Annotated in this window: 51 protein-coding genes (1 of these 51 only partly in view); 36 read left to right on the forward strand and 15 right to left on the reverse strand. The window is 60.0% G+C overall.

Annotated features, from left to right (window positions below; all coding sequences use genetic code 11):
• Together KI787_13790 and bchF are read right to left on the reverse strand one after the other, a co-directional pair.
• A protein-coding gene (locus tag KI787_13790; protein ID MBV6631022.1) for a ferredoxin:protochlorophyllide reductase (ATP-dependent) subunit N crosses the window boundary here: on the reverse strand, positions 1-1144 show its 5' portion. Its footprint begins 137 nt before the window's first position; 1144 of the gene's 1281 nt are visible here — the first part of the coding sequence; it begins with the start codon at positions 1142-1144; its stop codon lies beyond the left edge, outside the window.
• Positions 1141-1647 carry a 2-vinyl bacteriochlorophyllide hydratase gene (gene bchF / locus KI787_13795; GenBank protein MBV6631023.1) on the reverse strand — a complete coding sequence of 169 codons (507 nt, stop codon included), beginning with the start codon at positions 1645-1647 and terminating at the stop codon, positions 1141-1143. Before bchF ends, KI787_13790 begins: the two co-directional genes overlap by 4 nt.
• A gap of 212 nt (positions 1648-1859) precedes the next feature.
• Here bchF and chlG point away from each other — a divergent pair, with 212 nt between their 5' ends.
• From chlG to KI787_13850, 11 genes are all read left to right on the forward strand, one after another.
• Complete coding sequence (gene chlG / locus KI787_13800) at positions 1860-2741, forward strand: chlorophyll synthase ChlG (GenBank protein MBV6631024.1); 882 nt, start codon at positions 1860-1862, stop codon at positions 2739-2741.
• Positions 2741-4075 carry a BCD family MFS transporter gene (locus tag KI787_13805; protein MBV6631025.1) on the forward strand — a complete coding sequence of 445 codons (1335 nt, stop codon included), beginning with the start codon at positions 2741-2743 and terminating at the stop codon, positions 4073-4075. Before chlG ends, KI787_13805 begins: the two co-directional genes overlap by 1 nt.
• Before the next feature lie 38 nt (positions 4076-4113).
• Positions 4114-5304, forward strand: a complete 1191-nt coding sequence (locus tag KI787_13810) for a geranylgeranyl diphosphate reductase (protein ID MBV6631026.1) — start codon at positions 4114-4116, stop codon at positions 5302-5304.
• The gene (locus KI787_13815) at positions 5301-5795 is read left to right on the forward strand and encodes a tryptophan-rich sensory protein (protein ID MBV6631027.1); all 495 of its coding nucleotides are present in this window, start codon (positions 5301-5303) and stop codon (positions 5793-5795) included. The genes KI787_13810 and KI787_13815 overlap by 4 nt, the downstream gene beginning before the upstream one ends.
• A gap of 20 nt (positions 5796-5815) precedes the next feature.
• On the forward strand, positions 5816-6763 hold the full coding sequence (gene ispH, locus KI787_13820) for a 4-hydroxy-3-methylbut-2-enyl diphosphate reductase (protein ID MBV6631028.1): 948 nt from the start codon (positions 5816-5818) through the stop codon (positions 6761-6763).
• A gap of 23 nt (positions 6764-6786) precedes the next feature.
• The gene (gene bchI, locus KI787_13825) at positions 6787-7794 is read left to right on the forward strand and encodes a magnesium chelatase ATPase subunit I (GenBank protein MBV6631029.1); all 1008 of its coding nucleotides are present in this window, start codon (positions 6787-6789) and stop codon (positions 7792-7794) included.
• Entirely contained in the window at positions 7794-9584 is a 1791-nt protein-coding gene (locus KI787_13830; protein MBV6631030.1) for a magnesium chelatase subunit D, read from the forward strand. The genes bchI and KI787_13830 overlap by 1 nt, the downstream gene beginning before the upstream one ends.
• Positions 9581-10462 carry an alpha/beta fold hydrolase gene (locus KI787_13835; GenBank protein ID MBV6631031.1) on the forward strand — a complete coding sequence of 294 codons (882 nt, stop codon included), beginning with the start codon at positions 9581-9583 and terminating at the stop codon, positions 10460-10462. The genes KI787_13830 and KI787_13835 overlap by 4 nt, the downstream gene beginning before the upstream one ends.
• Positions 10459-11985, forward strand: a complete 1527-nt coding sequence (locus KI787_13840) for a phytoene desaturase (GenBank protein ID MBV6631032.1) — start codon at positions 10459-10461, stop codon at positions 11983-11985. Before KI787_13835 ends, KI787_13840 begins: the two co-directional genes overlap by 4 nt.
• Positions 11954-13012: a phytoene/squalene synthase family protein gene (locus tag KI787_13845; GenBank protein MBV6631033.1), complete on the forward strand. Its 1059-nt coding sequence runs from the start codon at positions 11954-11956 to the stop codon at positions 13010-13012. The genes KI787_13840 and KI787_13845 overlap by 32 nt, the downstream gene beginning before the upstream one ends.
• A 128-nt stretch (positions 13013-13140) precedes the next feature.
• A complete protein-coding gene (locus KI787_13850) occupies positions 13141-13407 on the forward strand; it encodes a hypothetical protein (protein ID MBV6631034.1) in 267 nt (88 codons plus the stop codon).
• On the opposite strand, the gene KI787_13855 is transcribed toward KI787_13850, so the two are convergent.
• Entirely contained in the window at positions 13404-14330 is a 927-nt protein-coding gene (locus tag KI787_13855) for a carotenoid 1,2-hydratase (GenBank protein MBV6631035.1), read from the reverse strand. The genes KI787_13850 and KI787_13855 overlap by 4 nt on opposite strands.
• On the reverse strand, positions 14330-15811 hold the full coding sequence (crtI, locus tag KI787_13860; protein ID MBV6631036.1) for a phytoene desaturase: 1482 nt from the start codon (positions 15809-15811) through the stop codon (positions 14330-14332). Before crtI ends, KI787_13855 begins: the two co-directional genes overlap by 1 nt.
• Positions 15812-15899: 88 nt before the next feature.
• Here crtI and KI787_13865 point away from each other — a divergent pair, with 88 nt between their 5' ends.
• The 15 genes from KI787_13865 (at position 15900) to KI787_13935 (ending at position 31177) form a co-directional block, all read left to right on the forward strand.
• The gene (locus KI787_13865) at positions 15900-16769 is read left to right on the forward strand and encodes a polyprenyl synthetase family protein (GenBank protein MBV6631037.1); all 870 of its coding nucleotides are present in this window, start codon (positions 15900-15902) and stop codon (positions 16767-16769) included.
• Positions 16770-16817: 48 nt separating this feature from the next.
• Positions 16818-17900 (forward strand): methyltransferase domain-containing protein, encoded by a 1083-nt coding sequence (locus tag KI787_13870; GenBank protein ID MBV6631038.1) that lies wholly within the window; start codon positions 16818-16820, stop codon positions 17898-17900.
• Positions 17901-18027: 127 nt separating this feature from the next.
• Positions 18028-18963 carry a chlorophyll synthesis pathway protein BchC gene (bchC, locus tag KI787_13875; protein ID MBV6631039.1) on the forward strand — a complete coding sequence of 312 codons (936 nt, stop codon included), beginning with the start codon at positions 18028-18030 and terminating at the stop codon, positions 18961-18963.
• The gene (locus KI787_13880; protein MBV6631040.1) at positions 18960-19976 is read left to right on the forward strand and encodes a chlorophyllide a reductase iron protein subunit X; all 1017 of its coding nucleotides are present in this window, start codon (positions 18960-18962) and stop codon (positions 19974-19976) included. The genes bchC and KI787_13880 overlap by 4 nt, the downstream gene beginning before the upstream one ends.
• A gap of 19 nt (positions 19977-19995) precedes the next feature.
• Positions 19996-21615 carry a chlorophyllide a reductase subunit Y gene (bchY, locus tag KI787_13885; protein MBV6631041.1) on the forward strand — a complete coding sequence of 540 codons (1620 nt, stop codon included), beginning with the start codon at positions 19996-19998 and terminating at the stop codon, positions 21613-21615.
• Positions 21615-23066 (forward strand): chlorophyllide a reductase subunit Z, encoded by a 1452-nt coding sequence (gene bchZ, locus KI787_13890; GenBank protein ID MBV6631042.1) that lies wholly within the window; start codon positions 21615-21617, stop codon positions 23064-23066. The genes bchY and bchZ overlap by 1 nt, the downstream gene beginning before the upstream one ends.
• Before the next feature lie 148 nt (positions 23067-23214).
• Positions 23215-23463: a hypothetical protein gene (locus tag KI787_13895; protein ID MBV6631043.1), complete on the forward strand. Its 249-nt coding sequence runs from the start codon at positions 23215-23217 to the stop codon at positions 23461-23463.
• Positions 23464-23589: 126 nt separating this feature from the next.
• Entirely contained in the window at positions 23590-23820 is a 231-nt protein-coding gene (locus KI787_13900) for a light-harvesting protein (protein MBV6631044.1), read from the forward strand.
• A gap of 11 nt (positions 23821-23831) precedes the next feature.
• Complete coding sequence (locus KI787_13905; protein MBV6631045.1) at positions 23832-24017, forward strand: light-harvesting protein; 186 nt, start codon at positions 23832-23834, stop codon at positions 24015-24017.
• Between the two features lie 99 nt (positions 24018-24116).
• Positions 24117-24941 (forward strand): photosynthetic reaction center subunit L, encoded by an 825-nt coding sequence (gene pufL / locus KI787_13910; protein ID MBV6631046.1) that lies wholly within the window; start codon positions 24117-24119, stop codon positions 24939-24941.
• 23 nt (positions 24942-24964) lie between these two features.
• Positions 24965-25930 carry a photosynthetic reaction center subunit M gene (gene pufM / locus KI787_13915; GenBank protein MBV6631047.1) on the forward strand — a complete coding sequence of 322 codons (966 nt, stop codon included), beginning with the start codon at positions 24965-24967 and terminating at the stop codon, positions 25928-25930.
• Entirely contained in the window at positions 25930-26958 is a 1029-nt protein-coding gene (locus tag KI787_13920; GenBank protein MBV6631048.1) for a photosynthetic reaction center cytochrome c subunit, read from the forward strand. Before pufM ends, KI787_13920 begins: the two co-directional genes overlap by 1 nt.
• Positions 26959-26971: 13 nt before the next feature.
• Positions 26972-28306 carry a DUF3422 domain-containing protein gene (locus tag KI787_13925; protein ID MBV6631049.1) on the forward strand — a complete coding sequence of 445 codons (1335 nt, stop codon included), beginning with the start codon at positions 26972-26974 and terminating at the stop codon, positions 28304-28306.
• Between the two features lie 238 nt (positions 28307-28544).
• Positions 28545-30080: a hypothetical protein gene (locus tag KI787_13930; protein ID MBV6631050.1), complete on the forward strand. Its 1536-nt coding sequence runs from the start codon at positions 28545-28547 to the stop codon at positions 30078-30080.
• Positions 30081-30184: 104 nt separating this feature from the next.
• The gene (locus KI787_13935; protein ID MBV6631051.1) at positions 30185-31177 is read left to right on the forward strand and encodes a hypothetical protein; all 993 of its coding nucleotides are present in this window, start codon (positions 30185-30187) and stop codon (positions 31175-31177) included.
• Between the two features lie 32 nt (positions 31178-31209).
• Here KI787_13935 and tmpT read toward each other — a convergent pair whose 3' ends face one another.
• The gene (gene tmpT, locus KI787_13940) at positions 31210-31854 is read right to left on the reverse strand and encodes a thiopurine S-methyltransferase (GenBank protein MBV6631052.1); all 645 of its coding nucleotides are present in this window, start codon (positions 31852-31854) and stop codon (positions 31210-31212) included.
• A 314-nt stretch (positions 31855-32168) separates the two neighbouring features.
• On the reverse strand, positions 32169-33086 hold the full coding sequence (locus tag KI787_13945; protein ID MBV6631053.1) for an alpha/beta hydrolase: 918 nt from the start codon (positions 33084-33086) through the stop codon (positions 32169-32171).
• Positions 33087-33349: 263 nt separating this feature from the next.
• Here KI787_13945 and KI787_13950 point away from each other — a divergent pair, with 263 nt between their 5' ends.
• The gene (locus tag KI787_13950) at positions 33350-35017 is read left to right on the forward strand and encodes an alkaline phosphatase D family protein (GenBank protein ID MBV6631054.1); all 1668 of its coding nucleotides are present in this window, start codon (positions 33350-33352) and stop codon (positions 35015-35017) included.
• Positions 35018-35076: 59 nt separating this feature from the next.
• On the opposite strand, the gene KI787_13955 is transcribed toward KI787_13950, so the two are convergent.
• From KI787_13955 to KI787_13970, 4 genes are all read right to left on the reverse strand, one after another.
• Positions 35077-36483 (reverse strand): TolC family protein, encoded by a 1407-nt coding sequence (locus tag KI787_13955; GenBank protein MBV6631055.1) that lies wholly within the window; start codon positions 36481-36483, stop codon positions 35077-35079.
• Between the two features lie 53 nt (positions 36484-36536).
• Complete coding sequence (locus tag KI787_13960) at positions 36537-37556, reverse strand: HlyD family efflux transporter periplasmic adaptor subunit (GenBank protein MBV6631056.1); 1020 nt, start codon at positions 37554-37556, stop codon at positions 36537-36539.
• A gap of 9 nt (positions 37557-37565) precedes the next feature.
• Positions 37566-39332, reverse strand: a complete 1767-nt coding sequence (locus tag KI787_13965; protein MBV6631057.1) for an ABC transporter ATP-binding protein — start codon at positions 39330-39332, stop codon at positions 37566-37568.
• Positions 39333-39517: 185 nt separating this feature from the next.
• Complete coding sequence (locus KI787_13970) at positions 39518-39958, reverse strand: VOC family protein (protein ID MBV6631058.1); 441 nt, start codon at positions 39956-39958, stop codon at positions 39518-39520.
• A gap of 318 nt (positions 39959-40276) precedes the next feature.
• On the opposite strand from KI787_13970, the gene KI787_13975 reads away from it, so the two are divergent.
• Both KI787_13975 and KI787_13980 read left to right on the forward strand, forming a co-directional pair.
• Positions 40277-41155 carry a hypothetical protein gene (locus KI787_13975; protein ID MBV6631059.1) on the forward strand — a complete coding sequence of 293 codons (879 nt, stop codon included), beginning with the start codon at positions 40277-40279 and terminating at the stop codon, positions 41153-41155.
• Between the two features lie 54 nt (positions 41156-41209).
• Positions 41210-41812 carry an NAAT family transporter gene (locus tag KI787_13980; GenBank protein ID MBV6631060.1) on the forward strand — a complete coding sequence of 201 codons (603 nt, stop codon included), beginning with the start codon at positions 41210-41212 and terminating at the stop codon, positions 41810-41812.
• Between the two features lie 202 nt (positions 41813-42014).
• Here KI787_13980 and katG read toward each other — a convergent pair whose 3' ends face one another.
• Positions 42015-44183 carry a catalase/peroxidase HPI gene (katG, locus tag KI787_13985; GenBank protein ID MBV6631061.1) on the reverse strand — a complete coding sequence of 723 codons (2169 nt, stop codon included), beginning with the start codon at positions 44181-44183 and terminating at the stop codon, positions 42015-42017.
• A gap of 140 nt (positions 44184-44323) precedes the next feature.
• Positions 44324-45295: a calcium/sodium antiporter gene (locus KI787_13990; GenBank protein MBV6631062.1), complete on the reverse strand. Its 972-nt coding sequence runs from the start codon at positions 45293-45295 to the stop codon at positions 44324-44326.
• A 267-nt stretch (positions 45296-45562) separates the two neighbouring features.
• On the opposite strand from KI787_13990, the gene KI787_13995 reads away from it, so the two are divergent.
• From KI787_13995 to KI787_14025, 7 genes are all read left to right on the forward strand, one after another.
• The gene (locus tag KI787_13995) at positions 45563-47953 is read left to right on the forward strand and encodes a hypothetical protein (GenBank protein ID MBV6631063.1); all 2391 of its coding nucleotides are present in this window, start codon (positions 45563-45565) and stop codon (positions 47951-47953) included.
• A gap of 89 nt (positions 47954-48042) precedes the next feature.
• The gene (locus KI787_14000; protein ID MBV6631064.1) at positions 48043-49548 is read left to right on the forward strand and encodes a hypothetical protein; all 1506 of its coding nucleotides are present in this window, start codon (positions 48043-48045) and stop codon (positions 49546-49548) included.
• 151 nt (positions 49549-49699) lie between these two features.
• Positions 49700-49936: a type II toxin-antitoxin system prevent-host-death family antitoxin gene (locus tag KI787_14005; protein ID MBV6631065.1), complete on the forward strand. Its 237-nt coding sequence runs from the start codon at positions 49700-49702 to the stop codon at positions 49934-49936.
• 2 nt (positions 49937-49938) lie between these two features.
• On the forward strand, positions 49939-50325 hold the full coding sequence (locus tag KI787_14010; GenBank protein ID MBV6631066.1) for a type II toxin-antitoxin system VapC family toxin: 387 nt from the start codon (positions 49939-49941) through the stop codon (positions 50323-50325).
• A gap of 34 nt (positions 50326-50359) precedes the next feature.
• Positions 50360-50722, forward strand: a complete 363-nt coding sequence (locus KI787_14015; GenBank protein ID MBV6631067.1) for a cytochrome c5 family protein — start codon at positions 50360-50362, stop codon at positions 50720-50722.
• 1 nt (position 50723) lies between these two features.
• A complete protein-coding gene (locus KI787_14020) occupies positions 50724-52097 on the forward strand; it encodes an FAD-binding protein (GenBank protein MBV6631068.1) in 1374 nt (457 codons plus the stop codon).
• Entirely contained in the window at positions 52094-53146 is a 1053-nt protein-coding gene (locus KI787_14025) for a pyridoxal-phosphate dependent enzyme (protein MBV6631069.1), read from the forward strand. The genes KI787_14020 and KI787_14025 overlap by 4 nt, the downstream gene beginning before the upstream one ends.
• A gap of 101 nt (positions 53147-53247) precedes the next feature.
• On the opposite strand, the gene KI787_14030 is transcribed toward KI787_14025, so the two are convergent.
• From KI787_14030 to KI787_14040, 3 genes are read right to left on the reverse strand one after another with little or no spacing between them, the layout of a single operon-like run.
• Positions 53248-54486 (reverse strand): HlyD family efflux transporter periplasmic adaptor subunit, encoded by a 1239-nt coding sequence (locus KI787_14030; GenBank protein ID MBV6631070.1) that lies wholly within the window; start codon positions 54484-54486, stop codon positions 53248-53250.
• A gap of 15 nt (positions 54487-54501) precedes the next feature.
• The gene (locus KI787_14035) at positions 54502-56889 is read right to left on the reverse strand and encodes an FtsX-like permease family protein (GenBank protein ID MBV6631071.1); all 2388 of its coding nucleotides are present in this window, start codon (positions 56887-56889) and stop codon (positions 54502-54504) included.
• A 3-nt stretch (positions 56890-56892) separates the two neighbouring features.
• A complete protein-coding gene (locus KI787_14040) occupies positions 56893-57606 on the reverse strand; it encodes an ABC transporter ATP-binding protein (protein MBV6631072.1) in 714 nt (237 codons plus the stop codon).
• Between the last annotated feature and the right edge of the window lie 65 nt (positions 57607-57671).

A 57671-nucleotide genomic window follows, 5' to 3' on the forward strand; every position in this document is an offset into this window, starting at 1 on the left:
GGTTGGCCAGTCCTAGCCCGCAGACCACCAGGTCAGGGCGGTCCGCGTAGACCCGGTCTAGCTGGCAATCTACGTCCTGGCCTTCAGCTAAACGCGTGTGTGCGGGCAACCGTTGCAACTCGGCCTCAACGACCTGTCGATCCAAATAGGGCGTGCCCACTTCCACCAGCTGCATGTCGCATTCCTCCTGAAGGAAGCGCGCTAGCGGAATTTCTAATTGAGAGTCGGGCATAAAGCTGATGCGTTTACCGGCCAATGCCTTGGCATAACGTTGCACGGCTTGCCGCGCCCGTTGCGCTGGCGCAGCGGCAACCGCTTCCACGGTGTCGGCGGAGATATCGAAGGCCTTGGCTGCGGCATGCAGCCATGCCAAGGTGCCTTGAGCGCCGAAGGGGTAAGGGGCTGCCAGGAGTGTGGCGCCGCGCTTGATCAGCGCTCGGGCGGTTTCACCCAAAAAGGGCTGGGCCAGCAAGACCCGCGTGCCGCGGCCCACGGCCGGTAAGTCCCCCGCCTGTCGGCCGGGGAGGAACTCCACCTTGGCGATGCCGATCGCTTTGAGTAGGCGTCGGAACTGATCCTCAACCACATCGGCCAAGGTGCCTACGACCAAGAGCTGGTCCACATCAGCAGCCGGCATTTCCGGTACCAGAGCCTGTAGGCAGTTGTCCTCGCCCTGGGTGAAGGTGGTTTCGATGCCCGAGCCGGAATAGTTCAGTACCCGCACGCGCCCGGCATGCTGCTGGGAGAGTCGTTCGGCGGCCCGGCTCAGGTCTAGCTTGATGACTTCGGAGGGGCAGGAGCCCACCAGGAATAAGGTGCGAATGTCCGGCCGGCGGGCCAGTAGCTGGGCGGCAATACGATCCAGCTCATCGTTGCAGTCAGCCATGCCGGCTAAATCACGTTCCTGCAGGATGGCGGTCGCAAAGCGGGGCTCGGCGAAGATCATCACCCCGGCTGCGGATTGAATGAGATGGGCACAGGTGCGTGAACCCACCACCAAGAAGAAGGCGTCCTGCATCTTGCGGTGCAGCCAGACAATGCCGGTGAGGCCGCAGAATACCTCGCGTTGGCCGCGCTCACGGATGACGCTGTCCAGGTCTACGCAGCCTTGCTGCGGTGGGGCTATGGCGACTTCGGCCGTCATGATGGAGCTCCAGCAAGCGCAGGAGCAGGCTGTTCTAGCCGCGCCGCCCTGAGCTTCAGTAAGAATTGGGCGGCGTTAATCACATAGCTGGCATAGGCCGCTAAGGCCAAGGCCATTTCAGCGGCCGGAGGCCACCAACCTCCAATGAGGACGACGAGGTAGGCGCTGTGTAAGGCCAGCACCAGCATGCTCATCAGGTCTTCCCAGAAGAAGGCGGGGGCAAAAAGATATTGGCCAAAGACCACACGTTCCCAGATGGCTCCGGTGATCATGATTAGGTAGAGCACGAGGGTTTTGACCACGACAGAGAGCGTGGCCAGCTCATAGCCCTGGCCGCTGAGCATGAACCGAATCACCAGGCCCAAGCTGACCAAAAACACCACGAACTGCAGTGGTGCCAAAACTCCTTGGACCAGGGTCCATGGAGTCGCGTCCCGACGCTCACGCTCGGCGACGCTGTAAAGGGGACGCCGACCTGAGGGCCGGACCGTTGAGTCCCGCATAGCTAAATTGTCCCCGAAAACAAACCTACCCCCCACTACGGAAGTCGGCGCATCGATCAGGGTTTGTCAGCCTTGGTCGGTCATCTGCGTCCACCCCGTAGGGTATGGGTCTAGAGTGGACCCATCTTTCGACGACTGTCAACACGGCTTGGCCGAGTTGACGCTGGCGCACCCCAACACTAGCGTTTGCCCCAACCTACGGAGGCATGTTGATGTCCACACCATCGCCGCGAGCGATTCTTGAACTGTTCAAGCCCATTACCTGGTTTGCCCCCATGTGGGCCTTTGCTTGTGGGGCTGTGTCTGCGGCGCAGCCCATGGCGGGCCGTTGGGGCGAAGTGGCCGCAGGGGTGGTGCTGTCGGGTCCCTTGCTCGTGGCGACCAGCCAGGCCGTGAATGACTGGTATGACCGCCATGTGGATGCCATCAACGAGCCGCAACGGCCGATTCCTTCGGGGCGGATTCCCGGTCGTTGGGGGCTGTATATCGCCATTTTTTGGACGATGGTGTCGCTGCTCGTGGCCTGGGTTTTGGGGCCTTGGGTCTTTGGAGCAGCCTTGCTGGGCGTGGTTTTGGCCTGGATTTACAGCGCGCCGCCGCTGCGTTTGAAGCGCAATGGATGGTGGGGGAATGCCGCCGTGGGCTTGAGCTATGAAGGGCTGGCTTGGTTTGCTGGCGCCGCCGTCATGCTCAATGGCTTGCCACCGGCCCCGATCCTGCAACTCGCCTTGCTCTACAGCCTGGGCGCGCACGGCATCATGACGCTGAATGACTTCAAATCCGTCGAGGGCGATCTGCAAATGGGCTTGGCCTCACTGCCCGCACAGCTGGGTGTGGACCGGGCCGCCAGAGTGGCTTGCTGGGTGATGACTTTGCCCCAACTGGTCGTGATTGGGCTGCTGTTGCACTGGGGAACAGTGGGTTATGCAACTTTAGTCGTACTCCTACTTTTGGCCCAATGGGCGCTGATGTTGCGCTTATTGGAGCAACCGCGCGCGCGAGCGCCCTGGTATAACGCCACCGGAACCAGCCTCTATGTATGGGGCATGTTGGTGAGCGCATTGGCACTACGGAGTTTGGGAGGTGGAATCTGATGGGTGCATGGTTGAGCTGGCCAGGGATCTTGCGTTTGGGCTTGGTGCAGACCGCCTTGGGCGCCATTGTGGTGCTCACCACCTCAACCATGAATCGGGTCATCGTGGTGGAGTGGTCCTTGCCCGCAATGTTGCCTGGCGCTTTGGTGGGGCTGCATTACGCAGTACAGCTGCTGCGTCCGCGGTTTGGCTATGGCTCTGATGTTGCCGGACGGCGCACGCCCTGGGTTCTGGGCGGCATGGTGGTTTTGGCTTTGGGCGGTTTTCTGGCCGCGGTGGCCACGGCGTGGATGGGCACGCAGGTTGTTCCCGGCATTCTCCTTGCCACAGTGGCCTTTTTGCTCATTGGCGCGGGTGTGGGTGCGAGCGGAACCTCTTTATTGGCCTTGCTCGCGAAACGGGTCAGTCCGCAGCGGCGGGCCGCCGCTGCCGCTTTGGTCTGGCTGATGATGATTGTGGGCTTCATTGTGACGGCCGGTGTGGCCGGACATTTCCTGGATCCATTTTCGGCGCAGCGTCTGGTGATTGTTGCTGCGGTGGTTTGTGTGGGGGCGGTATTGCTCACCATTGTTGCCCTCTGGGGCATGGAAGCGGATATGGCGGGCACAGCACCTGCTGATTCGGCTCAACCCAGCGCAAGCGAAGCCGCGCGTCTGCCGTTCCGGCAGGCATTAAGACAGGTGTGGGAGGAGCCACAGGCGCGGCTGTTCACGGCCTTTGTGTTTGTGTCCATGCTGGCTTACAGCATGCAAGACCTCATTTTGGAGCCCTTCGCAGGCATTGTTTTTGGGCTCACTCCGGGGCAGTCCACGCAGCTGTCGGGCTTGCAGCACTCCGGCGTGTTGGCCGGCATGTTGGTGGTGGGTTTTTTCTGTTCGGTGATTGGTGGGCCCCGTTTGGGCTCGCTGCGCTTTTGGACCTTGAGTGGCTGCGTGCTGTCCGCGCTGGCCTTGGTCAATTTGGTCATGGCCGCGCTGACCGGCCCGCCCTGGCCGCTGCATGCCTCGGTCTTTTTGCTGGGGTTGGCCAATGGCGCCTTCGCCGTATCAGCGATTGGCTCGATGATGGATTTAGCCGGCCAAGGACAGGCCCAGCGTGAGGGCACGCGCATGGGTCTGTGGGGAGCAGCGCAGGCCATTGCCTTTGGCTTGGGTGGATTTTTAGGCACACTGGGGGTGGACGTAGTGCGCGCCTTGGTGGGCTCACCCGTCCCAGCGTATGCTGCAGTCTTCACGGCTCAGGCCGGCTTGTTCCTTTGGGCGATGCGCCTAATGGCCAGCCTGGGTCGTACGGGGGAAGGTGAGCGCGCGCCGAGCGCGGCGCTCAAGGTCTGATCGAGTCGTCCTTTTGCGGGCGGCAAGGGGACGTGACAATGCAAACTTTCGAAGCCGTCATCGTTGGCGGTGGGCCAGCCGGAGCTACAGCCGCCTGGGATCTGGCGCGTGCAGGGCGCAGCGTGCTGCTGCTCGACCGTGAGGGCCGGATTAAGCCCTGTGGTGGTGCCATACCGCCCAAAGCCTTGGAAGAGTTCGCGCTGCCCGAATCTCTGTTGAAGGCCAAGGTGCATTGTGCGCGTGTGATTTCCCCACGCAAACGTCGCGTGGATATGCCCATTAACGGCTTCGTGGGCATGGTCGACCGCGAAGACTTTGACGAATGGCTACGCGCTCGCGCTGCCGCATGTGGAGCCCAGCGCCGCCAGGGCCAGTTCCGCAAAGTGCGCAAAAGCGCAGATGGCACCGTTGTGGTGGAGTACGACCATAGTCTAAAAGGCGGTGGTGTAGAGCGAATCCAAGTGCGTACCCGCCTGCTCGTCGGCGCCGACGGAGCCCGTTCCGAAGTGGCGCGGCAAGCTCTGCCCGAGTCCAAGGACGTTCCTTTTGTGGCCGCCTATCACGAAATTGTGGAGTCACCCCAGGCTGCTGCCGGAGAGGCCTTCGATGGAGCCCGCTGCGATGTCTATTACCAGGGAGAAATCTCCCCAGATTTTTATGGCTGGGTGTTTCCTCATGGCAAGCAAACCAGCATTGGTGTGGGCACAGCGCATAAAGGGTTTTCCATGCGTCACGCCGTGGCCAGCCTGCGAGAACGCAGCGGCATGGCCGAGGCCAAGATTATTCGCCGGGAAGGCGCACCTATTCCTTTGCGCACGTTGAAGCGCTGGGATGATGGTCGCAACGTGATCCTGGCCGGCGACGCTGCCGGCTGCGTGGCGCCATCTTCTGGCGAGGGCATTTACTACGCCATGCTAAGTGGTCGGTTGGCTGCCGAAGCAGCGGCAAAAACCTTAGAAACCCGCGACGCCCGGCACTTGGCCAGCGCTCGCAAACGTTTTATGCGTGCCCATGGCCGGGTCTTTTGGGTGCTGGGCATCATGCAATGGTTTTGGTACTCCAGCGATCGTCGGCGTGAGCGCTTTGTGAGTATTTGTTCCGACCCCGATGTGCAGCACCTCACCTGGGAGGCTTATATGCACAAGCGCTTGGTGCGGGCGCGGCCAGCGGCGCACATGCGCATCTTCTTCAAAGACTTAGCGCACCTGCTGGGTCTGGTGCGTCCGTGACTGAAGGCGCAAAACATCGCCCCATTCTCGCGGCTCTAGGAGCCGCCGTCCTGGTGGCGGTACTCGGCGGCTTATCCACCGATATAGGGCCTTGGTATCAGCAACTGCAAAAGCCAAGCTGGCAGCCACCCGATTGGGTGTTTGGGCCGGTGTGGACGCTGCTGTATGCCTTGGCCGCTTTAGCTGGAGTCTGGGCCTGGCAGGCGGCCCACAGCGCGGCAGAGCGCGGCAATGTGTTGCTGCTGTTTAGCCAAAACGCGGCCTTGAATGTGCTCTGGAGTTTATTGTTTTTCCGCCTGCAGCGGCCGGATTGGGCGCTGGTGGAAGTGGGCGTGCTGTGGGCCTCTACCGGGCTTTTAGTTGTTGGTATTGCTCGTCTTCATCGAGCTGCCGGCGCTGTTTTAGTGCCCTATTGGGCCTGGGTCAGCTTCGCCGCTGTACTCAATTACGCCATCGTTGCGCGCAATGCACCTTTTGGGGCGGGACCGTGATGGTGCAGGAGAAGGCCATGATGCAAATTCGTTTGGCGAAGCCGCGCGGGTTTTGTGCGGGCGTAGACCGTGCTATTGCCATCGTGCAGCGGGCTTTGGAGCAACTACCAGGGCCGATTTATGTGCGTCATGAAGTGGTCCATAACCGCAGCGTAGTGGATGAACTGCGCCAGCAAGGGGCGATTTTTGTGGACGAAGTCAGCGATGTTCCGCCGGGCTCCACATGTATTTTTAGCGCGCATGGCGTCGCCCCCGAAGTGGTGGAGCAAGCCCGCTTACGCGGTTTGTTGGTGGTTGATGCGACCTGTCCTCTTGTGGCCAAGGTTCATCTGGAAGTGATCCGCTACGCCAAAGAGGGGCGTGATGTGCTCCTCATCGGGCACGCAGGTCATCCCGAAGTGCAGGGCACCATGGGACAGTTTGATACCAGCTACGGTGGCCGTATGCACCTGCTATCGACTGTAGAGCAGGCACATGCGCTGGAGCTGGACCCGCAGCGAGGCTTGGCTTATGTGACCCAAACCACACTGTCAGTCGACGACACCCAAGCCATCATCGCGGCGTTGCAGCTGCGCTATCCGCACATGGTCGGGCCGGCGCGAGACGATATTTGTTACGCCACGCAAAACCGCCAGGACGCAGTCCGCAGCCTGGCGCGTGAGTGTGACCTGGTTTTGGTGGTGGGCTCTGCGAACAGTTCTAACTCCAACCGCTTGTGTGAGTTGGCGCGCAGCCTGGGCGCACGAGCCCGGCTCATAGAAGGCGCTGGTGTCTTGAGTCTTCAAGATCTGCATGGTGCAAGCTGTATCGGGGTCACGGCAGGAGCCTCGGCCCCTGAGTCTCGGGTGCAAGAAGTGGTGAGCTGGTTGCGCCAGCAGGGTGCTCAGGCCCCGGTGGAGATGCCAGGTGTAGACGAGTCGGTGGTGTTTAGCCTGCCGCAAATCTTGCGCGGTTCCTATGCCGCCTGACTGTAGTTGAGGAGCCAGAGTCAATGAGTACTCCCTATCCCTTTTCCGCCATCGTCGCCCAAGACGGCATGACCCAAGCCTTGCTCATCGCGGCCGTGGAGCCGCGAATTGGCGGCGTTTTAATTTTGGGCGATCGCGGCACCGGAAAATCTACGGCCGTCCGCGGTTTGGCTGCGCTGCTGCCCAAGATGGCCATGGTCAAGGATTGCCGCTATCACTGTGATCCGGCGCGTCCCGTGCCGGACTGTCCCTCCTGTGGCGGGCAGGGTAAGCCGGTGAAGGCTGCGGTCCCCGTGGTCGACTTGCCTTTGGGCGCCAGCGAAGATCGCATTGTTGGCGCCTTGGATTTGGAGCAGGCCCTGGTCCATGGGCGCAAATCATTTGAGCCGGGTTTGCTGGCCAGTGCGCATCGAGGCTTTTTATACATCGATGAAGTCAATTTGCTGGAAGACCACTTGGTGGACCTGCTCTTGGATGTAGCGGCCTCGGGCGAGAATGTGGTGGAGCGTGAAGGTTTGAGCCTGCGTCACCCAGCCCGGTTTGTATTGGTGGGCAGCGGGAACCCCGAAGAGGGTGAGCTGCGCCCCCAACTCTTGGATCGCTTCGGCTTAGCCGTCGATGTGAGTACGCCTCAAGATGTGCAGCAGCGCATGCAGGTCATTCGCAGGCGGACCGAATTTGAAGATGACCCGGCGGCATTCCTGCGCCGCTGGCAGCGTCAGGAAGGCAAATTGCGTCGCAGCATCGTTAAAGCGCGCGAGTGTCTTGATGGGATCGCAGTACCCGATGCGGCATTGCAAAGAGCTGCTGAGCTCTGCATGGCTTTGGGCACGGATGGTTTGCGCGGTGAACTCACTCTCATTCGGGCAGCCCGCGCCATCGCCGCTTTGAATGCTGCCGAGTCTGTAGGGGATGCTCATCTGCAGCAGGCTGCGCCGCTGGCCTTGCGTCATCGCTTGCGCCGCGACCCCTTGGATGAGTCAGGCTCCGGGGCGCGTGTGCAACGGGCCTTAGATGAGGTCTTTGCCTGATGCAGGCTGCCCCTCCGCGACCACCGGCACAGGCGGCGGAGATTGCCGCAGCGGTGCTGGCCGTGGATGGTCCGGGTACCGGATTATTGCTCTTGGCGCGTGCCGGTCCAGCGCGGGAGGCTTGGCAGGCCAGCCTGCAGGAAAAGCTCTCGCAGCCGCTGCGCCGCGTGCCTTTACGCGCCTGTGCTGAACGCCTTTACGGTGGGCTGGATTTGGCCGCGACTCTTGCGGCCGGCCGCCTATGCTGGCAGCCCGGTTTGCTCCAAGAGTCTGCCGGGCTGACCCTGCTTTTACCCATGGCAGAGCGCTGGAGCGCAGCCGAAGCCGGTCGTTTAGTACAAGAGCGTGATGCACTTGCTCAGCCGCCAGCAATGGTGGCGTATGACGAGCAACTGGAGGATGAAGACAGCACGGTTGCTAGCGCGCTCGCTGAGCGGCTAGCCATGCATCTGGAACTGCCGGAGCTAGGCTTGGCCGGGCAGTGGGTGGAGCCGGAGTTCAGCGCCATAGACATTGCCCATGCCAAGCAAAGGCTGGCGCAGGTCCGCACACCGCCGGCAGTGATGGAGGCGGTCGCGGCCTTGACGGCGGCCCTGGGCGTGGAGTCGTTGCGAGCTGCGATGCACACCGTCAAAGTCGCTCGGGCCCTGGCAGCGCTGCGTGATCACGCGCAAATAGAACAAGACGACTTGGATTGGGCGGTACAGCATGTGCTGGTGCCGCGGGCAACCCACATGCCCAGTGCGTCAGATGAGGAAGAGTCGGTGCCAGAGCAGAGCTCCGCATCAGATCAGCCTGCTGATCCGTCGGAGAGTTCGCCAGCGGATGATCTCTCTCAGACGCCACCTTCTGATGCCATGCCCGAGTATGAACAGGCCGCTGATGACGCCCCTGCCCAGGCCGAAGCGCAGGCCATGATTGCGGCAACGCGGGCACAGTTACCGCCTGGGCTCTTAGCCAAATGGCAGATTCGCCAGCGTAGCCGGCAGCTTAGCCATGGCCGTGCTGGAGCCAAGAGCCGCAGTCGCCAACGGGGGCGAGCTATTGCTGTGGTGCCTGGTCAGCCGGATGGACATAACCGCTTGGATGTCCTGGCCACCCTGCGCGCAGCTGCGCCTTGGCAAAAGCTTCGCGGGGGCGTGCCACGGGCAGCGGTGCAGCCTGGTCAGCAAGCTCGCGTGCGCCTGGACATTCGGCGCACAGATTTTCGCCTCAGGCGATACGAGCAAAAAACCGAAACCTGCACCATTTTCCTCGTGGACGCCTCTGGCTCGGCGGCCTTGCATCGCCTGGCTGAGGCCAAAGGGGCAGTGGAGTTATTGCTGGCCGATTGCTATGTACGGCGCGACCATGTGGCAGTGATCGTATTTCGCGGCTACCAAGCCGAGGTTTTACTGCCGCCCACGCGCTCTTTGGTGCGAGCCAAGCGCGCTTTGGCAGCGGCTCCTGGTGGTGGTGGCACCCCTTTGGCGAGTGCCCTGGACTTGGGGTTGAATTTGGCCGGGGATGTGCAAAGACGCGGGCAGTCACCCCTACTGGTGGTCATGAGCGATGGTCGGGCCAATGTGACACGCGCAGGCCAAGGCGGGCGTCAACAAGCCCAGCAGGAGGCGCTGGCCGCCGCGCGAAATATCGCTCGGGCGCGTACCCCAAGCTTGTATATCGACACCGCGCCTTATGCCCAGGCTGCTGGGCGTGAGTTGGCAGCGGCAATGGCGGCCCGCTACCTGGCACTTCCGCAGGCTCAATCCCAGGCAGTGAGCGCGGCCGTACGGGAGCAGGTGGCTTGAAGTCAGCATTGAATTGGCGCCGCGATGGCCAGCATTGGCCGCATGCTGAGCACTCTCGCTTCATACAGGCTGGAGGGCTACGCTGGCACGTGCAGCGCATGGGACGTGGGTTGCCAGTGTTGCTGTTACATGGCACCGGGGCGTCCACCCATAGCTGGCGCGGCGTGTTGCCACTATTGGCCAACCAGGTGGAGGTTTTTGCGCCCGATTTGCCGGGGCATGCCTTTACTGAGCGTCCGGCCGGGCGTGGCATGAGCTTGTCCGGCATGGCTCAGGCCGTGCAAAGCCTGCTCAATGAAACGGGCTTTGCGCCGCGCGTGATTATCGGTCACTCCGCCGGTGCAGCCATCGCCGCACAGATGCTCCTGCAGGCGCCTGGGGCGACCCGGCATCTGGTCAGTTTGAATGGTGCCTTTATGCCCTTCGAAGGTTTGGCCGGTCATATTTTTCCCACGCTGGCCAAGCTCTTATTTTTAAATCCCATCGTGCCGCGTACCCTGTCTTGGGGCGGAGCGGATACTGAGCGGGTGATTCATTTGTTACGCAGCACAGGGTCGGAAATCGACCCCGAGGGCGTGGCCCTCTACTCTCAGCTACTGCGGAGCCCGGCCCATGTGGGAGCGGTGCTAGCCATGCTTGCGCGTTGGAATTTGGAGGATTTGTGGCGGGATTTGCCGCAGTTGCAGTGTGCGCTGACGCTGGTGGTGGGCATGCAAGACAAGGCCGTACCACCGCAGCAGGCCTATAGTTTGGCGGCCCGCTGCCCGCAGGCTGAGGTTGTGGAGATGCCCGGTCTAGGGCATTTGGCCCACGAAGAATCGCCCAGCCTTGTTATAGATCGCTTGCGTCCGGCATTGCAGGAATTGGAAGTCGCATGAGAGCAGACCCAGGATCGGGCCAGGGCCATCAACGCCATGCCGTGGTGATTGGAAGTGGTTTTGGTGGGCTGGCCGCAGCGGTTCGCCTTGGCGCCCGTGGCTACGCGGTTACCGTGCTAGAAGCCTTGGATGCACCAGGTGGGCGCGCTTATGTGTACCGCCAGGACGGCTTTACCTTTGACGCCGGGCCCACCATCGTGACCGCGCCCTTCTTATTCGAAGAGCTTTGGGAACTGGCCGGCAAGCGTCTGGCCGATGATGTGGAGCTGGTGCCCTGCGATCCCTTCTACCGGATTCGTTTTGCCGATGGCTCCAGCTTTGACTACAACGGCGACCCCGAGCAGATGCGATCGCGCATCCGTGATTTCGCGCCGGGCGATGAGCAAGGTTATGAGCGTTTCATGGCCTTTAGTGAACGGATTTTCCAGGTCGGCTTTGAGCAATTAGGTCATGTGCCTTTTCATCGTTTTGGGCAAATGCTCAAGGTGGCGCCAGACCTCATTCGCCTGCGCAGTTATCAAAGCGTCTACAGCCTGGTCTCCAGCTTCGTGCGCGACGAGCGCCTGCGGATTATCCTGAGTTTCCACCCCTTGTTGGTCGGTGGGCACCCTTTTCATACCACCTCGGTGTACGCCCTGATTTCTGCGCTCGAGCGGCGCTGGGGGGTGCATTTCGCCATGGGTGGGACGAATCAATTAGTGACTGGCTTGGTCAAGCTGATCGAAGGCCAGGGCAACCGCGTTCGCTGCCAGGCACCGGTGCAGCGCATTTTGATTGAGCAGGGGCGCGCCGCTGGCGTACAGCTGGAATCGGGCGAGCAGATTCCGGCCGATGTGGTGGTGTCCAATGCCGATGCGGCCACCACTTATCAGAAGTTGCTTGGTGATCATCCGCGGCGGCGCTGGACAGACCGCAAGCTGGCCCGGTCGCGCTCATCCATGAGTTTATTTGTGTGGTACTTCGGCACGCGTAAGACCTACCCCGATGTGCCTCATCACATGATTCTGCTTGGGCCACGCTATCGCGGATTGCTGGACGACATTTTCCGCAAACAGGTCTTGTCCGATGATTTCAGCTTGTACTTGCATCGGCCCACGGCGACGGATCCCAGTTTGGCGCCCTCAGGCTGTGACAGCTTTTATGTGCTCTCACCGGTGCCGCACCTCGAGGACGGTACCGATTGGGAACAAATGGCCGAACCCTATCGCCAGCGCATCGAAGCCTTCCTGGCAGGTTCCTTCCTGCCGCAGCTTGGTGAGCACATTGTGAGCTCGCGCATGCTCACACCACAGGATTTCGCAGATCGGCTGCGCTCCTATCGCGGAGCCGCCTTCGCAATGGAACCCAACTTGCTACAAAGTGCATGGTTCCGGCCGCATAACCGCAGTGAGGAACTGCCTGGATTGTATTTGGTGGGTGCGGGCACTCACCCCGGCGCTGGTCTGCCTGGCGTTTTGTCTTCTGCTCGCGTACTGGATCAGCTCATACCTCATGCACAAAGTCTTTACGCTTCCGCTGGCTGATGCCGACGAATGCCGCGCCGTTCTGCGCGCCGGCTCCCGCAGTTTCGACTGGGCTTCGGTGTTGTTACCGCGGCGAGTTCGACGCCCAGCAACGGCTCTGTATGCCTTTTGCCGGGTGGCCGATGACGCCATCGACGGCGAGCAGCAAGCCTTGCCGGCACTGCGTGATTTACGCCGCCGGGTGGACTGCATGTACGCCGGGCGGCCGGCCGCCAACCCCATCGACCGAGAGCTCGCCAGAGTGGTGCGCGAATACGACCTCCCGCGGGTGTTGCTGGATGCCATGCTCGAAGGCTTTGCCTGGGATGTGCAACAACGCAGCTATGCTGACCTGCGAGAGGTGCATGCTTATTCGGCGCGTGTAGCCGGCTCGGTGGGTGCCATGATGGCTGTGTTCATGGGGGCGCGGAGTTACCCGCAGCTGGCTCGCGCTTGTGACCTCGGGGTGGCCATGCAGCTGACCAACATCGCGCGCGATGTGGGAACCGACGCACGTGCTGGTCGGCTCTACCTGCCACACAACTGGTTGGCGCAGGCTGGTATTGATGCCCAGCAATTTCTGCAAAATCCGCAGTTCACCCCCGCCCTGCAACCTGTGGTGCAGCGGTTATTGCGGGCGGCCGAGCGGCTGTATAAGCGGGCTGATGCGGGTATTGCGAGCTTGCCGCTGGACTGCCGCCCTGGGATTTATGCGGCCAGACTGATCTACTCACGCATCGGTACCGCCTTATTGGCAGCCGATTGCGATTCCGTCAGCCAGCGTACGGTGGTGTCACCTCTGGCGAAGGCTGTATTGGTCGGTCGGAGTTGGTTGCCGATGAACCACTGCCCCGAAGACTTCACTCAGCCACCGCTGGATGCGAATCGCTTCTTGGTCTGCGCCGGCGCGGATACTCAGGCAGATCATGTACCAGAGTTGCCCCCAGCCTGGTGGCAGTGGAGTGCGCAGCTCGTCCGCGTATTGGGCTTGTTCGAGCGCTTGGAGCGCCGGGAGCGAGAGAGCTTAAGCGACCAGCGCGCTGTGTAAGTCATGGGTGAGCATTTAGCACTGGTGGAAATGCTGCTGGTCTTTGTACTGACCTTTGGCTGGGGGCTGTATGAACTGTGGAGCCTACGACGGGAGAAGCGTAAGCGCGACCACAACGCCGACTCCCAGTGATCAGCCTTTTCCAATACGGCTGGTTGACCGGCTTGGCCTTGGTTGTGATCGCCGTCGATATGGTGATGTGCGCCTGGCGCCATCGCCGCGCAGGGAGCAGCTGGGCATTATGGTTGCCGCATCGCGTGGCGGGCGCGGCTTTATTGCTGAGTGTGCACCTGAGCCTGCCCACCACATACCCCACTTGGGGTTTGATCTTGCTGAGTGTGGCCGGCCTGGCGCACCTGGCCGATAGCTGGGCGCAGCGCAGCAGCGCGACTTAAGCCCGGCGTGGCATCCGAAATGGCAGCATCAGCTGCACCAATGGGTGTGCAAAACGATCCAGGTCCAAACTTTCATGCACGCCTTCGAGCACTTGACCGTCCAACTGGCAGCGCACATGAGAGCGCGTGTAAAAGGGCGCATCCTCCATGGCCTTGAGCAGCTGCGGAGTAGGTTCACTAAGAATGGGGCGCTCGACGCCCCAAAAGCCACGGCCTAAGTGCTGTTCCGGGGCCCTGCTGTGGAGTTGCTGCAAACCCTGCGGGCCGATATGTAAATCCAAACTCTGTGCAGCGCTGCGGCGAGGGTGAGCGGCGTACACGATCCTGCACCCATCGCCTTGATGAAAACGGCTCCAGTGCCAGCGTCTAAAGCCTTGTTCTAGAGCCTCGCTACCGCGGTTATGGTCGGCGTAGGCGCGGCCAGTCCACTGCAGCTGAGGCTGCTGAAGTGTGACGCGAACTCTGGCGTTAGCGCCCCAGGGCTGCCATAGGTGCCGCGCTTCGGCGTCTAGGGCCAGAGCCTCATCCAGGCCGGAATGCACCTCCAACTGCACTTGCCCCCGCACTCGGCGGGGCAGGGGAGCACAGACTTCATCGAGCTCCAGGCGCAGACCCTTGGGGCTACGCTGTATACAACTGGGACCAATACGCCAGGTCTGCGGCTCGACTTTGCTAGATCCGCGCTCGGTCATCGCCCAGCGGCCGCCGGGCCCATAAAGGGCGATGTTGAGCGCGCAGTGCTGCATGGCTGGGGTCGGTCCACGGCGGCGGCGCCAAGCGTAGTAAGGGGAGAACACACTGCCGATGAAGGCAATGATGGTTAGGCCATAGCGACCGCAGTCCGATAAGGCATCGATATACCACCAGGCATAGCCGTTATCGGGAACGGCGCGGGTCCAGTCCGGGGCCGCAGGCGTGTTCATTAGCAACTCTGGTTAAGGTCGGCGTCGACGGCCTGGGCGGCAAATTGGCCAGACAGGGCGACCATCGGTAAGCCCGGGCCGGGGTGCACCCCGCCCCCGCATAAATACAGTCCCGGAATACGACTGCGCGCGCTGGGCCGACTAAAACTGCTACGCCAGCCATGCATGGGCGGGCCATAAACTGCGCCGCGCGAGGCAGGGAAGCGCTTGGCATAGTCCTGGGGTGACCACGCCTCCATGGCCTCAATATGAATGTGCAAGCCGCAGCTGCCTAAGCGCTCACACACACGCTCGAGGCCGAGTTCCAGATCGGGAGCGCTGCCTGCAGGGGCATTGCTGAGCAAAAGCATGGACTCTGTTCTGGCCTGTGTAGCCGAGTCTGCGGGCTCCTGATCATTGCGCTGCTGCGCACATAGATAAACGGTGGGGTTATCAGGCAGGCACTGCTGCGAAAATATCTGCTCAAACTCGCGCTGATAGTCCGCGCCGAAAAACACATTATGGTGGGCCAAGGTTTGTCCGTGTATCCGCGCTCGCAGCGCCCAGGTGAGGGCGGCTAACGCCGGACCTTTGGGCGCCGTGCAGGCGGCTTGAGCCACCTCGCCCAGTAGGCCTTGCTCTAGTGCCGCGAGCTCACCGTTGTAAATCACGGCTTGAACGTGGAGGCTGGGTTCGTCTTGACGCTCTAGGGTCCAGTGTCCGGCCGCACCATGGATGGCAGTGACCGGCGAATTTGGCAGCAGCTCAGCCTGATGTTGCTTGGCTAGCGCAGCAAGGGCCTGAGCCAGAGCCGGCATACCGCCTTGGAGCCGCCACACTCCGCATTCTTCGACATGGCTGATCAGCGCCAAGGCCGCCGTTGCTTGGAAGGGGTTGCTGCCGGCATAGGTCGCATAGCGACCGAAGAGTTGGCGCAGCCTAGGGTCAGCGAAGAAATCACTGAGCACGCTCCAGTAGCGATGCATGGGTCGACTGCGCCACAGGCGTGCCAGCCCGCCAAGGCCATCCTGTAGGCCTAAGCGCATGGGGTGAGGTTGGGCGGTTTCTAGGAACCCTCGCCGCATGCTTTGGTACACCATCTGCGTATGGGCGGCGAAATCCACATAGGCTTTGGCCTCCCGGCGGCCGGCAAATGCCGCGATGGCTGCGGTATTGCGGTCCCGGTCTGGGTAGAGATCCAAAGGGCTGCCGGCATCCCAAAAATGGCGCGCAATGCGCAAACAGGGCTGGGGTTGGCATATGCGACTAAAGTCGGAGCCTGCCGCTGAGAAGATCTGGTCGAAGATCCAGCGCATGGTGAGCACGGTGGGGCCCATCGCGATGCGGTGGCCCTGGACCTCCCGATAATGGGCTTTTCCGCCAAGTTTTGGCGCTGCTTCCAGCACCGTGACCCGATATCCACGACGCGCAAGTTCCAGGCTGGCCACCAAACCACCAATGCCGGCACCGATCACCGCAACATGGGGGCGGGTCTGTCGCATCTTGCGTTGACTCCTCACTGAGACCGCACCTACTGTAAACCCTGCAGCCCAGTGCATTCGCAATGGGGGGTTAAATCGGGGAAAAGTCATGGATGTGGAATCACGAATTGAATGTGCGCTGATGAGCGCTCTGGTGAGTAGTCGTGAGCCAAGTTGCCCGCCCCGACTGGCCGATGCCGTGCAGCATGCGGTCTTCCCCGGCGGGGCACGTATACGCCCCAAGTTATGTTTGGCCGTGGCCGCCTCGTGTGGGGCCAACCCATCGCCAGCTCTGGATGCCGTCGCGGCGTCCTTAGAGTTATTGCATTGCGCCTCCTTGGTGCATGACGACCTCCCCTGTTTTGATAACGCCGACTTACGCCGCGGACGCGACTCGGTCCATAAGGCCTTCGGTGAAAGGCTGGCCGTGTTGGCGGGCGATGCCCTGATTGTGACGGCGTTTTCCAGTTTGGCCGAAGCGGGGCTACCCGCTGAGCGCCTCCCCATGGTGCTCGCCACGGTGGGCATGGCTGTGGGCATGCCCGCAGGCATCGTCGCGGGGCAGGCCTGGGAATGCGAGGACCAACTCGATCTGCAGGCTTACCAGCAGGCTAAAACCGGCGCGTTGTTTGCGGCGGCATGCATGGCGGGTGCAGCCGCAGCTGGGCATGCGCAGCCTCGGTCTTGGGCCAAGGTGGGCGAATGCGTGGGCGAGGCGTATCAAGTCTTTGATGATTTGCGCGACGTACAAGGGCAGGTCGCTGCGATTGGCAAGCCCGTAGGTCAGGACCAGGCCCTAGGGCGTCCTAATGTGGTTCTTCGCCGCGGTGTGGCTGGGGCCCGCCTGTATATTGAAGAGCTGATGCAGCAGGCGGTCAGCAGTATTCCCGAGTGCGTGGGTAAGCAGGCGCTAGGCCTATTAATCCGCCATGAAGTGCAAAAACTGCTGCCCAACAAAGACGCTTTGCATGCAGCTTGATGCATGGGGCTAAGCCGGCCGCAATGTTGCTTCGCTAGTCCTTAGGCCATGTCTTGGCTGGTGCGGCTGCGCCACTGGCGCAATTCCATATTGTTGCAGTCCAGCTTTGTACGGCGCTCGATGTACTGGCCCATCCTGCGCTGGGTGGCGCGCCGGAAGACCCGGCAAATGTTTTCACTGGTGGCAGGCTTTGTTCACTCACAGACGCTGTGGGTCTGCCTGAAAACCGGCGTTTTGGAGCAATTGCGGCAGGGTGAATGTAGCCTGCAGGCTCTGGCCGACCATTGCGGCCTGGACCAGCAAACATTAGTCCCATGGTTGGAGTCCGCTTGTGGTTTGCAACTGATCGAGTGCACATCCAGTGGTCGGTACATGTTGGGGCCCCAGGGTGCGGCCTTGCTCGCACAACCAGGCGTGCAGGCCATGGTGGAACACCACTCCGCCTTATACGCAGATTTAGCCGACCCGCTGGCCTTACGTGCTGGTGCCGCTGGCCGTACCGAGCTGTCGAGCTATTGGGGCTACGCACGCGGTGGTGGAGACCCAGAGTCGGTGAATGCGCGCAAGTATTCCTCCTTAATGGCGCAATCTCAGCAACTGCTCGCCGATCAGATTATTCAGGCATTCGACTTTAGTCGATACCAATCCTGGATAGATGTGGGCGGTGGGCATGGCGCCTTGGCGATGGCTGTCCATCAGCGGCACCCCACACTGAGAATCCGCGTGCTTGATTTGCCCACTGTCGCGGCCACGGCACCCAAGTTTGGCGCGGTGCAATGGCAGGCTGTGGACATGTTTGTTGACCCTTGGCCTCGGGGCGCCGATCTGATCAGTTTGGTGCGTGTGGTTCACGACCATGATCAGCCTGCCGTGGAAACCCTTATGCAACAGGCCTTTGCCGCACTGCCATCCGGTGGAACATTGCTGCTTGCCGAGCCTATGTTGCGAGATCGTGGTGCGGATCCGGTGGGCGCTTATTTTCAGGTGTACTTGTTAGCCATGGGCCAAGGGCGCCTAAGGACAAAGTCGCAGTTACAGCAGCTGCTTGAGGCGGCGGGATTTGTTGCAGTGCAGCGTCTTAGCACCGCTATTCCCGACCTGGTTCAAGTGCTGGTTGCACGCAAACCTTAAGGCTTGACAGGGCCACCAATCGGCGTAGTGTCGATGGCGGGGGGAAGTCTGACTTTCAGAGTTCCTAGACAATTTAGACGTCGTGGTCTCGATCACGGAGTCCTCAGACAAGTGGGGCGCGGGTCTAATGCAGACACTCGCGATTGTGCTGAGGGAGCCAGGCCAGCTGGGCGTAGCCGAGTTGGATCTGGTTCCTCCAGGTCAACAGGATGTCGTCGTCGACATCCAATGGAGTGGTATATCCACAGGAACCGAGCGTTTGCTCTGGTCCGGTGAAATGCCTCCATTCCCAGGTATGGGTTATCCCCTGGTTCCAGGTTATGAGTCCGTCGGCCACGTGCAGTGGGCGGGGGAAAACTCGGGCCGCACCGTTGGTGACATGGTCTTTGTGCCCGGCGCCAACTGTTATCAAGGTGCCCGCGGCTTGTTTGGTGGTGCTAGCGCCCGTGTGGTGGTACCTGGTGAACGCGTTATTCCGATCCCCAGCTCGCTCAGCGAAGAGGGTGTGCTGCTGGCCCTAACCGCCACCGCTTATCACGCTTTAGCGGCCGGGCCACTGCCGGAATTGATCGTTGGGCATGGGGTGCTGGGCCGCCTGATGGCCCGCTTATGCGTGGCACTGAATGGAACGCCGCCGACGGTCTGGGAAACCCAAACCGGGCGTCAGGCCGGCGCGCAGGGCTATACCGTTTGCCACCCCGATGAGGATGACCGCAAAGATTACGCCGTGATCTGCGATGCCAGTGGCGACGGCGGCCTACTCGATACTTTGATCTCGCGCCTTGGACACGGCGGCGAGATTGTCTTGGCGGGCTTTTATCACGCACCGCTGAGCTTTTCTTTCCCGCCTGCCTTCCTGCGTGAAGCGCGCCTGCGCGTAGCTGCGGAATGGCGGCCGGAAGACCTCAAGGCGGTCAGTCAATTGATTGCCGCAGAGCAATTGTCGCTGCATGGCCTGATCAGTCATCGGCAACCCGCGGGGCAGGCCCCCGCCGCTTACGAACAGGCCTTCGGTGATCCGGCCTGTTTGAAGATGATTCTGGACTGGAGACAACACCCATGAGTAATGCTGCGCAAGACGTAGGGGCTGTGCCCCTGGCTAGCCTGCAACGCCAATTACGTGCCGAGGCTCAGCGAGAGCCCGACGCCGTACCCACCGGAGAGCCCACCAAGGCCACCCAAATTATCGCCATCTACGGTAAGGGCGGTATTGGGAAAAGCTTCACCCTGGCCAACCTCAGCTACATGATGGCGCAGCAGGGCAAAAAGGTGCTGCTGATTGGCTGTGATCCCAAGAGTGATACCACCTCCTTGCTCTTTGGTGGACGGGCCTGCCCGACCATCATCGAAACCGCTTCGCGCAAAAAAGAAGCCGGTGACGAAGTGGCCATCGGCGACGTCTGCTTCAAGCGTGACGGCGTTTTTGCCATGGAGCTAGGAGGTCCTGAGGTCGGTCGTGGCTGTGGCGGGCGCGGCATTATCCATGGCTTCGAAACCCTGGAAAAACTCGGTTTTCATGAATGGGACTTTGATTACGTTCTGCTCGACTTTTTAGGCGACGTGGTCTGCGGTGGTTTCGGCCTGCCGATTGCGCGTGATATGTGTCAGAAGGTCATCGTTGTTGGCTCCAACGACCTGCAAAGCCTGTATGTAGCCAACAACGTCTGCTCTGCGGTGGAGTACTTCCGCAAGCTTGGCGGCAATGTGGGCGTGGCCGGCATCGTGATCAACAAGGACGATGGCACCGGCGAGGCTCAGGCTTTTGCCGAGCAGGTGGGTATTCCGGTGTTGGCCGCTATCCCCGCCGATAACGACATCCGGCAAAAAAGCGCCAACTATGAAATCGTCGGCAAGCCCGGCAGCGAATGGGCCGGACTCTTTGAAGAACTGGGTGTGAATGTGGCCGAGGCCCCACCCCAGCAGCCGCGAACCTTAAGCCAGGATGAGTTGCTAGGGCTGTTTAAGGGTGAGGCTGTAGGTCGCGACTTCGTCTTGGAGCCTGCAACCTCTGAAGACCTCTGCGGGAAGTCGGTGATCGACAAGCCCAGCCTGGAAGTCGTCTACGACGACGTTTGAGCTAGGCCTGGAGTTCGCTATGACAGCATTCGATGATCGCAGCCCCCAAGCCAGTCCGGAGGTGGTGTACGACAGCGCGGCCGATACTGCCTTGGATAACACCACTAGCTCGGCTGCGGCCGAGGCCGTCACTCCGCTAGCCGATCTGGATACGGCGCAAAGCGGTTGCCATGGTGGCCAGAAAACACTGCACGACGCTGCCAAACAGGCCGGTCAATCCGAGATCCTGGAGCGTTACGCCAAGGATTACCCCACCGGCCCGCATGACCAGCCACAAAGCATGTGCCCAGCCTTCGGGTCGTTGCGTGTGGGCTTAAGAATGCGTCGTACGGCGACCGTGCTTTCGGGCTCGGCTTGCTGCGTATACGGGCTCACCTTTACCTCGCACTTTTACGGGGCGCGCCGGACGGTGGGCTACGTGCCGTTTAATTCAGAGACCCTGGTCACCGGCAAACTGTTCGAAGACATCCGCGAAGCGGTATTCAAACTCGCCGACCCTGAGCAATACGACACCGTTGTGGTCACCAACCTGTGCGTACCTACTGCGTCTGGTGTGCCGCTCAGGCTATTACCCAAGCAGATCAACGGCGTGCGCATTATCGGCATTGATGTGCCCGGTTTTGGGGTGCCCACCCATGCCGAGGCCAAAGACGTGTTGGCCGGAGCCATGCTGCAATATGCATGCACGGAAGCCGAGGCCGGGCCGGTGGCTGCGCCGCGCGAGCAGCGTGCAGCGCTGCCCAGCGTTACCTTGCTGGGTGAAATGTTCCCGGCCGACCCCATGAGCATTAGTGCACTGCTGGCGCCCATGCAGCTGCAAGCTGGCCCCGTGGTGCCCACGCGCGAGTGGCGCGAGCTGTATCAGGCCTTGGATGGTGCTGTGGTCGCGGCGATTCATCCCTTCTACACGGCTTCGGTGCGGGAGTTTCAGGCGGCTGGCCGGCCTATCGTGGGTTCTGCCCCGGTCGGCTATGACGGTACCGCGGCTTGGTTGGACGCCATTTCTGAGGCTGCTGGAATATCTGCGGCTCGCCGCGACGCGGCTAAGAACCAAAGCCTGCCGGCTATTCGTGCTGCTCTGGATGCCAAACCAATTCGGGGGCGCATCAACGTGAGTGGTTATGAAGGCTCGGAGCTTCTGGTGGCGCGGCTGCTCATTGAGTCCGGCGCCGAAGTGCCCTATGTGGGGACGGCCTGTCCTAAAACACCGTGGTCGGAAGCTGACCGGGAGTGGCTGCTGGCCAAAGGTGTGCAGGTGCAGTATCGGGCCTCCTTGGAGCAGGACTTGGCTGCGCTGGCCGAGTATCAGCCGGATTTGGCCATTGGCACCACGCCCGTTGTGCAAAAAGCCAAAGAGCAGGCCATTCCAGCCTTGTATTTCACCAATCTAATTTCGGCGCGGCCTTTGATGGGGCCGGCCGGTGCCGGGTCTTTAGCGCAGGTCATCAATGCCGCCCTGGGGAATCGGCAGCGTTTTGCTGCCATGCAGGACTTTTTCGCGGGGGTCGGCGAGGACTACGCCGCTGGCGTCTGGGAAGACCAGCCTCAAGACCGGCCGCAGTTCAAGGCACGCTATGCACGCAAGATGGCTAAACAGGCTGCCAAGCGTAAATCTAGCGAAACGCAGGATCTGGGCTGATGTTGGTTCTCGATCATGATCGCGCCGGCGGCTACTGGGGCTCGGTGTATGCCTTCACCGCCATCAAAGGTCTGCAGGTGGTTATTGATGGTCCGGTGGGCTGCGAAAACCTGCCTGTTACCTCGGTACTGCATTACACCGACGGGCTGCCCCCGCATGAGTTGCCCATTGTGGTGACCGGTCTGGCCGAAGAAGAGTTAGGCCAAGAGGGCACCGAAGGGGCGCTGCGCCGGGCGCATGCCACCCTCGATCCCGACCTGCCCTCGGTGGTGGTGACCGGCTCTATCGCCGAGATGATTGGCGGCGGTGTCACCCCAGAAGGCACGAATATTCAGCGTTTCTTGCCGCGCACCATTGATGAAGATCAATGGCAAAGCGCAGACCGGGCCTTGATGTGGTTGTGGACGCAGTACGGCACCAAGACCATTCGTCCGCGTAAGCCCAAGCCTGGAACGGCGCCCAGGGTGAACATCATTGGCCCTATGTACGGCACCTTCAATACGCCGTCCGATCTGGCCGAAATTCGGCGTCTGGTCGAAGGCATTGGGGCCGACATCAATATGGTTTTCCCTCTGGGAAGTCATCTGGCCGACGTACCCAAGTTGATTGATGCCGATGTCAACATCTGCATGTACCGCGAGTTTGGGCGGCTACTGTGTGAGAACCTGGAGCGGCCGTATTTGCAGGCCCCCATCGGTCTGCACAGCACCACCAAGTTTTTGCGCAGCCTGGGCGAACTCTTAGGGCTGGATCCCGAGCCCTTCATCGAACGCGAGAAGCACACCACCATCAAGCCCTTGTGGGATTTATGGCGCTCCGTCACGCAGGATTTTTATGGCACCGCCAGTTTTGGGGTGGTGGCTACCGAAACCTATGCCCGTGGCCTGCGCCATTTTCTGGAAGACGAGATGGGGCTGCCCTGCCACTTTGCCTTTGGCCGTAGTGCCGGGGTGAAGCCCGATAATGCCGCTGTTCGTGAGGCCATTCAAAAGAATCCACCGCTGGTGCTCTACGGCAGCTACAACGAGCGCATGTACCTCGCCGAAATGGGCGGTCGCTCGGTGTATATCCCAGCCTCATTCCCCGGTGCAGTGGTGCGCCGGCATACCGGTACGCCCTTTATGGGCTATGCCGGGGCGACTTATGTGGTGCAGGAAATCTGTAATGCGCTCTTCGATGCCTTATTCCACATTCTGCCGCTGGGTAGCGATCTCGATCAGGTAGACCCCACTCCGGCCCGCCTTGATGAGGCGGCCATGGCCTGGCATCCCCAAGCCCAGCAATTATTCGATGCCTGGGTGGAGCAGAAGCCCATCTTGGTCCGTATTTCCGCCGCCAAAACACTGCGTGATCGGGCTGAACGCCATGCTCGCCTGAGCGCGGCCGAGCAAGTTATGGCCGAGCACGTGCAGCGTGCTCAGGGCGGTATTGAACGAGGGCAGGCTGCATGAGGCTGGCCCACACCGTGTTTCGCATTGTGTTCGGGGTTGGCTCGAGCAGGCTGCGTAACGACGCGAGGCGTGTGTATGACTTTTCTGGAGGGGGAAGCCGTACAAGACGATTCGCGTTTGCACACCTTGTTTTGTTCAAGGGGGAGTTATGACAACGCAATCCATCACCACCATGGGCCTTCATCCGTCACCCGCGCAGACTGCACGGGACCGACGCGATTTTCGCCTGATCTTCGGTACGGCCTTCGTGCTGTGCTTTTTTCTCACGGTTTTCGCCCACTTCATGCCCAAGAAGTGGCGCGGTTGGATGCCGTCGGCGCAGAGCGATCACTCCATCTTGGAGCAAACCCGTTCTGCGGCCAGTAGTGCGGCGTCCTTTGCCTTGATGGGCTGGTAGCGGGGGATGAAAGGAATTCACCGGGGGGTCCGGTGAAGGTTGGGGCCAATTTGGCCGCAGCCAGGTCGGTCGCGGGACCTACGCCGCGACGTGGGCCGCAAGGCCCAAAACTGAGGGAAGCAGACTATGTCTGATGCTAACCGTCCGGGTGGTTCGCTATCCGGTCTCACCGAAGGGGAAGCTCAGGAGTTCCACAGGATCTTCGTCACGAGTTTTCTCATCTTTACCGGGATCGCCATTGTGGCGCATTTCCTGGTGTGGTCCTGGCGGCCCTGGATTCCAGGTCCCGAAGGGTATTCCGCGATGATCGAGAGCGCGAAAACGCTCGCGAGCATCTACCTACCCACCTTTAGTTAGGAGATAACGATATGTGGCGTATTTGGATGCTTTTCGATCCTCGCAGAACTCTGGTGGCCCTGTTCACCTTCCTGTTTGTTCTGGCAGTTCTTATCCACTTCGTCCTGTTGAGCACCGATCGCTTCAACTGGTTGGAGGGAGCCGCTGCTGCGAACACCACGCAGGTACAGGCCGCACTACCTCAAGCAAGGTCTTAGACCGAGCTGCGCGAAGCGGACGGAGCCGGTCCGCCAGCTCCGTCCGCACTTGGGCCAATCCAAGACCGGACGCAAGCCTCAGCACACAAGGAGTGGGCAATGGCAATGTTGAATTTTGAGAAGAAGTATCGAGTCCGCGGAGGTACTCTGCTGGGCGGCGATCTGTTTGATTTTTGGGTGGGTCCGTTTTACGTCGGCTTTTTCGGCGTCACCACGCTTTTCTTTGCTGCCCTGGGCACTCTGCTGATCGTGTATGGGGCGGCCATTGGTCCAACCTGGAACCTGTGGCAAATCAATATCGCACCACCGGATCTGAGCTATGGCTTAGGTTTAGCGCCGTTGAAGGAGGGCGGGCTGTGGCAGATCATTACCATCTGCGCTGTTGGCGCCTTCGTCTCCTGGGCGCTGCGCGAGGTGGAAATTTGCCGCAAGCTGGGCATGGGCTACCACGTCCCTTTCGCCTTTAGCGTTGCCATCTTCGCCTATGTGAGTTTGGTGGTCATCCGCCCGGTACTCATGGGTGCCTGGGGGCATGGTTTTCCCTACGGCATTATTAGTCATCTGGACTGGGTGTCGAATGTGGGCTACCAGTACCTGCACTTTCATTACAACCCGGCGCACATGATTGCGGTGACCTTCTTCTTCACCACAACCTTTGCCCTGTCCTTACATGGTGGCTTGGTGCTGTCCGCACTGAATCCGCCCAAAGGCACGGTGGTCAAGACCGCCGAACACGAAAACACATTCTTCCGCGACACCATCGGCTATTCCATTGGCGAGCTGGGCATTCACCGCCTGGGCTTGTTCTTAGCCTTGGCTGCCGGCTTCTTCAGCGCGGTTTGCATCATTTTGAGCGGCCCTTTCTGGACTCGGGGTTGGCCGGAATGGTGGAACTGGTGGCTGGAACTGCCGGTGTGGAGTTAAGAGGAATACGGGGGAGTTAGGTCATGCCGCAATATCAGAATATTTTTAATCGTGTGCAGGTCCACGCGCCACCTTATCCCGGCATTGAATTGCCGGCTGAGGACGAGCCGCGCCTGGGTCAGCCCTTCTTTAGTTATTGGGCCGGCAAGTTTGGCGATGCTCAAATCGGGCCCTTGTACCTCGGCTGGTACGGATTAGCCTCGCTGCTGTGTGGCTTCATCGCCATCGAGATTATTGGCCTCAACATGTGGGCCTCGGTGGGCTGGGATCCGATTCAGTTTGTACGCCAATTGCCCTGGCTCGCACTGGAACCGCCCAGCCCCGAACATGGGCTGAGTATTCCGCCTCTGGCCGAAGGGGGCTGGTGGTTGATGGCAGGGTTCTTCCTCACCGCTTCCATCTTGCTGTGGTGGATGCGGGTGTATACCCGCGCCAAATCTCTGGGCCTGGGTACGCATATCGCCTGGGCTTTTGCCGCAGCGATTTGGTTGTACTTAGTCCTGGGCTTTATTCGCCCGCTGGCGATGGGGAGCTGGGCGGAGGCGGTGCCTTTCGGCATCTTCCCCCACTTGGACTGGACCGCTGCCTTTTCTATCCGCTACGGCAATCTGTTCTACAACCCCTTCCACATGCTCAGCATCGTGTTTTTGTATGGCTCAGCTCTGCTGTTTGCTATGCACGGCGCCACCATTTTGGCCGTGACCCGTTACGGCGGTGAGCGAGAAATCGAGCAGAGTTTGGATCGCGGGACGGCTTCAGAGCGGGCGGCTTTGTTCTGGCGGTGGACCATGGGCTTTAACGCCACGATGGAGTCTATTCACCGCTGGGCCTGGTGGTTCGCCGTGCTGTGCCCACTGGCGGGCGGCATTGGCATCTTGCTCACCGGCACCGTAGTCGACAACTGGTACCTCTGGGGCATTGAGCATGGCTTGGTGCCACCTTATCCGGACGTCTATCCCGGCGTAGTTGACCCGGCAGGAGCACAATAATGTTTAAACCGGCATTTATCGTTCTCGGCGTCTCGGTAGCCCTGTTTCTTGGCGGGTTCATGTTGTTCACGGCCGGCTGGGACCGACCACCGATTGAAGACGAACAATCGGGGTATCGCGGTACCGGCATGGTGCAAATTGCGAACCCACGCGAGAAGGCGGTCTTGTTAGCCTCGCAAACCGTCCCGGATCCCATTGCACCGGCGGCCGCCGCAGGGCCGCGAGCCCGTGATCTGTATCAAAACGTGCAGGTGCTGGGCGACCTGTCCGTGGGACAGTTTGTCCGCGTCATGCAGGCCATGACGAACTGGGTGGCTCCGGAGCAGGGATGTACCTATTGTCATGTGGGCAACTTGGCGGCCGACGACAAGTACCAAAAAGTGGTCTCGCGCAAGATGTTGCAAATGACCCAACACATCAATGCCAATTGGAATACCCATGTGGGTGAAACCGGGGTGACCTGCTACACCTGTCACCGTGGACAAAACATCCCTAGCAACTACTGGTATACCGATCCGGCGGTGGCCGAAGCTGCGCCCATGGTGGGGGCTAAGGCCGGGCAAAACCAGCCTGCGGAGGCTGCGGTGCTGGCATCCTTGCCGGCTGACCCATTCACACCTTATCTGCTAGAGGCGGCGAACATTCGCATTGCTGCGCAAAATGCCTTGCCCACGGGGCGGCAAGATGGTGCAACCATCCAAAGCACCGAGGGCACCTACAGCCTCATGATGCATATGTCGGATGCCTTGGGTGTGAACTGCACCTTCTGCCATAACTCGCGGGCCTTTTCCGACTGGGAGCAAAGCAGTCCGCAGCGCGTCACGGCTTGGCATGGCATTCGGATGGTGCGCGATGTTAACGTGGACTACATCCATCCACTCAATGATGTCTTCCCGGAGCATCGCAAGGGCCCCTTGGGAGATGCCTTCAAGGCAAATTGCAGCACCTGTCACCAGGGAGTCAACAAACCCTTGAACGGGGCACAGATGGCTAAGGACTACCCCTCGCTACTCAGTGTGAGCGAATGAGCGGAATGCGGAGGTGACGCAGAGCGGTAGCGCGGGTGGCGCGGCCTCGCCACTGGCGCTACCGCCCGATCATCCACAGCGCTTCGACCTTCATAACGAGGTCCACGCGCGCCCACCCACTCCAGTGCGGGCGCCGGCCCGCGTTACCTTTCTCGCACTCCGGGTTAATTCCCAGCAGCGCGGGCAGGAGCGGCGGCTGCTGGAAAAGTTGGCAGCAGAGCATGGTGTTCGGGGGCCCCAGCCCGGCTTCAATTATTACTACGCGAGACTCGGTGGCTTTGACCTCAAGTGTGAGCGACACACCGAGTTCACGCGTTACGAAATCATTTGCCGTGGGGCTTACGAGCTCGGCTTTTCCAACCCTGCCCTCAACGCCCTGCCTGGAGGCTGGGCACGCTCCTTGCCCGGAGAGGTTCTTGCCGCGATCAACGTGCATTTTTGGCCTCAAGATCAGTTGCCTTGGAGCCATGTTGATGATTTGTCCCAAGCCTATTTCGATAACAACCCGCTGATCGGCGCCAAAGTCGGCGGTGAGGCTGGGCATGCATTCACCGATTTCAAAATTTATGCGGACGGGTTTAGCCGCGTTCTGATTCTCGATCACGACTTCACGCCGCGCCAAGCCGGGCGGACCATGCAGCGCATTGTTGAGATCGACACCTACCGCATGCTGGCTTTGCTGGCCTTTCCTATCGCCAAACAGCTCCTGCCGTTTTTGCAGGGCTGCGAAGAGGAGCTGGTCGAGGTGACCTCAGCCATGGCGGAGGGCAGTAGTCACAATGACGCCGCTTGGTTAGAGCGGCTAACCCGCATTTCGGCACAAATCGAAAACAGCATTTCGAGTTCACAGTCGCGCTTCTCGGCCGCGAATGCCTACTCGCAAATCATTCATCGGCGGATTACGGAGCTGCGCGAAGTGCGCCTCGTTGGCGCTCAGACCTTCTCCGACTTCACCGAGCGCCGCTTGGAACCTGCCATGCAAACCTGCCGAGCCACCAATGATCGGCTGGTTTTGCTATCGGAGTCCGTGATGCGAGCCAGTCAGTTGCTGGGCACCCGCGTGGATATGGCGCGCCAGGCGCAAAACCAAGAGCTGCTCAGTTCCATGAATCGCCGGGCCGCCTTACAGCTTCGCCTACAACAAACCGTCGAGAGCTTGTCCTTGGCGGCCATTACCTACTACGCCGTGGGTTTGGCCGGCTATGTGGCCTACGGGCTGAAAGAGAGCGGATGGCCGGTGAACCCAGACTTGGTGAAGGCCCTAGCAGTGCCCGTGCTGGGCGGCCTCATTTGGTACTCCATTCGCCGGGTTAAGCGCATGCTGGAGGCTGGCGAGCACAAGCCCTAAGTCCAGCTGCTGGAGTGTTGTGGTGGCGCTCCACCACGTTCACCAGCTAGACGCGGGCGGCCGTTGAAACGAAACGGCGGTGCGAATGCGGCTCACTGCATCCTGCCGAATTGGCGTAGGGCGCCGGCCTTGGATCTGGCGCAGAACCTGCTTACCCAAGACCAAGGCAAAGGCGCCGCTTGCTGAGCGATGCCCTTGTGGGGAACGAAGCCGCATTTCAATCTTGGGGATCTGCGTGATGAAAAACACTCTGCTGGTCGGCATGTGCTGCCGACAGCTGCTGTGCGTGGCAGCAATAATCAGCGCTTTGGTGGCTTGCAATGCTCAGGAACCAAGCCAGGCGCGCGACCTCGGCCTGCAGGCCCGATCTACCGGGGCGGAAGTGGATGGGGATGTGGTGCGCATGGATGTTCCTGTGCCCATCTTTTTGGTGGGGTTTGAGCCGAGTTTGGCCGCCGCCCTGGAAGACCAACTGCGGCCGATGACGCAAACCGTCAGCAGCGGCCTCGCGCCAACCGCGCGCTACACGGTGCATGTTCCAGATCAGCGCTGGCAATCCGATTTCGACACCTTCTTGGAGGCTGCAGATCATCCGGGTCACCCTGATGAGACGGGCTTTAGGGGCCAGGTCCTTGATGGCAACGCCATTGAAGCGTACCTGGATCAGAACCTGGAGAAGATTTCTCCGGTTCCTGAGGGCCTCACCAGCTTGGTTGTTTTGGACCCAGGGCTGCGCGGTCATGCCTACCATTACGCGGGCAATGTGGGCTGGCGCGAACCGGTGCGCAGTTTTGGGGAGGCCACGCCACGGATTATTTGGGATCCGCATGCGGAGGTGGATCCTTGGGTTGGAACCAGCCTTGCGCATCACGTACCCGTGGACATGGCCTCGCCGGAGCTGATTGCGTCCTGGGCCGAGCGCGCTGTGGCGATCCGCGCCCTGCAGGCACCGATTTGGCCACCTACTACTAAATCCTGCCATGCCATTACCGTGTTGTTGGCGGTGCGCAACACCTCCTTAACGCCGGCCTTACTGGGTCTGCAGTCCTGGGAGGAGACTCTGGATATTCCCCATCTGCAAAGCACCTTCGAGGAGTTGCTCAAGGGTGATGTGTTTGTCGATCTGGTGGTGCGTCAGTTGCCGCTGGAAGACCCGGTTCTGGATTTGGTCACGCGGGAAAATAATGCCCGGGTGGCAACCGCAACCTATTTAGATCTGAATTTCGACAGTTATCACGTGCCGCATGGGGACTGCGAGCCCTACCTGAGCCTGGTGGTGTTTGGCGATCTGGTGGATCAGCGCACGAGCAGCAACGGTAACGCGCAAATTTCGCTGGTGAATGGGCGCCGGATTAGCACCAGTTTAGTGGCCGAGAATGTGCGCCTGATGAGCGAGGTGGTGGGTTACAACGAAGTCTATGATGAAAGCACCAACTTCGAGCGCGTGGGGCCAGGAGCGGACCCCCTGGAGTGGTTTAACTGGCTGGTCGCGCATGAAACGGGTCACCTGTTTTCCTTGCCCCACCCGAATACGGGCACCGGCGAGGGCACCAGCTACTCCGACACGGCTTTTGAGTCCACGTGGAATGCCATGGGTTATCAGATGCGGCGCATCGTGACCGAGATGTCGGCAGTGGATGCCAACAATGTGGCGCGCAACCAAGCCGCGTATGCCGTCCTGGCCTTGCCCGACAGTCCACAGCGCGATGCGGCCCTGCAGGCCATGGCGAACTATCGTTGGCGGGAGGCGCTGGATTTGGCCACCCGCCCTTAACGAGGTATTGAGCCGTACCGGGCTGATCAGACTGCTAGGCTAGCCATGGCGGCGAGCACAGGGTTGGTTGGCCGCCAAAGCGGGTCTTGCTGATGGAGATAACGATGACATGCAGGCTTTTCGCAGCCAGTGGCTTAGTTTTGGCGGTGAGCTTGGTCGCATGCGGGGGCGGCAGGCCGCCCATCGCGAATGGCCAAGGCGCAGCGGCTGTGGATCCAGAGACACTTTGCCTGAGCGAAGACTGCGCAAGCCGCAGCATGGTGGGTGTGGTGCCCGATGCCGAAAATATCCTCTATGCCAGCAATGGGCAGGTGTTTGTCAGCGGTGGAACCAATGTTTTTGAGGTGAGGGCGGCAGCCGACCAAAGCTACACGCTACGGCCCTTGGCGGAGACTGCATGCAACTTCACGGGTTTGGCCGAACGCGCCAATACCGTTTATGCCGCCTGCGGGGATCAAAGCCTCTACGCCATGTCATTGCTTGGCGGCACTCAGCTGCAAAAAATTCATACCTTGGATGGTATGAGTTTGCCCAATGGTATGGCCGTCGGGCCGGATGACTGCTTGTACATCGTGGATGGACCGCTGTCCGGCACCGCTCTGCCCAGCCCCAAAATTGAACGGGTATGCTTGAGCTTTGATCCTTTGGCCGTGGCCAGCCAAGAGACTTGGCTGGATCAAGGGCTTGAACTGCCCAATGGCATCGCCGCCTATGGACAGGGTATTGTGCTCACAAACAGCACCCTCTTGCTGCCATCCAGCCAAGTGCTCTGGATTGGCATGAATGACCAAGGCCTCCCCACAGAGCCCACCGTGCTGTACAGCCGGATCAGCATTTTTGATGACCTTAGCGTGGTGGGCGACCATATTTTGGTCAGTGACTTCGCGGGCGGAAGCGTGTTTATGCTCAACGCCAATGGTGAGGTGGTGCAGGAGACTGCGGTGCAGGGTTTTGCCTTCCCGTCTGCATTACAGCTGGTGGGGCCGCCTCAGTTTAATCTCGGCGATATTCTGATCACCGAAAAGGGAATTTTGGGAGACACGCAGTCCTCCTTTGGCAATGTGCTCACCTTGTTCAGGCAATCTCCGGCCGAGTAGCTTCGGCTTGGCGTGTGCAGATTCCGGTGCCGCTACCGCGCCTTGGGCTGTAGCATCCAGGCCTGCTCCAGCGCGGGTTGCTGCCCCTTGAGACCGCCCGCAACGCTGCGCTCGGCTAAGGCTTGAACCGCGAAGCTATCTCCATACAGGTGCTCGATGTCTGCAAGCGGGACGGAGAACGGAGGCCCCGTCATGGCGCTCTGGTCATACGCAAAGCTAATCAAAAACTGAATAGTACTTGCGGCGAGGTCTTGGAGTTTGCGCGCATAGGCTTCGCGCGTCTGAGCCGGAAGAGCCACCAAGGCCGCGCGGTCATATATCGCGTCAATGGGGCCTAGCTGCGCGGGGTCTAAGGCAAAGATGTCTCCCACGTAGATATCCAAGCCAGGGGCTTGGTACAGATCTAAAGCCCCGAGCTCGCGAATATTGGCCGGCAGCTTGAGTTCGGCGAAGAGCTCTTGTACCGCTTGGGCGCTGAACTCCACGCCAACCACCGCATAGCCCTGGCGCAGAAACCAGTGGATGTCACGGGTTTTACCGCACAGGGGCAAGAACACACGAGCCGATGCTTGCAGGCCGATGTGGTCCCAGTAACGGGTGAGTAAAGAGTTGGCCTGACCTTCGTGAAAGCCGATCTCACGCGCTTGCCAGCGCTCTAGCCAAAAGCTTTTTTCCACAAGCCTGCCGGGAAGCCGAAAACCTTCACAGTGTAGTGCGTGGAGCAAAGCTGAGCCCCGCGACCATCATGATCGCGGGGGCAATCCCTCAGACCATCGCGAATGAGGGACTTAGATAGGTTCGCAGCCCAAATCCAATCTGGCCAGTAGGTCATTCACCGGAAAGCAGCTGGCTGAAGGAAGCTGCGCGGGCACATACCGACTCAGGTTGGCGTCCTAGAGGGCATCTTGAAGGAAGAGCGTGAGTTGATCGATTTCGGCTTTACTGAGGCCCAAGGCACAGAGCGAAGGTCGAGTGGCTCGGCCGGCCTACGCTACGCTAGGCCACGGTTATGCTGCAGAAACGCTTCGTAGTCACGCAGGAAGTCTGGGAGCCGGTCGTAGTGCGGAAGCGCACCTGCCGAATATTGCTGGATGGTCCAGTTGGGCCGGTCGGTGTAAAAGCGTTTGCGGCGGTAGTCGGTAAAGTCGCCACGATTTCCATGTGCCATCCACACTGGCATGCGCAAGGAATCGTATAGTCGGGTGCTGTCGGCGCTGAAGAGAAAGCCGGAGAGGAAATCGAAGGGAGCATGGGCGGCGCCGGGCTGATGAGCACTTTTCCAGGCATAGTCGATCAAGCTTGCGGGCACATCTTTGGAGCCAAAGGTCTTGCGCAAAAAGAAGGCTACGCTGGTCCTGCTGGTCAGCATTGAGAACAGCTTATCCTTCCATAATGGGCGTGTGAGGTTGCGATACAGCCAGTCCTTGCCGCGATGACTGAGCTCTGGGCCATCCCAGGGCTGGTCGCGATTAAAGCCGGTAGGGCTGACCAGCCCCAAGGTGGCATACGCTGCGGGCTGCTCCTTAGCGGCTCGGGCCAGGAACTCACAGCTCAGAGATAAGCCCATGGCATCGAGCGCCTGTAGTGGGTGCAAACTTTGCAGATGTTCCTGGGCTTGGTGGATGGCGTCGGTCATCAGACGGGGCGTATAGCGAATCGCCGGCCGGGCTGAGTGGCCGTAGCCAGGTAGATCCAGGGCATACACCGGGCGCTTGTCCCCCAAGGCATGAAACACGGGCGCCCACTCTCGCGCCGAAGCGGCTGCATTAATGCTGTGCACCAGCAGTAAGGGCCGCGGTGCGGATTGTGATGCTGGTGGCTGGCTGCCATACAGGCGCAGGGTGCCCAGTGGACTATCAAGGTCCCACTGCTGTCCGGGAAGAGCGGGTTCTAGAGCGGGTGTTGACATGCATAGACCTGGAGCTTGGGGCTAAGAAGGCAAAGGCTGGGACTCAGCCTCGCACAGGCAATGGTGGATGGCATTGAAGCCTGCTGCTCAGAGACGGCAACAACGGCATGCCCACCATGAGCTGCTCAGCATATCGAGCCTGTAGAGAACTGTCGCTGCGGTTTCAGCCTCTCTCGCAGCAGCTTCTAGTGTGTTTGTTGTCATAGAACCGTCGTCGAGCCTGACGATAATGCGCAGTCCCCTCCGCTGCTCCATGTCTTGAAATGAGTCAGAAGAAAACCCTCAGACCGACATTTTCCCGCCGTGACGTCCTTCTGAAAGGCTCCGCTGCAGCCTTGGTGGCTCCCTTTGCTAGCGGCTGTAATGGCGGTCGAAGTCTGACCGCCTCCAGGCGCGACGGCACACCATTAGAAAGCCCTTTCAAGCATGGTGTGGCCTCGGGTGACCCTCTACAGGACCGGGTCATTCTCTGGACCCGTGTGACCCCCACCGCCGACAACATGGGCGACATTCCGGTCATCCTCACCGTTGCTTCCGACCCCGAGCTAACGCAGGGCGTGATGGTGCAGGCCGCGACGGCGCCGGCTGCGCGCGATTGGACTGTGAAAGTCGACTTTGCCGGGCTGGCGCCGGGCCAAAGCTATTACTACCAGTTCGAGGCTATGGGCTTTCGCTCCGTGGTCGGCAGAACTAAAACTGCGGGCTTGGATCCCGACAATGTGCGCTTTGCGGTGACGAGCTGCTCCAACTTTGCAGCGGGGTACTTCAACGCCTACCGATTTATTGCCGAGCGTGATGACTTGGATATGGTCTTGCACTTGGGCGACTACCTCTACGAATACAACAGTGGTAGTGGTGACCGCACGCACATGCCGCAGCGGGAAATCCTGACCCTGGCGGATTACCGCGAACGCCATGCCCAGTACAAGGCCGACCCCGACTGTGCCGCTGCGCATGGTGCTCACCCTTGGGTCACGGTATGGGACGACCATGAGTCCACCAACAACTCCCGCCGGGACTCCGCGCAGAACCATACCGAGGGTGAGGAGGGAGTATGGGAAGTGCGTAAGGCTTGGGCGCAACAAGCTTATGACGAGTGGATGCCGATCCGCCTTCCAGAGCCTGGTAACCCCAACAAGATTTGGCGCAAGTTCCAGTTCGGCAGCCTGATGGAGCTGTGGATGCTGGATACGCGGTTGTTTGATCGTGACGACGAAGCGGATCTGGCCTCTAATGAGGTCTTCGACCCCGACCGCCGGCTCATCGGCCCAGAGCAGCGCGATTGGCTGCTCGACGGTATGCGCAATAGCACCGCCACCTGGAAGCTGATCGGTCAGCAGGTGATGTTCGGCCCACTCAAAGCCACGGTGTTACCAGACATTGATCTACCGCTAGGCGCCTTGGGTGAGCTGCCCATTCCTATCCTGGGTGGAGGCGAAGGCACCCGCGATGTAGTAATCAATGCCGATCAATGGGACGGTTATCAGGCCGAGCGCAAGGCCATCTTTAATCACATTCGCCAGAACAATATCGAGAATATGGTGGTACTAACCGGCGATATTCACAGCTCCTGGGTGATGGACTTGCCACGTGATCCGGACAATTTGCTGGACTACAACCCGCTCACCGGTCAAGGGTCTTTGGGAGTGGAATTTGTGGCCACTTCGGTGACGTCATCGGGCTTTGATGCGGTGCCTGGTTTGACGCAGCTACCAGAGCTGATCAACGCCATCCGCCTCACCAACCCGCATATGCAATACATCGAAGGCACCCGGCGTGGGTATTTGGTGATGGATGTGAGCCGCGATCAAACCCGAGGCGAGTATTACTACGTGAGTACTATCGCCGAGCGTGGGGGAAGTGAAGAGCTGGCCGCGCAATACAGTGTTGCCGCTGGAGCCAACCACATTACCCGCGGGGGACTGGCTTAGGTCCTCATAGCGGGCGGCCAGCACATTCGCAGTGCATAACTCGAGTGTGCTGGCCCAGGCTATCGCGGCCGCGTGAGGGTTTCTGGACTTAAGCCAAGTTCCACCAAGTTCACCGTGGCGGCGTCGTAATGCGTGCGTGCCGTGCGGGCGCGCATGGCGGCGTCGTGGTAACGCACCTGCGCATTGGCTGCGGTTTCTTCGCGTAAATTCACCACGAAGAAGTCACTGGCCCCACTCTCAAAGCGGCGCACTTCAGCTAAGCGCAGCGTTCGGGCCTGTTCGACTTCGTCAGCCGCTAACTCATAGAGTTTTTCGGCTGCTTGCAGCTCCTGCAGGATGTTGCGTAAATCCAGACGGAGTTGGTCTTCGGTTTGCTGCAGATCAAGCAGAGCGGCCTGTAGCTCAGCCTCGCCTTCGCGGACCCGCCCACGGGCTTCGCGCAGTTGCAATGGCACCGAGAAACTCATGCCGATCACCGTATCGGTGGAGTCTCTGGAGTTACCGCCTTCGGCAACAGCGCCCAAGCCATCGGCAACTTCGAGTTTGAAGTCCAGCTCCGGGAGGAGGGCATTGCGCCTGAGTTGCAGCTTTTGCTGCAGCCGCTCCACCGTCAGCGTTTGCAGCAGTAGCTCCGGGCGCTGCTCACGAATGCGCTGCCAGGTCTGGTCAGCTTCTAAATTGGGTGAGGCGAAGCGCTCTAAGGGCTGGTAGGCCGGCAGGATGCTCACGGAGACCGGGCGTGGTTCACCATCAACACTGCGCAAGAAAAAGCTCAAATCGTTGCCGGCAGTAATAAAATCGCGCCGCGCCGCCTCCACAAAGGACTGGCGACGGAGTAGGTTTTGCCGATTCTCGGTGAGATAAATGGGCGCTAGCGCACCCCGGTCAATTTGAGCTTTGAGAGCAGTTTGGCGCTCGTAAGCTAACTCCAGCAAGTCCTCATACACCTTCAACTGACGCCCTTTGGCCACCCAGTTCCAATAGGCAATGGCCGCGTCACGTTGCACCTGCACCTGAGTGAGCAACAAGGAATAATCCGCAGCCAGTAAAGAGAGGCTGCTATCGATTTCTCCAAAGCGCGCCTTGTCGATGGCTCGGTCGCGCAGTAAGGGCAGGTTGAGCCCGGCCTTGAGCGTGCCCCCAGTGTTGGTGAAGGACTCGTCTTCGTAGATGGGAAAGTCGCCCTCGGAGACCCGATACTCCGAGTACACAGATGCACCGAGACTGCGGAGCTGCTGCTTGGCTTTACCTCTTAAGGAGTTGCCATCGTAGAACCCGCTGGCCCGGCTGGAGGACTCGGCGCTGAGTTGTAGATCAAAAGCACCGCGCGCAGCCTCCAGGCTGCCGGAACGCGCTTCTCGCTGAGCAATGCTGCGCCGAATGGCGGGAAACCTCGCCTGTGAGGACGCCAGCACTTCATTGAGCGTAAGAGCGTCTTGAGCTGGGCTCAGTCCCGGGGCGAGCATAGCTGCACCCATGATGAGTAATGCCCAGCAATGGCTAGGCCGAGCAGCACGAATCATTGGGCGGGTTGATCAGGAAGGCTGGGCGGGAAGTTGTTGAGCTGACGCCACAACTCATAGCCTACGTTGGTGGTGCCAAGCAAAATCCAGCCCTGAGCTTTGGCGCCAAAGCGGACAAAACGTTCTTCCGGCCAGGGCTCATCGCTATCGGTGTCTTCGGTGACGAGCACGCGGAATTGACCGTTGACCTGCGCCGAGGGATCCACCGCCACCACCTTACCGGGGAAGGTGCCAATGGCCACCGAAGGCCAACCACTAAACTGCACAGCCGGCCAGCCCTCAAACTGTAGGCGCACCTGGGCGCCAGGCTGCACGAGGGCCACATCGCGGCCGTCAATGAACAGCTCTACGGCGCGTTGCACATTGTCGGGAACAAAGGTGGCAACGACGCTGCCAGTGTTGATAAAGGTCGCGGTATCTCCAGCATTGACGCGCAGAATGACGCCATCGCGGGGCGCGCGCACGATCTGCATGGACTGGCGCGACATGTTGACTTCGACCCGGCTCAGTTCGGCGGCGGCTTCGGCGACACGTGCTCGCAGCTCAGCCACACGAATACGGCTTTGTTCGTATTCCCGTCTAGAGGCCAATCCGTCATCGAAGAGCTCTTGGGTACGGCGTAGGTCGATCTCAGCCGTGGCCACAGCCGATTCAGCAGCGTTGAGCTTTGCCATCACTTGGCTGCGTTCGGTATTCAGCCGCTCTAAGAGTTGTGGGTCGTTGTCCACGATACGCACGATGGGGTCGCCTACTTTGACCGGCATACCATCGTGAACGTACCACTCGGCAATGCGGCCGGAGACTAAGGCGTTGATTTCTTGTTGGCGGTCGTTAGGGTTGAGTGCGGTGACCGCTCCCATGCCGGTGGTTGTTTGCACCCAGGGTGTGAAGGCCAAAAAAAGGCCGCCCAATATGAGGAGAACCACAATCATGCGGCTGACTTGCGGCATGACCCGAGGAATGCGCTGGTTATTCAGCGTCCGAAAATGCGTGTAGTGATCAGCAAGAGTAGGCATGGTCAGGACTCAGCGCATCCGATTACGGGGAGATTCCAGGGTGTGCAGGCTTTTCTCGGCCAATGCTTTGGCATTGCGTAAGTACTCTATAAAGCTATCGCGCTCCGTCCACGCGCGTTGTTCTTGGCTTTGGAAGAACATGAAATGACTGTAACCGCGGTCAATATCGCTGCGATTCGAGAAGTGAATCACCGTCGTTCCAGCATTCTTCTGCAACAAGTCCAAACTGTGCTGCAGGGCATCGCCGGGCATGTTGTCGTAAAGAGCATTCAGAACCAGCACGCGCGGCTCGGCCAAAATAGCGGCTGCTAGTTGCAAACGCATTGTTTCATTCACCGACAAGGGCCAACCGGTGACGGCTAAGGAGGTATCCAAGCCCTTTTCCAGCTGGCTGATCGTCACCTCCAAATCCACGGCGCGGATGGCGCTGGTGATGCGGTCCGCATCGGAGGCGTCGGCGCACATGCGTAAATAATCGCGAATACTGGTTTCCACCGCGGTGGGGCGATTCAAAACGATGACGCGCTGACGCAGCGTATTGAGGTTGATGGCGTCAATATCGACGCCACCCACGGCCACATACCCGCTATTGGGCCGCTCGTTGCGTTTGATCAGATGGGTGAATTCCCGCTGCAGGCCATGGTTCTCACATTGGGCCAGGACGCGCGCGCCAGAGGGCAGGGCCAAATGGAACTCCACATCCGCCCCGCGGGCGACGCTACGTGCATGAACTAACTCTACCCGGCCATCGCGGATGTCGGTGCTGGTATCGGCGGTAGGCTCTTCTTGCTCAATTTGGTCAAACAGCGACAGCTCGTCAATGGCCGCGATAAGGTCATAAAAATAGCCTAGGTAAATCCCCATCTGGGAGAGCCCATAGAGCACCACCGAGAAGACGAGTTCCGCTGCGACCAGCTGCCCCAATGAGAGTTGGCCTTGAATGACCAGCCACCCGCCCAAGCCCAGGAGGATGGCGCTCATGGCGGCATACAGGAACAAAAAGGCTACGTTCTGGGAAAAGTAGTGACGGAAGTGCTCCACATGTTTATCGATGTAGTGGCCGGTTTCTTTGTCAGTGCGCCTGAGGGCGTCGTCAATATGCCGCGCCGACTTGAAGTAGCCATTCGACGCCGCCAAACCCTCCAACCAGGCGGCGGCTTCATGTTTGGCATGCGATTTGGCCATGGCCGAACGCATAGCCGGCTTGCCCCAGATCGCCCAAACACTCCAGGCCAAAGCCACGGTGACAATGCTAAACAGCAAGAACAGCGGGTGATACAAGGAAACCAAAACCACTCCCACCACCGTTTGCAGCAATATCGTAAAGCCGCCGATGAGTAGGTTCGGAATGCGGTTAACCACCACGATGATGTCGAAGTAGCGGTTAAACAGAGGAACTTTCTTGCTGTCCTGGAAAAAGGGGTTCACCGCGTAAATGGCTCTGAGCGCGATGTCGGCCACCAGCCGCGAGTAAAAGCGCCGCGCAAACAAATCCATTAAGTGGATGCGCATGGCATTGAGTAATCCCGACAGGAGCAACAGCACAAACAGCACCACCGACAGCACAACCAAAGGTGCGGCCATACCGGTGTTGGCGATGGTGTTGATGAGCATCTGCACCGAAATGGGTGTGGCCAGCGAGAGCACGCTGATGCCAATGCCATAGATGATCGTCAGCCAGTAATAGCTGCTCTCGGGCTTAAGGATGTGCACGAAGTAACGCAGCACATGCTTCAGGGAATGCTCAATTTGAATGCTGGTACTGGGTTGGACCATTGTTATAGCTAGTGGTAGCCGAAGCACGCGGCGGTAAAGGTTCTCGGGGGATACATCCGTCAGGGAAAAGCAACGACCACTGAAATGCTCTGTGCCGGTTAGCGGCAACCCATCCCAACAATCCGCAGCCTAACCAGAGCCCGGCTTAGTCCATCCGGGCGCGCAAAAAGTTCCAAGGGGGCAGACTACCAGCTTCCAGTGTTGGGCATGGAGGCCCAAGGCTCAGCTTTGGGTAGGGCATCGCCACGCTGCAAGAGTTCGATGGAAATGCCTTCTGGCGAGCGCACAAAAGCCATGTGTCCGTCGCGCGGAGGACGGTTGATCGTCACGCCCGCAGCTTGTAGCCGCTCACATAAGGCGTAAATGTCTTCGACTCTGAACGCCAAGTGGCCAAAGTTGCGTCCCCCGGAAAGCTCTTCAGGGTCCCAGTTGTAGGTGAGCTCTAATAGAGGCGCCTTGCGTTCGCGCGCCAGTTCCACATCGTCGGGAGCCGCCAGGAACACCAGAGTGAAGCGTCCTGCCTCGTGGTCACTGCGACTGACCTCAACCAAGCCTAGTAGCTCGCAGTAAAAGTGTAGGGCGCGGTCCAGGTTGTTAACCCGGATCATGGTATGCAGGTATTGCATAGACGTTATGCCTGGGGATGTTTCACAAAGTGTACGCAATCACCCGGCACACGCCGAGGCCAAGTTGCCTGAGAGCCGATCATGCTGCAGGCCAGATTTTGTGACCGCAGTAAAGCAAGGCTTTGGGCATCAACCTTCCATGCAGCAAGCTTGTGACTGGTCCCTTTTTTGCTACTGCTTTAGACGGCGCGCAAAGCGTTTGTCGCTTCACCGCACTCATAAACTGTGGTCACAGACCTGATGTGAAGTTTGGTCGCCTTGCTAGGGCGCGCCTACACTACACAGCACTACAACACGAACATTTGGGGAAGAATCCGCATGGGAATTCAACGCGCACGGGCCCTATGGCCGATTAGCCTTTTGCTGCCAGCTTTGCTGTTTTCGGCTTGCGCTAATTTTGAGGCGGACTGGGCGCAACCACAAGAGGCTATCGGCGCTCAACAGCCGAGTTCCTCCACAGCCCCCGTCGTGGCTACGCCAGTGCCGGTTCCGCCCATGCAGCCCATCATTTACGCCGCGCCAGCGCCGGCGCTCAGTCCTGCTTCGCAAGCTGAGGACAATCCGTCGCCCGTGACCGAAAAGCCAGTCACGCCGCTTCCAGTGGCTGCTGCCGCTGACGAGTCCAATGCTGATTCCAGCACCGAGGCCAGTATGGCTCCTAGTGCAAAACCCAGCGTCGAGACCCCTGCGCGTAGTTTTGAGGGCGTACGCCTGATGGCCACAGCAGATTCGCCTCTCACGGGTTTGGATGCAGCTGCCGAATTGCAGTGGCAGTTAAGTATTCCCGAGCCGCTGGCGGCGCAATGGCTCCCGTCATCGGTGCGGGTCAGTGTATTGGCCCCAGACTTCAATCTACCCAGTGCTAGTTCTGCCTGTATGCCACTGCCAGCCCAAGGTGTGGCTCGCAGGCTGAGTCTGCAGCCTTTGGGGCTGGGCGAATTCCAAATTGGCTTGCGGGCGAGGCTACATGACGGGCCAGATTGCCAATCCAACCCATCCGCGACCTTGGATGAGGCGACGGTGGTTGTGGTCGAGTCCGGCCCTAATGTTGACCCAGCATCGCCACAGGAAGAGTCAGCCCAAGCCGATGATGAAGTTGGCTCCTCCATGCCTTGGGGCCTGATTGTCGCGGTAGTGGCTGCACTCGTACTACTGGTGTTGTTCCGGGGGCGTTTGCAGCAGTGGGCCAAATCTTAGCTAGCACGTTGATCCTAACAATGCCTTGGTCTGTGGGCAGCGGGGTGAGGGACTGTGCCTGCCACTGATGTTTTGTCGGCAGCAATCACGCTGTTTTTGATTATGGATCCGCTGGGCAATGCACCCGTCTTTAATGCGGTGCTTGCCCGGCTGGATCGCCGGCGGCGTGTGTTGGTTGTTGCTAGGGAACTTCTGTTCGCACTGCTGATATTGACGGCATTTCTGTGGGCCGGAAATTCTATTCTTAGCTTCCTGGGTTTAACCCAGCCCTCGCTGAATATTTCCGGCGGAATCTTGCTCTTCATCATTTCGCTGCGGATGATTTTTCCGGCAGCACCTGCGCTGGATGAGGATGCCGACGCTGACCCCTTCCTGGTTCCTCTGGCCATGCCCTTGATTGCTGGGCCTTCGACCATCGCGGTGTTGCTACTGTTGAGCTCTAATCAGCCCGAGCGCTTATGGGAGTGGACTGCTGCGTTAGTACTAGCTTGGCTGGGCGTCACCCTGATCTTGTTGGCATCCCCATGGCTGTTGGGTTTGATTGGAGCGCGTGGCGCACGGGCCATGGAGCGGTTGATGGGGATGGTGTTGGTGATTTTGTCCACCCAGATGCTACTGAATGGGGTCGAAGTGTTTATTCAGCATTTGCCCAAGTAAATCTGACGCTAAGTTTGATTGCCCGCAGATTCCAGCGTCCATTGAAAGAAACCAATGTGTGCCGCCGCGCCTGAGACGCAGCCACCGATAGCAAGCATCCGGGCTAGACGCGCCGCCCAGCCATGGCGGTTTTTCATCCAACCATGGCCGGGCTGAGGGTGAATAGCGGTGTCAATTCTTGCTGGAGAAAAGTGTGAGACCGTCAGTTCTGTAAATCGAATCGGTCTGCGTTCATGATCTTGGTCCAAACTTGGGCGAAGTCCTGCACGAACTTGCCGGCATTGTCGTCCTGGGCATAGACCTCAGCATACGCCCGCAGGATGGAGTTTGATCCAAAGACCAGATCCACACGGCTGGCTGTGCCCACCGGGCTGTCATCGCTGCGCCGGCGGATGGCGTAGCGGTTATCGCCTAGGGGCACCCAGCGGTAAGCCATGTTGGTGATGCACTCGAAAAAGGCGGTGTTGAGTACACCGGGCGACTCCGTGAACATGCCGGTGTCATCTCCTTCCATCTGGGTGCCCAGCACCCGCATGCCGCCGAGCAACACCGTCATTTCCGGCCCGCTCAGGCCCAAGAGCTGGGCTTGATCGAGCATCAACTCTTCGGCTTTGGCGCCAAGCCCCTCCGCCGCGTAATTGCGAAAGGCGTCGTGGCGGGGCTCCAAAGCGGCAAAGGAGTCGGCATCGGTTTGCTCGGCTGTGGCGTCTCCACGGCCGGGCGCAAAGGGCAGACTGAGATCGTGGCCCGCCGCCCGGGCGGCTTCTTCGACGCCAATGTTGCCGGCCAGCACAATCACATCGGCCAGGCTGGCGCCATGGTTTGTGGCGATGGGCTCGAGCACCGCCAGTACCCGCTGCAGACGCTCCGGTTCGTTAGCAGCCCAGTCCTTCATCGGGGCCAAGCGAATACGTGCGCCGTTGGCACCGCCGCGCATATCCGATTGGCGGAAAGTACGGGCACTGTTCCAGGCGATGGTGACCTTGTCGGCAATGCTCAGTCCGCTGTCCGCAATGGCGGCTTTGACGGCGGCTAGGTCGTAGTTGCTGGAGCCTGCGGGGATAGGGTCCTGCCAGATCAAATCCTCGGCGGGCACTTCGGGACCGATGTAACGCGTCTTGGGACCCATGTCGCGGTGGGTGAGCTTGAACCAGGCCTTGGCAAAGGTCTGCGCGAAGTACTCCGGGTCTTTGTAGAAGCGCTCGGAAATCTTGCGATAGGCCGGGTCCTTGATCATGGCCATGTCGGCGTCGGTCATGATGGGGTTGCGGCGAATGCTGGGGTCTTCCACATCCACGGGCATGTCTTCCTCGCGGATGTTGATGGGCTCCCATTGCCAGGCTCCCGCCGGGCTTTTCTTGAGTTCCCAGTCGTAGTTGAAAAGCAGGTGGAAGTAGCCGTTGTCCCATTGGGTAGGGTTGGTGGTCCAGGCGCCTTCCAGGCCGCTGGTCACGGCGTCGCGACCCACGCCGCGGCTGCTGTGATTCATCCAGCCCAGCCCTTGTTCGCTCACATCGGCGCCTTCGGGCGCAGGGCCCAGCTTAGCGGCATCGCCATTGCCGTGGCATTTGCCCACGGTATGGCCGCCGGCGGTCAGCGCGACGGTTTCTTCGTCGTTCATGGCCATGCGGGCAAAGGTGACGCGCACGTCGTGGGCGGTCTTCAAAGGGTCCGGCTGGCCATTCACGCCCTCGGGGTTCACATAGATCAAACCCATTTGGACGGCGGCCAGAGGGTTGTGCAGTGACTCGCGGCTGTTCTCGGGATAACGCTCCGAGGCCAGCCATTCCTGTTCCGGGCCCCAGTCGATATCGATTTCCGGCTGCCAGATATCCTCGCGGCCGAAGCTGAAGCCGTACATGGGCAAGCCCATGGACTCATAGGCCACATTACCAGCCAGAATCATCAGGTCGGCCCAGCTCAAGGCGTTGCCGTACTTCTTTTTGATGGGCCAGAGCAGGCGCCGGGCCTTGTCCAGATTGGCGTTATCTGGCCAGGAGTTCAACGGGGCAAAGCGCTGGTTGCCGGTGCCGGCACCGCCGCGGCCATCTGCTTCCCGGTAAGAACCCGCGGCGTGCCAGGCCATGCGAATCATCAAGCCGCCGTAATGGCCCCAGTCCGCCGGCCACCAGTCCTGACTATCGGTCATCAGTGCCCGCAAGTCGGCCTTCAGGGCGTCCACATCCAAAGACTTCACTGCCTCGCGGTAGTTGAAGTCGGGGTCCATGGGATTGGTCTTGCGATCCTGCTGGTGCAGGATGTCTAGATTCAAGGATTGCGGCCACCAGCCCTTGCCGGCCTGGGCCTGAGTGGTTTTGCTGCCATGCATCACCGGGCATTGGCCGGTTGCGTTCGATTTGTCCATGTTCATCCTCCGACGCGAGTGCGTGGTGTGAGTGTGGGAGGTATTCGGTTTGGGAGCAATGCGTTGATCCCCTATGCCTTCAGCATGCAGCAGGGCTAGTGATAGATAAAGAATTAAATAAACATCGAATCTATAGTTTTCGACAATCAATTGCCGGCGGTCAGAATCAATCCGAGCATGTAGATCGCATAGGCCAGCATTAAGGCACTGCCTTCAACGCGGTTGATGCGGCCGGGCCGGCTCCAGCCTAGGCCCATGATGAGGACAGCGATGGTCAAGCCCAGCATCACCAGAAAATCACGCTGTAAGACCTCAGGGCCGATGCCCATCGGGGAAATGCCGCCAGCGATGCCGACCACGGCCAGGGTGTTGAATAGGTTGGAGCCCAGGACATTCCCCAGAGCCATATCGTGCTCGCCCTTGCGCGCCGCGATTACGGAGGAGGCCAACTCCGGCAGGGAAGTGCCAATGGCCACGATGGTCAGGCCGATGAGCAAATCGCTCACCCCAAACCCTTGCGCCACCGAGACGGCACCCCAGACCAGCAGGCGCGAACTGCCCACGAGCAGAAGCAGCCCCATGACCAGCCAGAACAGATTTCGGGGCAGGGGCGTCTGTGGACTGGCGTTGAGCTCGGCCTGGGCTTCATCGGCCAGGACGTCGTCCTGGCCACGCATGCCGGTCCAGATGCTCCAGCCCATCAAACCCGCGAAGACCAACAGTAAGACTACGGCGTCCAGGCGACTGATGCGGCCATCCACGAGCTGCCAGCCCGCCAGCAAGGTCACACCCAGCAACAAGGGCAGTTCCTTACGCAGGATGCTGGAACGCACGGCCATGGGGCTAATCAGAGCCGTCAGGCCCAGAATCAAAGCGATATTGGTGATGTTGGAGCCATAGGCGTTGCCGAGGGCAAGGCCGGGGTTACCCTGCAGGGCCGCCAGGGCGGACACCACCATTTCCGGAGCAGAGGTGCCAAAGCCAATCACCACCATGCCAATCAGCAGCGGTGGCATGCCCAAATGGCGGGCAACGCCAGAGGCTCCGTCGATAAAGCGATCGGCGCTCCACACCAGCACAGCCAATCCCGCAAGGACTGCCAAAACGGCTTCGAACATATTTCTCCCCAAGGTTCATCAGGCCCGCGCTCAGCATACGCCCGGCCGCGCGAATGCTGGTGGAGTCAACTCCAATCCGTACTCATTCAACTGATCTATTCGATTGGTACCGCCATGCATGGCACATGTCTTCCAGCGATGAGCCCCGGCATGGCTTAGCAAGAAATTGCGATGGGCTCTTTTTTGAGCCCGTGGTATTTTTCACCACTGAAAAGGGACTTTCCCTGCGCGGAAATGCTGTTCCGCCAGTGGTTTTGAGGAGACACAGTGACCATCGTACTGACCACCTTCCAGCCTCGTGCTGGCCATCTACCTGCATCTGCAACACCTGCATCAACTCGTGACGAAATGCAGTTGCCGGCGGCTGAATGCCTTACTCGGCATGGGCTTTTGCGGCGGCTGGGTCTGGCCACTGTCATGAGCGCCACCTTGCTGGCCGGCTGTGGCGGAGGCCGCCCCGCGGCCGCTCCTGGAGGCGGGGCGGGCAGCGGCAACGCACCTCCTCCTGTCGCGGGCCAAGCTTTGGGCAAGTACGACCTGTTCAACCAATGTTGGGTGATGAAGGCCGACGGTAATTACGTCACCCGGGCGGGTGATGCCTTCTTTGCCAATGGTCAATCGGCAGATGATGCCGAGCGCTTTTACATGCGGGCCGCCAATTTGGCGCGCTACTTGTTCTACACCACCGATGAGGCTCTGCTCACGGCCAGTGGCTCCGCTGTATCCACCGTGCCCCAGTCCGCTCCTGAAGATGGGTCGGATTGGACCTTCTCCGAAGACGGCGCCGTGCTCAACGCGGCGGCGCTAGGCGGTAATCTCGCGGTAGACACCGATGGTGTGCTCGTCGTTGGCTCAACCCCGGCGGCTTTGCAATTTGAGCCCGCAACGGGCTGTGCCGAATATCCCGAGATGCCGCTGGGTGTAATCGGTACCACCTTCAAAGGCGACATCAACAAACCCCTACTCGGCTTTGCCGAGGTTCATACCCATATGGCCATGGGCAGTGAAATGTCCGACGGCAGCGGCAATGTTGGTCCCTCCGCCGGTGGGGTGATGTATGGCCAAGCGGTCAACCGCTTTGGCGTCACCGAGGCCCTCAAAGACTGCCAGGATCTGCATGGCCCCAATGGCATCACCGACCCCGAAGCGCTGATTCTGGATATGGAACCGGGGCGTACACATGACACCCAGGGTTGGCCCACTTTTGTGGACTGGCCCTTCCATGACTCTATGCTCCACCAGCAGATGTACTGGCGCTGGGTGGAGCGGACCTGGATGGCCGGGCTGCGGTTGATGACCATTCATGGAACCAATATCGAAGCGCTCTGCCAGGTGGCCCAGGCATTAGGACCCACACGTGGGCAGAACCCGGCCGAGGTGGAGTGCCGGGATATGCCGGTGGGTGTGCAGCAGGTGGAGTACCTCTACGAGATTCAGGACTACATCGACGCCCAGTACGGCGGCCCCGGAAAAGGCTTTTACCGCATTGTTGGCAGCCCCGATGAGGCCCGGCAGGTGATTGCCGAGGGCAAGCTGGCAGTGGTGCCGGGCCTGGAGTTCTCCAACCTCTTTGGCTGTAACGTGACCTTCCTGCCCGATGGCAGCGAAATTCCCCAATGTGATCGTGCTCAAATTGATGCCGAAATTGATCGCATCTGGGATTTGGGTGTGCGCCAGGTCTTCCCCTATCACGACATCGACAGTGCTCTGGGCGGCGCCGGGTTGTTCGGCACCTCCAACGTGCTGGAGTTCTTCAACCTCACGGGTACAGGCCGCTTCTTTGAAACCTATAACTGCCCGGACGGCGGCAATGGCGACAGCTACTTCTTTGATGCCGGCATGACCAGTTTCGCGGACCCGCTCACGCTGGGTAATGACCCCTTAACGGATTTGCTGTTGGGCATTGCCGATGGTCTCACGCCGACCCTGCGTAGTGGTCGCCAATGCAACAGCCGTGACGTGACCGAGCTTGGCATCTACGCCATCGACAAGATGATGAAAAAAGGCTTTGTCATCGATATCGATCACGCGGAATTGCGCAGTAAGCAAATCATGCTGGACTACGCCGCCACCACCGAGCCCAGCTATCCGATGGTGTCAGGACACAGCGCTCAAGGCGGGCTGACCAATGCTCAAGCCCGACAGCTCATCGCGCAGGGCGGCATCATTTATCCCATCAACCAAAACGGCAAGGGTCATGTGGATTTCCTGGCCAAGCTGGCACCGCAGTGGGAGCAGTCCGGCACTGACCGACCCTTCTCCGCCGGTTATGGGGCCGATGCCAACGGTTTGCGCACCCTGCCGGGGCCGCGTGGCCAGGGCCGTATTGCCGAGACGGCGCCGGTGAACTACCCCTTCCAGATGTTCCAGGGTGAGGGCTGGGGTCCACAGTTCGATGGTATTGCGCCCATCACCGTGGAGTTGCTCGCCATCCCCGACGGCAAGATTTGGGATGTGAACGAAGCCGGTATGTACCACTACGGTCTCATTCCGGACCTGATCGAAGAAACGCGCATCGAGGGCGGCCAAGAGGCCCTGGATTCCTTCTATAACTCCGCCGAGACCTACTTGCAGATGTGGGAACGCACTTTGGACGCGGCGGCGGATGCGCGCACCAAGCCGGTACCGGAAACCGTGCCCGACGTGGTTCTGCGGTGAGGCTGAGCCGAGGCGGGCTGTCCCTTGGGGCAGCTCGCCAAAACGCCGGGCGACTGCTGCCCTAACGCTGTGATCTGAATACGGTCGCAATGAGACTGGACGATCGCCGAGCTTGCCGGCGTGACTGCGTATTGCTCCTGACGGGAGGGCTGCTGGGCAGCTGGCCATGGGCCGCGTCCGCCCACGGCTTCGGGGCTTTGTACAACCTGCCGGTGCCGCTGTGGCTGTACAACTGGTCGGCGGCGGCCGCCTTGGTGCTTTCGTTTGTGGTGGCCGCTGCCGTGCTCAGTGGGTCGTCCCAAGCACCGCGCACGGGTTGGGATATTTCGCATACCCGTTTCGCCAGCTTGTACCCGGCCCTGCGGCCCTGGACGCAGCTCTTGGCCCTGGCCGTACTTCTGCTCTGCTTGGCCACCGGCTACTGGGGCAATCGGGACCCGGTGCGCAACTTCAGCATGACCTTTTTCTGGATCATCTTCACCCTGCTGCTGACCTATCTTTGTGCCCTTTTTGGCAACCTCTATGCAGCCCTGAACCCCTGGCGGGGGATGGCCCGGCTTCTGGGCCGATTCTGGACGGGCTACACCCGTGGTCGTTACGCCTACCCGGCAGCGCTGGGCGACTGGCCGGCCCTCGTTCTGTACCTGGGCTTTATCTGGTTCGAAGTTTTCGGGCATGGCCGACCGCGTGAACTGGCCACCTGGCTGGCGGCCTACAGCCTGCTCAATGTGGTTGGCGTGGGGCTGATTGGGGCGCGCAGTTGGTTCGCCCATTGCGAGTTCTTTGCGGTGTTCTTTAGGTTGGTGGGTGTGCTGGGCATTTTCGGGCGAGCGAGACTTGCTCAGGCCTCTGGTCCGCGCAGCGCTTCCAGTCTGATCCTGCGCTGGCCTACCAGCGGGGTACTGCATCAGCGCCCCGCACAATTCAGCACTTTGGTCTTCGTACTGGCCATGCTCTCCACCACCGCTTTTGATGGGCTCAGCGCCACGCAGTGGTGGGTGAGTCTGTTCTGGTCAGATCCCACGGGCTGGCTCACGCAATGGCTGGGCGTCCCGCCGGTGAAGGCGCTGGGGCCCATGCGACCTTGGTGGTTGGCCTGGCAGACACTTTGGTTATTGGCTTCGCCCTTGGTGTACCTGGGAGGGTATGTGCTGGCCATTGCTCTGGCCAAAGGGCTCACCGGGTCCGCAAGACCCTTGCGCCAACTCTGCCTGGACTTTGCCTTCACCTTGCTGCCCATTGTGGTGGCCTACCACTTCACCCATTACGCCACGCTGGTGCTGAACCATGGCCTCAAGATCATCAGCCTGATCTCCGACCCCTTTGGTTGGCGTTGGGATCTCTTTGGTACCGCCATGCGCTTTCGCGCGCCCATCCTCCCGGATATGGGGCTGGTCTGGCATACCCAGGTGGGGGTGATTTTGCTCGGCCATGTAATGAGTGTGTGGTTGGCTCACAGGGTAGCCTTGAGGGTGTTTGTCAGCCGCCGTGCAGCTATCCTGAGCCAGGTGCCCATGCTGGTATTGATGGTGGGTCTCACCGTTGCCGGGCTGTGGATATTGGCACAGCCGCTGACGATGATGAAAATGGGTTGAGGAGACGCTGAATAAATCGCTGCGCTCGCAATCTGGCCCGCCGGCGGTGCGCGCCACTCTTGAAGCATCTTCAATGGTTGGCTCTCCGTTCTAGCCAATGTATACTTAGCTAAGTATGGCTAACCGAGGGCTGCCCATGAAACAAGTCAACATGCACGAGGCCAAATCTCAGCTATCCAAACTGGGAGAGCTGGCCTGGAGTGGGGAGAAGGTCGTCATTGCCAAGGCTGGAAAGCCCTACCTGGATCTGGTTCCGCATGAAGGTAGCGCGCAGCCCCGGCGACCCGGCCGCTTCAAAGGCCAGATCACACTGGCGACGGACTTTGACGCCACACCTCCGGAGGTGCTGGATGTCTTCGAGGGCCAGTGCCAATCCAGCAACGATTAGTTGTGGCTTATCTGCTAGATACCCATGTGTTTCTGTGGTGGCTGGCAGATGCCCCTCAGTTGCCCGCGCCCGTCAAGAATCTTATTGCATCGCCAGACAATGACATTGCTGTGAGCGCGGTCACGGCCTGGGAGATTTCCATCAAACGCGCCTTGGGCAAGTTGCAAGCGCCATCAGGACTGGCATCCGTCATTGTGGATGAAGGCTTTGTGGAGCTGCCAATTCAGTTTGCTCATGGCGAGCGTGCCGGTGAGCTGCCAGATATTCATCGAGACCCTTTTGACCGCATGCTGATTGCGCAATGTCAATTGCAGGGGCTCACACTGATTACCCGAGATCAAACGATTCCGTTGTATGCGCTGAAAACCGTCTGGCCGGAGTCGGGATAAACACACAGCGAAGACACTCGCGAAGAGAGACAACATGCACCGCATCCCGTATCACCTCATGAGCGCAGGCTCAATTCTTTGTTTGGCCCTCTTGGCTGCTTGCGGGCAGGGCGTTGACCCGGCCATCGTGGCCAAGGCTGAGACAGCGCAGCCGGCTGATCCGGACTTGGCGGCTTTGTACAACCAGAGCTGCAAGGCCTGTCACGGGCGTTCCGGCAGTGGGGCACCGCTGACCGGCTACACCAAGGTTTGGGAGATGCGCCTGGCCAAGGGGGAAGAGACCCTGCTGAGCAACACCATCAATGGTTATGGCGGCATGCCGCCGCTGGGTAGCTGCATGGATTGTGATGCCGAGGACTTTCTGGCCTTGATTCGCTTCATGGCCGAGGGGAGCTGAGATGCAGCGGCGTGATTTACTCAAAGGTGGAGCCGGCTTGGCAGCCGCTCTGGGGTTGCCGGCCATCAGCCTGCCAGCTGGGGCCCAAACGCGAGCCATTCCCTGGCAGAACTGGTCGGGTTATTTGCGCTGCACACCGCAAGACCGCGTGGCTCCAGCCGACAGCAGCGAACTGGCCACGCTGCTCAAAACCAGCACGGGCACGGTTCGCCCCGTCGGTGCTGGGCATTCCTTTTCCGGGCTGGTGCCTACGGACGGCACCATTGTTTCCCTGCGTCACTTCAGTGGTCTTGTAGATCACGACCCCCAGGCCATGACGGCCACGCTGGGTGCGGGTACCAAATTGGGCCAGATGGGCGAACTCTTGCAGCCCATTGGCCAAGCTCTGCCCAACATGCCCGATGTAGACGAGCAATCGCTGGCCGGTGCCATGGCCACCGGTACCCATGGCACCGGACGCGAACTGGGCGCCTTGCATGCTTACATCGACGCTCTGCAATTGGTGACTCCCACCGGGGAGGTGCTGGAGCTCAGCCGCGAGCAAAACGCAGACCTCTTCGCGGCCGCCCAGGTCTCGCTGGGTACTTTGGGCGTCGTGACCCAATATCGTCTGCGCAATGTGGAGCCGTATTCGCTGCGTCGGCGGGCGTTCTTAATGCCCATTGAAGAGCTGCTGGCCGAATTCCCCAGCCGCATTCAACAGCATCGCGGCTTTGAGATGTTCTACATCCCCTTCTCGGGGCACGGTCTGGCCATCACCACCGACATCAGTACCGACTCACCCAGCCCGCGGGGTGAGGATCAGGATAACTCCGCTTTGGAGGACTTGCGCCTGCTGCGTGATCTGCTGAGTTGGTCGCCGCTGGCCCGCGAAAAGCTGTTCTCAATGATTGCCGCCCTCACCTTTGAAGCCGAAGACAATGTGGACCTCTGGTACCGCATTTACCCCTCGGATCGGGCCGTGCGCTTCAACGAGATGGAATACCACATCCCGCAGCAGCGCATTCCCGAGGCGCTGGCGGAAGTGCGCAGCACTTTGGAAGCCGAGCACCCGGAGGTGTTTTTCCCCATAGAGGTGCGGGTGACCGCGCCCGACGACGCTTGGCTCAGCCCCTTCCAGGGTGAGCCGCGTGGCTCCATTGCCGTGCATCGGGTGCATGACGAAGATCCGCTGCCGGTACAGCGCACCGTCGAGCCCATCTTTCGCAAGTACGGCGGTCGTCCGCACTGGGGCAAGATGCACAACCTCAGCAGCCGGGACTGCGCAGAGCTGTATCCACGCTGGCAAGACTTTGCCCGCCTGCGCGCCGAGCTGGACCCCCAAGGGCGCATGCTCAACGACCACCTGCGGCAACTCTTCGGCCTGCCCGCGTGAGTCTGCCGATTTACCAACGGCTGCCGGGTATTGAGGCCGTGCTGCCCAGCCTGGGGCTGGCCCAGTTACCCACGCCAGTGCAGAACTGGGAAGTGGATGGCCAAGCCTTGCTGATCAAGCGGGATGATCTGAGCAACCCGCTCTACGGTGGCAACAAGGTGCGCAAGCTGGATTTGATTCTGGCGGCGGCCCAAGCACGCGGCACGCGGCGCATCGTCACCTTTGGCGGCCTGGGTACCCATCACGGTCTGGCCACTGCCTTGTTCTGCGCCAAGATGGGTCTGGACTGCGAGGTGCTGCTTTTCGATCAACCGATTACCCCTGCCGTGCAGGAGGGCTTGCGCCTGCTGGCCGGCAGCGGCGCCACCCTGCGCCATACCGGTTCGGTGGCCCGTACCCTGGCCACCTTTTATCTGCATCCGCGTTATCGCGTGCCCGGCGTAGAAAGGCTCTTCGCCGGTGGTTCCAACCACCTGGGTGTGCTGGCCTTCGTCAATGCCGCGCTAGAGCTGCAAGATCAGATCGCCGCTGGCGACTGCCCCCGCCCGGCTGCCGTGTATTGCCCGGTGGGTTCGCAATCCACCTTTGCCGGGCTCTGCCTGGGAATGGCTCTTACTGAGAATCCCATCCCCGTGGTGGGTGTGCGGGTGGCCGATGCCAAGCTCGGCCCCTTTGCCGCCTGTGACGAATCCACCGTGACCGCGCTCATGCGTCGCACCTTGCGTTGGCTGAAGGGGCAGGGTGTTAACTGGCCTGCTGGACTCCCGCAGCTCGTGATGGAACATCAGTGGATTGGTGGCGGTTACGGTCATCCTACCGAAGCCGCTCAGCAAGCCAGTGCCGCCTTTGCCCAGGCCGGCGCTCCGGAGCTGGACCCCACCTATACGGCCAAAACCGCCGCTGCGGTACTTTCAGCATCGCGTCGGGCCGCTGGGCCACCGGTGTTGTATTGGCATACGCTCAATTCGGCAGTGTTGTCGGTGCCGGATGATGATCAAGTCACCTGCGCCTTACCCGATAGCTGCCGGCCCTTCTTAGGTGCCGTTTGAGTCCTGGCTAGGAGTGATGCACCAGCATGCCGATGGCCATTGCGGAGACGGTCCATCATCGATTGGCCACAGGCGAAGGCTACGGTGGTAGAAGTGGTCGCCTAGGGCAGAACTGCGTCTAGTGAGGGGCGCGGTCTTATTCTTGCGCCGTCTCTGAGGTTCTGGCTCGGGTAGCTCACCACCTTGTCACCAGCGTTTAAGCCCTGCAGAACTTGAGCGCGTACTTCATTGCTGTGCCCAATACTGACCGGGGACAAGCGCACTCGACCCGCGTCCGCAAGGTATACCGCCCAGCGCCCAGGTTGTCCGACCAAAGCGCTCACCGGCACGCTGAGCACATCGGGATGCTGCCAGATGGTGATCGCGGCGAAGACATGAAAGCCATGGCCCAGGCCCCTGCGTTGTTCACGTGGCGAGCTTAAGTCCACTATGACATCCACGCGCTGCTCTTCGATGCCCAAGGCGGATACCTTGGTTCGCCCTCGTGGTTCGATTCGCCGTACAGTGCCCCGTAACTCTCCCGGTGCACCCCAGTCGCTGATTCGAACCTGGGCTCCGGGCTGCACCTTGACCGCATCCGTCGAGAGCAGATCGACCACCACCTCCAAATCCTGCGGGTCGCCGATCTCAATGAGTGGCGCGCCCATGGTGACCGTGGTTTCACTTTCTTCCAGAACATTCAAGATGCGACCGCTAATGGGGGCCACTAATGCCAGCGTTAACTGTGAATCTGCCCCAGGTTTGATCTCGGGGGAATGCAGCAGGGCCTGGGCGCGTTCTAGGTTGGCTTGATGAACGCCTACACTGGCCCTCGCAGTCTCCAAAGTGGCGGTAGCCGTACGCGCCGACAACTCTGCGGTTTCCAGCTCGGCCTTGGCCAGTGAACCTTTCGCGGCGAGCTTGCGTGCGCGATCTGCGTCGACCTGGGCGTGAGCTGCATGCGCCTGAGCGCTACGGAGTTCTGCGTGAGCCAATTCCAATTGTGCCTGGGCACTGCGAACTTGAGCTGCGGCTTGGCTTTGAAGGCGGGTGTCGAGAAGGCCCGGCGTAGCGGGGAGGATGCGCGCGACAATGGTTTCGCCCTGAACCACTGTGTCCCCGACGCTGGCCTGAATTCTGAGCAGTGTTCCGGCGACGGGTGCAGACACGCGATACACGTTGCGCACACGCGTGATGCCATTGTCGCGGATGGCGATACCTAGTGGAGCGCGCTGAACCGTCGCCAACTCCACCACCACGGGCTGTGGGCGAAACGAGTATGCCAACAAGGCGATGAGAAGTAGAGCCAGACCAATCATCACCGTATTCCGAATGCGGGTGGGCTTGCTGCTGTGCGCCATGGTCATTGCTCCGGGTTATTCGCGGGTTTTGAGCACCGCAATCAGGTCCAATTGATCGATTCGCCGGCGTACGATCAATGCTGAGAGAGATGTGGCGAGCACAATCACGAGCAAAGAAAAGCCCATCGTGCTGGCCGAAACGGTAAGAGGCATACGGAACATTTCAGTATTGAGTGCGATTGTCATTCCCCATGCTTGCAGCCAGCCCAGGCCTGCTCCCAAAGGGAGTGCAATGATGGTGAGCAGGGCCAGCTCCCCGAGCAGGATGTAGGAAACGTCGGCTCGTGAGAGGCCGAGTACGCGCAGGCTGGCCAGCTCACGACCTCGCTCAGAAAGCGATATGCGGGCGTTGTTGTACACCACGCCTACGGCGATGAGGCCTGCAAATAGACTGTTGAAGAAAATGTAACTGCCCAGGCTTTTATTGAGATTGGCGTACAAATTTCGCTCTGCTTCCCGGTGCATGCTAATGCCGGCAATCAAGGGCATTTGTTTGAGTTCGGCAGCCAGCTCGGTGTCATAGCCTGTATCTACCAGCATATGCACACCGTTCATGCTGGGAGTCTGATGCAGGTATCGGCTGAGGCTGTCGATATGCATATAGGCTCCCGTGCCCAGGTAGGTGGTCACGATGCCGACCACCGGAACAGAAAATGCGGGCTGATGGAACTCACGGAGCTGCACGCGAATAGAGTCACCTTGTTCAACCTGGAGTAACTGCGCCAGCTTGGAAGTGAGCACCAAGCCGTGCCGGGGAATGACAACAGAGCCCTGCATGGTGTTGATCAGTCGCGCGAGGGTTGGCTGCTGCACCAAACCAAGAATGCTTTCGCGGCGCCGGATCGGGCCGTTATGGAGGGTGGCGGTGATCGCTAAGAAGGGTTCGGTCGAGCGCACCCCCGGTTCACGAAGCAGTGCAAATCGCTCATGCAACGGCCGTGGTTGATGCAGATAAGCCGTCACATCCTGCCGATTTGCAAACTGGAAACTCCAGTCGATCATGTGTCGAATTCCGTCCCATGAAAAACTGGCGCCAACGAGCAGGGCCATCGAGGCAGCGATGCCTGTACAGGTCATCATTGCCCGCTTGGGGTGGCGTAGCAGGTGTCGCACAATCATCCGGCTGGGTTGGTCTAGATGACGCAAAATGCCGGCGCCCAATCTGGACAAAGTGCTGTAGTCGGTAGGTTGCGGTGGCGTCATTGCCACTGCGGGGTTGAGCGCTGCGGCACCACGCACAGCGACCGCGGCTCCGGCCAATGCAACCGCCATGCTGGCGAGCCCAGTAAACAGCAGTAACGCCGGAGGCATGGAAAAAATCAAATAGGGAAACTGAAAATACTCCATGTACAACAGGCTGAGCCCACGCCCCATCCACGTTCCTAACCCCAGGCCCAGACCAATGCCGATGCTGGCAATACTGGCGACGAACTTAAGGTAGTGGCTGGCCACCTGAATATGGGTATAGCCAAAGGCCTTCATTAGCCCAATTTGTTCGCGTTCCGTTTGGATCAGGCGCGAGAGCACCAAGTTCAGCAAAAAGGCGGCAACAATGAGGAATATAGGGGGGAGAACTCTGGCCATGACCGCGAGCTGCTGGATCTCGCTATCCAACATTTTGTCGGAGACTTGCTCTCGCTGCGGGAATGCCCCAGTGCTCCCATAGGGCTTCAGAACATGATCAATCGCGCGCAGGATCGCTTCTTCGGATTGCGTGGTGCTTTTTAGGATTAAGGCCTGATTGAAGCCACCAACCATGTCGGTGGCACCGGCCAAGGCCTGCCTATGCATCCAGATCACACCAAACCCTGCGGGAGTTGGCACCAGCTCGCCGGGTGCAATGGCGTAGACGAACTCGGGTGAAATCGCCAACCCCACGATGATCAATGGGTGCTGCACACCGTGTATTAACGCGTGCACCTCATCGCCGACCCGGAGCCCGTGGGCTTTGGCGAAGCCCTCCAGCAGCAAAACTTCACGCGGCTGAGCCTGACGGGGCCAATGGCCTTGACGTAACACAAGGCGGTTGATGCCGCCCGCGTCCTGAGCCGGCAGGGACAGCGCCACGCTAGTGATGGGCCGATCGGTGCCAGGCACGCTGGTCAGCGCCGGGCTGACGATCCGTGTTGTTACTCGCCGCACCCCGGGAATGCTTTCCAAACTGCAAGCCATTCCAATGGGAGCACGGGTCACGGGAGCAATGATGTCAGCGAGTTGGTAGCTGGCGTAGTAGTTAGCGCGTGTGCCTTGTAGCGCTTGCAGCATGCCTTGGCTGGTCACAAAAACACTTACACCGCAGGCCATCACCACCGCAATGGCCAATGCTTGCCCGCGCACGCGCCAGAGGTCCCGCAGGAGTTTGCGGTCCAGCGTCGACACCCAAGACGGAAATGTCCCGGTCATGAGTTACCAATGAATGGCATTTGCGGGTACCGGGTTGGAGATGGGGCGGTTCTCCTTGATACGGCCATCCGCCATAATCAGTACCCGGTCTGCCATGTCGGCAATGCTGGCGTTATGGGTGATTACTAGCGTTGTTGTGTTGAGATGCCGGTTGGCGTCAGCCAGGGCTTGTAAGACCAAACAACCGGTCTTGCTGTCCAGGGCGCCCGTGGGCTCATCGCAGAGTAAAACGGTGGGCTGCTTAGCAATGGCTCGCGCAATGGCTACCCGCTGCTGTTCGCCGCCCGAGAGCTGCGCTGGGAAATGATCCATCCGTTCGCCTAAGCCCACCATTCGCAGTGCCTGTGCGGCGGGCATCGGATTCTTGGCGATCTCGGTCACCAACTCCACATTTTCCAGGGCGGTCAGGCTGGGGATAAGGTTGTAAAATTGGAACACAAAGCCCACATGATCACGACGAAAACGTGTGAGCTCAGCGTCGCTACTCGCGGTTAACTCGGTGCCGGAAAAACGGACTTGACCGGAGCTAGGTGTATCCAGCCCTCCCAAAATGTTCAGCAGCGTGGATTTACCGCAGCCCGAGGGCCCCAGCAACACGACAAACTCGCCCGCTGGCAGGCAAAGGTCGACCCCACGCAGCGCGTGTACCTGTGCCGCGCCCTGACCGTAGGCTTTGTGCAGGTTCACTACCTCAAATGCCCAGTCTGACTTTGTCATCTAGTGAGCCTAGCGAGTAGTCGCTGCCACAGAACTGACCTAGGTCAATAAACCGCCGCATTGTT

It is taken from the genome of Oceanococcus sp. HetDA_MAG_MS8 (assembly GCA_019192445.1).
In the GTDB taxonomy this organism is placed as follows: Bacteria; Pseudomonadota; Gammaproteobacteria; order Nevskiales; family Oceanococcaceae; genus MS8.

Bases quoted from the DNA above. Each gene is read 5' to 3' on its own strand.
- KI787_13945 (MBV6631053.1), bottom strand. From the start codon at position 33,086: ATGTCAACACCCGCTCTAGAACCCGCTCTTCCCGGACAGCAGTGGGAC.
- KI787_13805 (MBV6631025.1), top strand. From the start codon at position 2,741: ATGGGTGCATGGTTGAGCTGGCCAGGGATCTTGCGTTTGGGCTTGGTG.
- KI787_13865 (MBV6631037.1), top strand. From the start codon at position 15,900: ATGGATGTGGAATCACGAATTGAATGTGCGCTGATGAGCGCTCTGGTG.
- pufM (MBV6631047.1), top strand. From the start codon at position 24,965: ATGCCGCAATATCAGAATATTTTTAATCGTGTGCAGGTCCACGCGCCA.
- KI787_14000 (MBV6631064.1), top strand. From the start codon at position 48,043: ATGAGACTGGACGATCGCCGAGCTTGCCGGCGTGACTGCGTATTGCTC.
- KI787_13830 (MBV6631030.1), top strand. From the start codon at position 7,794: ATGCAGGCTGCCCCTCCGCGACCACCGGCACAGGCGGCGGAGATTGCC.
- KI787_13930 (MBV6631050.1), top strand. From the start codon at position 28,545: ATGAAAAACACTCTGCTGGTCGGCATGTGCTGCCGACAGCTGCTGTGC.
- ispH (MBV6631028.1), top strand. From the start codon at position 5,816: ATGCAAATTCGTTTGGCGAAGCCGCGCGGGTTTTGTGCGGGCGTAGAC.
- KI787_13895 (MBV6631043.1), top strand. From the start codon at position 23,215: ATGACAACGCAATCCATCACCACCATGGGCCTTCATCCGTCACCCGCG.
- bchY (MBV6631041.1), top strand. From the start codon at position 19,996: ATGACAGCATTCGATGATCGCAGCCCCCAAGCCAGTCCGGAGGTGGTG.
- bchZ (MBV6631042.1), top strand. From the start codon at position 21,615: ATGTTGGTTCTCGATCATGATCGCGCCGGCGGCTACTGGGGCTCGGTG.
- KI787_13960 (MBV6631056.1), bottom strand. From the start codon at position 37,556: ATGCCTACTCTTGCTGATCACTACACGCATTTTCGGACGCTGAATAAC.
- KI787_13810 (MBV6631026.1), top strand. From the start codon at position 4,114: ATGCAAACTTTCGAAGCCGTCATCGTTGGCGGTGGGCCAGCCGGAGCT.
- KI787_13870 (MBV6631038.1), top strand. From the start codon at position 16,818: ATGTCTTGGCTGGTGCGGCTGCGCCACTGGCGCAATTCCATATTGTTG.
- KI787_13955 (MBV6631055.1), bottom strand. From the start codon at position 36,483: ATGCTCGCCCCGGGACTGAGCCCAGCTCAAGACGCTCTTACGCTCAAT.
- KI787_13935 (MBV6631051.1), top strand. From the start codon at position 30,185: ATGACATGCAGGCTTTTCGCAGCCAGTGGCTTAGTTTTGGCGGTGAGC.
- KI787_13965 (MBV6631057.1), bottom strand. From the start codon at position 39,332: ATGGTCCAACCCAGTACCAGCATTCAAATTGAGCATTCCCTGAAGCAT.
- KI787_14030 (MBV6631070.1), bottom strand. From the start codon at position 54,486: ATGGCGCACAGCAGCAAGCCCACCCGCATTCGGAATACGGTGATGATT.
- KI787_13975 (MBV6631059.1), top strand. From the start codon at position 40,277: ATGGGAATTCAACGCGCACGGGCCCTATGGCCGATTAGCCTTTTGCTG.
- KI787_13950 (MBV6631054.1), top strand. From the start codon at position 33,350: ATGAGTCAGAAGAAAACCCTCAGACCGACATTTTCCCGCCGTGACGTC.
- KI787_13845 (MBV6631033.1), top strand. From the start codon at position 11,954: ATGCACAAAGTCTTTACGCTTCCGCTGGCTGATGCCGACGAATGCCGC.
- crtI (MBV6631036.1), bottom strand. From the start codon at position 15,811: ATGCGACAGACCCGCCCCCATGTTGCGGTGATCGGTGCCGGCATTGGT.
- KI787_14035 (MBV6631071.1), bottom strand. From the start codon at position 56,889: ATGACCGGGACATTTCCGTCTTGGGTGTCGACGCTGGACCGCAAACTC.
- KI787_13840 (MBV6631032.1), top strand. From the start codon at position 10,459: ATGAGAGCAGACCCAGGATCGGGCCAGGGCCATCAACGCCATGCCGTG.
- bchF (MBV6631023.1), bottom strand. From the start codon at position 1,647: ATGCGGGACTCAACGGTCCGGCCCTCAGGTCGGCGTCCCCTTTACAGC.
- bchI (MBV6631029.1), top strand. From the start codon at position 6,787: ATGAGTACTCCCTATCCCTTTTCCGCCATCGTCGCCCAAGACGGCATG.
- KI787_13920 (MBV6631048.1), top strand. From the start codon at position 25,930: ATGTTTAAACCGGCATTTATCGTTCTCGGCGTCTCGGTAGCCCTGTTT.
- KI787_14005 (MBV6631065.1), top strand. From the start codon at position 49,700: ATGCACGAGGCCAAATCTCAGCTATCCAAACTGGGAGAGCTGGCCTGG.
- pufL (MBV6631046.1), top strand. From the start codon at position 24,117: ATGGCAATGTTGAATTTTGAGAAGAAGTATCGAGTCCGCGGAGGTACT.
- KI787_13900 (MBV6631044.1), top strand. From the start codon at position 23,590: ATGTCTGATGCTAACCGTCCGGGTGGTTCGCTATCCGGTCTCACCGAA.
- katG (MBV6631061.1), bottom strand. From the start codon at position 44,183: ATGAACATGGACAAATCGAACGCAACCGGCCAATGCCCGGTGATGCAT.
- KI787_14040 (MBV6631072.1), bottom strand. From the start codon at position 57,606: ATGACAAAGTCAGACTGGGCATTTGAGGTAGTGAACCTGCACAAAGCC.
- bchC (MBV6631039.1), top strand. From the start codon at position 18,028: ATGCAGACACTCGCGATTGTGCTGAGGGAGCCAGGCCAGCTGGGCGTA.
- KI787_14015 (MBV6631067.1), top strand. From the start codon at position 50,360: ATGCACCGCATCCCGTATCACCTCATGAGCGCAGGCTCAATTCTTTGT.
- KI787_13905 (MBV6631045.1), top strand. From the start codon at position 23,832: ATGTGGCGTATTTGGATGCTTTTCGATCCTCGCAGAACTCTGGTGGCC.
- KI787_13855 (MBV6631035.1), bottom strand. From the start codon at position 14,330: ATGAACACGCCTGCGGCCCCGGACTGGACCCGCGCCGTTCCCGATAAC.
- KI787_13880 (MBV6631040.1), top strand. From the start codon at position 18,960: ATGAGTAATGCTGCGCAAGACGTAGGGGCTGTGCCCCTGGCTAGCCTG.
- KI787_13990 (MBV6631062.1), bottom strand. From the start codon at position 45,295: ATGTTCGAAGCCGTTTTGGCAGTCCTTGCGGGATTGGCTGTGCTGGTG.
- KI787_13970 (MBV6631058.1), bottom strand. From the start codon at position 39,958: ATGCAATACCTGCATACCATGATCCGGGTTAACAACCTGGACCGCGCC.
- KI787_14020 (MBV6631068.1), top strand. From the start codon at position 50,724: ATGCAGCGGCGTGATTTACTCAAAGGTGGAGCCGGCTTGGCAGCCGCT.
- chlG (MBV6631024.1), top strand. From the start codon at position 1,860: ATGTCCACACCATCGCCGCGAGCGATTCTTGAACTGTTCAAGCCCATT.